Source organism: Acinetobacter sp. NBRC 110496 (genome assembly GCF_000876115.1).
Lineage (GTDB): Bacteria > Pseudomonadota > Gammaproteobacteria > Pseudomonadales > Moraxellaceae > Acinetobacter.
The window spans coordinates 171,567-228,346 of sequence record NZ_BBTF01000001.1; the positions used below are offsets into that span (position 1 = coordinate 171,567).

64 protein-coding genes (2 of these 64 cut by a window edge) are annotated in these 56,780 nt (G+C 39.4%); 39 read left to right on the forward strand and 25 right to left on the reverse strand.

Features of this window, described 5'->3' with window-relative positions:
* On the reverse strand, positions 1-229 hold the start of the coding sequence (locus Aba26S_RS00915; RefSeq protein ID WP_043969774.1) for a hypothetical protein. 275 nt of this gene lie to the left of the window's left edge; the window shows 229 of its 504 coding nt (coding positions 1-229); its start codon is at positions 227-229; its stop codon lies beyond the left edge, outside the window.
* A gap of 341 nt (positions 230-570) precedes the next feature.
* Between Aba26S_RS00915 and Aba26S_RS00920 the strand changes: the two genes are divergently transcribed.
* The 16 genes from Aba26S_RS00920 to Aba26S_RS00995 all read left to right on the forward strand — a co-directional run bounded on the left by Aba26S_RS00920 (position 571) and on the right by Aba26S_RS00995 (position 12,209).
* Positions 571-915 (forward strand): PilZ domain-containing protein, encoded by a 345-nt coding sequence (locus Aba26S_RS00920; RefSeq protein WP_005241886.1) that lies wholly within the window; start codon positions 571-573, stop codon positions 913-915.
* A gap of 24 nt (positions 916-939) precedes the next feature.
* Positions 940-1,713 (forward strand): TatD family hydrolase, encoded by a 774-nt coding sequence (locus Aba26S_RS00925; protein WP_005241885.1) that lies wholly within the window; start codon positions 940-942, stop codon positions 1,711-1,713.
* A gap of 40 nt (positions 1,714-1,753) precedes the next feature.
* Positions 1,754-2,362: a TetR/AcrR family transcriptional regulator gene (locus Aba26S_RS00930; RefSeq protein WP_004757931.1), complete on the forward strand. Its 609-nt coding sequence runs from the start codon at positions 1,754-1,756 to the stop codon at positions 2,360-2,362.
* A gap of 11 nt (positions 2,363-2,373) precedes the next feature.
* Entirely contained in the window at positions 2,374-2,922 is a 549-nt protein-coding gene (locus tag Aba26S_RS00935) for a Tfp pilus assembly protein FimT/FimU (protein WP_043969775.1), read from the forward strand.
* Between the two features lie 181 nt (positions 2,923-3,103).
* Positions 3,104-3,496, forward strand: a complete 393-nt coding sequence (gene gspI / locus Aba26S_RS21290) for a type II secretion system minor pseudopilin GspI (RefSeq protein ID WP_227541479.1) — start codon at positions 3,104-3,106, stop codon at positions 3,494-3,496.
* Positions 3,493-4,284: a type II secretion system minor pseudopilin GspJ gene (gene gspJ, locus Aba26S_RS00945; RefSeq protein ID WP_043969777.1), complete on the forward strand. Its 792-nt coding sequence runs from the start codon at positions 3,493-3,495 to the stop codon at positions 4,282-4,284. Before gspI ends, gspJ begins: the two co-directional genes overlap by 4 nt.
* A complete protein-coding gene (gene gspK / locus Aba26S_RS00950; RefSeq protein ID WP_043969778.1) occupies positions 4,281-5,276 on the forward strand; it encodes a type II secretion system minor pseudopilin GspK in 996 nt (331 codons plus the stop codon). Before gspJ ends, gspK begins: the two co-directional genes overlap by 4 nt.
* A gap of 107 nt (positions 5,277-5,383) precedes the next feature.
* Entirely contained in the window at positions 5,384-5,980 is a 597-nt protein-coding gene (locus Aba26S_RS00955; RefSeq protein ID WP_005241876.1) for a 6-carboxytetrahydropterin synthase, read from the forward strand.
* A 45-nt stretch (positions 5,981-6,025) separates the two neighbouring features.
* Positions 6,026-6,739, forward strand: a complete 714-nt coding sequence (gene ung, locus Aba26S_RS00960; RefSeq protein ID WP_005241875.1) for a uracil-DNA glycosylase — start codon at positions 6,026-6,028, stop codon at positions 6,737-6,739.
* Positions 6,736-7,860 (forward strand): enoyl-CoA hydratase/isomerase family protein, encoded by a 1,125-nt coding sequence (locus Aba26S_RS00965; RefSeq protein ID WP_171067835.1) that lies wholly within the window; start codon positions 6,736-6,738, stop codon positions 7,858-7,860. The genes ung and Aba26S_RS00965 overlap by 4 nt, the downstream gene beginning before the upstream one ends.
* 5 nt (positions 7,861-7,865) lie before the next feature.
* On the forward strand, positions 7,866-8,375 hold the full coding sequence (gene tadA, locus Aba26S_RS00970; protein ID WP_043969779.1) for a tRNA adenosine(34) deaminase TadA: 510 nt from the start codon (positions 7,866-7,868) through the stop codon (positions 8,373-8,375).
* Positions 8,376-8,441: 66 nt separating this feature from the next.
* Entirely contained in the window at positions 8,442-8,882 is a 441-nt protein-coding gene (locus Aba26S_RS00975) for an SRPBCC family protein (protein ID WP_043969780.1), read from the forward strand.
* A 9-nt stretch (positions 8,883-8,891) separates the two neighbouring features.
* The gene (gene cmk, locus Aba26S_RS00980) at positions 8,892-9,572 is read left to right on the forward strand and encodes a (d)CMP kinase (RefSeq protein ID WP_043969781.1); all 681 of its coding nucleotides are present in this window, start codon (positions 8,892-8,894) and stop codon (positions 9,570-9,572) included.
* Between the two features lie 114 nt (positions 9,573-9,686).
* Positions 9,687-11,369 (forward strand): 30S ribosomal protein S1, encoded by a 1,683-nt coding sequence (gene rpsA / locus Aba26S_RS00985; RefSeq protein WP_005241870.1) that lies wholly within the window; start codon positions 9,687-9,689, stop codon positions 11,367-11,369.
* A 157-nt stretch (positions 11,370-11,526) separates the two neighbouring features.
* Positions 11,527-11,829, forward strand: a complete 303-nt coding sequence (locus Aba26S_RS00990; protein WP_004653854.1) for an integration host factor subunit beta — start codon at positions 11,527-11,529, stop codon at positions 11,827-11,829.
* A 14-nt stretch (positions 11,830-11,843) separates the two neighbouring features.
* Positions 11,844-12,209 (forward strand): lipopolysaccharide assembly protein LapA domain-containing protein, encoded by a 366-nt coding sequence (locus tag Aba26S_RS00995; RefSeq protein ID WP_004653853.1) that lies wholly within the window; start codon positions 11,844-11,846, stop codon positions 12,207-12,209.
* A gap of 90 nt (positions 12,210-12,299) precedes the next feature.
* Here the strand turns inward: Aba26S_RS00995 and Aba26S_RS01000 are convergent, their stop codons facing one another.
* Positions 12,300-12,626, reverse strand: a complete 327-nt coding sequence (locus Aba26S_RS01000) for an AzlD domain-containing protein (RefSeq protein WP_005241869.1) — start codon at positions 12,624-12,626, stop codon at positions 12,300-12,302.
* Complete coding sequence (locus Aba26S_RS01005) at positions 12,623-13,279, reverse strand: AzlC family ABC transporter permease (protein ID WP_043969782.1); 657 nt, start codon at positions 13,277-13,279, stop codon at positions 12,623-12,625. Before Aba26S_RS01005 ends, Aba26S_RS01000 begins: the two co-directional genes overlap by 4 nt.
* A gap of 89 nt (positions 13,280-13,368) precedes the next feature.
* Between Aba26S_RS01005 and Aba26S_RS01010 the strand changes: the two genes are divergently transcribed.
* Complete coding sequence (locus Aba26S_RS01010; RefSeq protein WP_043969783.1) at positions 13,369-13,917, forward strand: helix-turn-helix domain-containing protein; 549 nt, start codon at positions 13,369-13,371, stop codon at positions 13,915-13,917.
* Positions 13,918-14,029: 112 nt separating this feature from the next.
* Positions 14,030-14,710 (forward strand): orotidine-5'-phosphate decarboxylase, encoded by a 681-nt coding sequence (gene pyrF, locus Aba26S_RS01015; protein ID WP_043969784.1) that lies wholly within the window; start codon positions 14,030-14,032, stop codon positions 14,708-14,710.
* 16 nt (positions 14,711-14,726) lie between these two features.
* Here pyrF and Aba26S_RS01020 read toward each other — a convergent pair whose 3' ends face one another.
* Complete coding sequence (locus tag Aba26S_RS01020) at positions 14,727-15,644, reverse strand: lysine exporter LysO family protein (protein WP_005241859.1); 918 nt, start codon at positions 15,642-15,644, stop codon at positions 14,727-14,729.
* Between the two features lie 216 nt (positions 15,645-15,860).
* On the opposite strand from Aba26S_RS01020, the gene Aba26S_RS01025 reads away from it, so the two are divergent.
* On the forward strand, positions 15,861-16,430 hold the full coding sequence (locus Aba26S_RS01025) for a TetR/AcrR family transcriptional regulator (RefSeq protein WP_005241858.1): 570 nt from the start codon (positions 15,861-15,863) through the stop codon (positions 16,428-16,430).
* Positions 16,431-16,464: 34 nt separating this feature from the next.
* Here Aba26S_RS01025 and Aba26S_RS01030 read toward each other — a convergent pair whose 3' ends face one another.
* Both Aba26S_RS01030 and Aba26S_RS01035 read right to left on the reverse strand, forming a co-directional pair.
* On the reverse strand, positions 16,465-17,691 hold the full coding sequence (locus tag Aba26S_RS01030; protein ID WP_043969785.1) for a multidrug effflux MFS transporter: 1,227 nt from the start codon (positions 17,689-17,691) through the stop codon (positions 16,465-16,467).
* Between the two features lie 231 nt (positions 17,692-17,922).
* Positions 17,923-19,437, reverse strand: a complete 1,515-nt coding sequence (locus Aba26S_RS01035) for an NAD(P)/FAD-dependent oxidoreductase (protein WP_043969786.1) — start codon at positions 19,435-19,437, stop codon at positions 17,923-17,925.
* A gap of 155 nt (positions 19,438-19,592) precedes the next feature.
* On the opposite strand from Aba26S_RS01035, the gene Aba26S_RS01040 reads away from it, so the two are divergent.
* From Aba26S_RS01040 to Aba26S_RS01060, 5 genes are all read left to right on the forward strand, one after another.
* On the forward strand, positions 19,593-20,612 hold the full coding sequence (locus Aba26S_RS01040) for an AraC family transcriptional regulator (protein WP_043969787.1): 1,020 nt from the start codon (positions 19,593-19,595) through the stop codon (positions 20,610-20,612).
* A 118-nt stretch (positions 20,613-20,730) separates the two neighbouring features.
* Complete coding sequence (zapE, locus tag Aba26S_RS01045) at positions 20,731-21,876, forward strand: cell division protein ZapE (protein WP_043969788.1); 1,146 nt, start codon at positions 20,731-20,733, stop codon at positions 21,874-21,876.
* 289 nt (positions 21,877-22,165) lie between these two features.
* Positions 22,166-24,328: a malate synthase G gene (locus tag Aba26S_RS01050; RefSeq protein WP_043969789.1), complete on the forward strand. Its 2,163-nt coding sequence runs from the start codon at positions 22,166-22,168 to the stop codon at positions 24,326-24,328.
* Positions 24,329-24,486: 158 nt separating this feature from the next.
* The gene (locus tag Aba26S_RS01055; RefSeq protein ID WP_005241851.1) at positions 24,487-25,107 is read left to right on the forward strand and encodes a 2OG-Fe(II) oxygenase; all 621 of its coding nucleotides are present in this window, start codon (positions 24,487-24,489) and stop codon (positions 25,105-25,107) included.
* A gap of 78 nt (positions 25,108-25,185) precedes the next feature.
* A complete protein-coding gene (locus Aba26S_RS01060; protein ID WP_043969790.1) occupies positions 25,186-25,851 on the forward strand; it encodes an SOS response-associated peptidase family protein in 666 nt (221 codons plus the stop codon).
* Positions 25,852-25,905: 54 nt separating this feature from the next.
* On the opposite strand, the gene Aba26S_RS01065 is transcribed toward Aba26S_RS01060, so the two are convergent.
* Positions 25,906-26,370 carry a MarR family winged helix-turn-helix transcriptional regulator gene (locus Aba26S_RS01065; protein WP_005241849.1) on the reverse strand — a complete coding sequence of 155 codons (465 nt, stop codon included), beginning with the start codon at positions 26,368-26,370 and terminating at the stop codon, positions 25,906-25,908.
* 695 nt (positions 26,371-27,065) lie between these two features.
* Positions 27,066-27,923 carry an alpha/beta fold hydrolase gene (locus Aba26S_RS01070; RefSeq protein WP_005241848.1) on the reverse strand — a complete coding sequence of 286 codons (858 nt, stop codon included), beginning with the start codon at positions 27,921-27,923 and terminating at the stop codon, positions 27,066-27,068.
* A gap of 135 nt (positions 27,924-28,058) precedes the next feature.
* Between Aba26S_RS01070 and Aba26S_RS01075 the strand changes: the two genes are divergently transcribed.
* Positions 28,059-28,514: a hypothetical protein gene (locus Aba26S_RS01075; protein ID WP_043969791.1), complete on the forward strand. Its 456-nt coding sequence runs from the start codon at positions 28,059-28,061 to the stop codon at positions 28,512-28,514.
* 11 nt (positions 28,515-28,525) lie between these two features.
* Here Aba26S_RS01075 and Aba26S_RS01080 read toward each other — a convergent pair whose 3' ends face one another.
* Positions 28,526-28,786, reverse strand: coding sequence for a hypothetical protein (locus Aba26S_RS01080; RefSeq protein ID WP_005241846.1), 261 nt, complete (start codon positions 28,784-28,786; stop codon positions 28,526-28,528).
* Between the two features lie 401 nt (positions 28,787-29,187).
* The gene (brnQ, locus tag Aba26S_RS01085; RefSeq protein WP_005241844.1) at positions 29,188-30,489 is read right to left on the reverse strand and encodes a branched-chain amino acid transport system II carrier protein; all 1,302 of its coding nucleotides are present in this window, start codon (positions 30,487-30,489) and stop codon (positions 29,188-29,190) included.
* Between the two features lie 358 nt (positions 30,490-30,847).
* On the opposite strand from brnQ, the gene map reads away from it, so the two are divergent.
* Complete coding sequence (map, locus tag Aba26S_RS01090; RefSeq protein WP_005241842.1) at positions 30,848-31,642, forward strand: type I methionyl aminopeptidase; 795 nt, start codon at positions 30,848-30,850, stop codon at positions 31,640-31,642.
* Between the two features lie 29 nt (positions 31,643-31,671).
* Here map and Aba26S_RS01095 read toward each other — a convergent pair whose 3' ends face one another.
* Both Aba26S_RS01095 and Aba26S_RS01100 read right to left on the reverse strand, forming a co-directional pair.
* Positions 31,672-32,592, reverse strand: coding sequence for a LysR family transcriptional regulator (locus Aba26S_RS01095; RefSeq protein WP_005241840.1), 921 nt, complete (start codon positions 32,590-32,592; stop codon positions 31,672-31,674).
* Positions 32,593-32,647: 55 nt separating this feature from the next.
* Positions 32,648-33,076 carry an HD domain-containing protein gene (locus tag Aba26S_RS01100; RefSeq protein ID WP_043969792.1) on the reverse strand — a complete coding sequence of 143 codons (429 nt, stop codon included), beginning with the start codon at positions 33,074-33,076 and terminating at the stop codon, positions 32,648-32,650.
* A 79-nt stretch (positions 33,077-33,155) separates the two neighbouring features.
* Between Aba26S_RS01100 and Aba26S_RS01105 the strand changes: the two genes are divergently transcribed.
* Entirely contained in the window at positions 33,156-33,479 is a 324-nt protein-coding gene (locus Aba26S_RS01105) for a hypothetical protein (protein WP_043969793.1), read from the forward strand.
* A 51-nt stretch (positions 33,480-33,530) separates the two neighbouring features.
* Here Aba26S_RS01105 and grxD read toward each other — a convergent pair whose 3' ends face one another.
* A complete protein-coding gene (gene grxD, locus Aba26S_RS01110; RefSeq protein WP_004639270.1) occupies positions 33,531-33,872 on the reverse strand; it encodes a Grx4 family monothiol glutaredoxin in 342 nt (113 codons plus the stop codon).
* A 163-nt stretch (positions 33,873-34,035) separates the two neighbouring features.
* Here grxD and Aba26S_RS01115 point away from each other — a divergent pair, with 163 nt between their 5' ends.
* On the forward strand, positions 34,036-35,250 hold the full coding sequence (locus Aba26S_RS01115; RefSeq protein WP_043969794.1) for an aspartate aminotransferase family protein: 1,215 nt from the start codon (positions 34,036-34,038) through the stop codon (positions 35,248-35,250).
* A 62-nt stretch (positions 35,251-35,312) separates the two neighbouring features.
* Here the strand turns inward: Aba26S_RS01115 and Aba26S_RS01120 are convergent, their stop codons facing one another.
* The 3 genes from Aba26S_RS01120 to Aba26S_RS01130 all read right to left on the reverse strand — a co-directional run bounded on the left by Aba26S_RS01120 (position 35,313) and on the right by Aba26S_RS01130 (position 36,914).
* Complete coding sequence (locus tag Aba26S_RS01120) at positions 35,313-35,744, reverse strand: CBS domain-containing protein (protein WP_004772457.1); 432 nt, start codon at positions 35,742-35,744, stop codon at positions 35,313-35,315.
* A 138-nt stretch (positions 35,745-35,882) separates the two neighbouring features.
* Positions 35,883-36,260, reverse strand: coding sequence for a DUF2750 domain-containing protein (locus tag Aba26S_RS01125; protein WP_005241831.1), 378 nt, complete (start codon positions 36,258-36,260; stop codon positions 35,883-35,885).
* Positions 36,261-36,680: 420 nt separating this feature from the next.
* Positions 36,681-36,914, reverse strand: a complete 234-nt coding sequence (locus Aba26S_RS01130; protein ID WP_004653777.1) for a hypothetical protein — start codon at positions 36,912-36,914, stop codon at positions 36,681-36,683.
* A 226-nt stretch (positions 36,915-37,140) separates the two neighbouring features.
* On the opposite strand from Aba26S_RS01130, the gene Aba26S_RS01135 reads away from it, so the two are divergent.
* The 8 genes from Aba26S_RS01135 (at position 37,141) to Aba26S_RS01170 (ending at position 44,352) form a co-directional block, all read left to right on the forward strand.
* Entirely contained in the window at positions 37,141-37,500 is a 360-nt protein-coding gene (locus Aba26S_RS01135) for a hypothetical protein (protein WP_005241830.1), read from the forward strand.
* 110 nt (positions 37,501-37,610) lie between these two features.
* Positions 37,611-37,940: a hypothetical protein gene (locus Aba26S_RS01140; protein WP_005241828.1), complete on the forward strand. Its 330-nt coding sequence runs from the start codon at positions 37,611-37,613 to the stop codon at positions 37,938-37,940.
* Between the two features lie 118 nt (positions 37,941-38,058).
* Positions 38,059-39,165, forward strand: a complete 1,107-nt coding sequence (gene ftsY, locus Aba26S_RS01145) for a signal recognition particle-docking protein FtsY (protein WP_043969795.1) — start codon at positions 38,059-38,061, stop codon at positions 39,163-39,165.
* Positions 39,166-39,346: 181 nt separating this feature from the next.
* The gene (locus Aba26S_RS01150; RefSeq protein WP_005241824.1) at positions 39,347-39,943 is read left to right on the forward strand and encodes a nitroreductase family protein; all 597 of its coding nucleotides are present in this window, start codon (positions 39,347-39,349) and stop codon (positions 39,941-39,943) included.
* Positions 39,944-40,235: 292 nt separating this feature from the next.
* Entirely contained in the window at positions 40,236-40,694 is a 459-nt protein-coding gene (locus Aba26S_RS01155) for a hypothetical protein (protein ID WP_005241822.1), read from the forward strand.
* Between the two features lie 229 nt (positions 40,695-40,923).
* Positions 40,924-41,508, forward strand: coding sequence for a lysozyme (locus tag Aba26S_RS01160; protein ID WP_005241820.1), 585 nt, complete (start codon positions 40,924-40,926; stop codon positions 41,506-41,508).
* 304 nt (positions 41,509-41,812) lie between these two features.
* The gene (locus tag Aba26S_RS01165) at positions 41,813-42,478 is read left to right on the forward strand and encodes a DUF2057 family protein (RefSeq protein WP_005241818.1); all 666 of its coding nucleotides are present in this window, start codon (positions 41,813-41,815) and stop codon (positions 42,476-42,478) included.
* A 1,037-nt stretch (positions 42,479-43,515) separates the two neighbouring features.
* Positions 43,516-44,352, forward strand: a complete 837-nt coding sequence (locus tag Aba26S_RS01170) for a LemA family protein (protein ID WP_005241814.1) — start codon at positions 43,516-43,518, stop codon at positions 44,350-44,352.
* 102 nt (positions 44,353-44,454) lie between these two features.
* On the opposite strand, the gene Aba26S_RS01175 is transcribed toward Aba26S_RS01170, so the two are convergent.
* The 8 genes from Aba26S_RS01175 to Aba26S_RS01210 all read right to left on the reverse strand — a co-directional run bounded on the left by Aba26S_RS01175 (position 44,455) and on the right by Aba26S_RS01210 (position 50,305).
* Positions 44,455-44,751: a cyd operon YbgE family protein gene (locus Aba26S_RS01175; protein WP_005241811.1), complete on the reverse strand. Its 297-nt coding sequence runs from the start codon at positions 44,749-44,751 to the stop codon at positions 44,455-44,457.
* 4 nt (positions 44,752-44,755) lie between these two features.
* Complete coding sequence (gene cydX / locus Aba26S_RS01180) at positions 44,756-44,857, reverse strand: cytochrome bd-I oxidase subunit CydX (RefSeq protein WP_000270276.1); 102 nt, start codon at positions 44,855-44,857, stop codon at positions 44,756-44,758.
* Between the two features lie 14 nt (positions 44,858-44,871).
* Complete coding sequence (gene cydB, locus Aba26S_RS01185) at positions 44,872-46,017, reverse strand: cytochrome d ubiquinol oxidase subunit II (RefSeq protein WP_005241809.1); 1,146 nt, start codon at positions 46,015-46,017, stop codon at positions 44,872-44,874.
* Positions 46,014-47,591, reverse strand: coding sequence for a cytochrome ubiquinol oxidase subunit I (locus tag Aba26S_RS01190; protein ID WP_005241807.1), 1,578 nt, complete (start codon positions 47,589-47,591; stop codon positions 46,014-46,016). The genes cydB and Aba26S_RS01190 overlap by 4 nt, the downstream gene beginning before the upstream one ends.
* Positions 47,591-47,782, reverse strand: coding sequence for a cytochrome oxidase putative small subunit CydP (gene cydP / locus Aba26S_RS01195; RefSeq protein ID WP_004806751.1), 192 nt, complete (start codon positions 47,780-47,782; stop codon positions 47,591-47,593). Before cydP ends, Aba26S_RS01190 begins: the two co-directional genes overlap by 1 nt.
* Before the next feature lie 553 nt (positions 47,783-48,335).
* The gene (locus tag Aba26S_RS01200; RefSeq protein ID WP_010590023.1) at positions 48,336-48,947 is read right to left on the reverse strand and encodes an OB-fold-containig protein; all 612 of its coding nucleotides are present in this window, start codon (positions 48,945-48,947) and stop codon (positions 48,336-48,338) included.
* Positions 48,948-48,969: 22 nt separating this feature from the next.
* Positions 48,970-49,275 (reverse strand): Rieske (2Fe-2S) protein, encoded by a 306-nt coding sequence (locus tag Aba26S_RS01205; RefSeq protein ID WP_010590022.1) that lies wholly within the window; start codon positions 49,273-49,275, stop codon positions 48,970-48,972.
* Between the two features lie 16 nt (positions 49,276-49,291).
* Entirely contained in the window at positions 49,292-50,305 is a 1,014-nt protein-coding gene (locus tag Aba26S_RS01210) for an adenosine kinase (protein ID WP_005241792.1), read from the reverse strand.
* 529 nt (positions 50,306-50,834) lie between these two features.
* Between Aba26S_RS01210 and Aba26S_RS01215 the strand changes: the two genes are divergently transcribed.
* From Aba26S_RS01215 to Aba26S_RS01225, 3 genes are read left to right on the forward strand one after another with little or no spacing between them, the layout of a single operon-like run.
* Positions 50,835-53,774 carry an insulinase family protein gene (locus tag Aba26S_RS01215; RefSeq protein WP_043969796.1) on the forward strand — a complete coding sequence of 980 codons (2,940 nt, stop codon included), beginning with the start codon at positions 50,835-50,837 and terminating at the stop codon, positions 53,772-53,774.
* A gap of 23 nt (positions 53,775-53,797) precedes the next feature.
* Positions 53,798-54,967, forward strand: coding sequence for a phospholipase A (locus tag Aba26S_RS01220; protein WP_005241783.1), 1,170 nt, complete (start codon positions 53,798-53,800; stop codon positions 54,965-54,967).
* Positions 54,968-55,495 (forward strand): cysteine peptidase family C39 domain-containing protein, encoded by a 528-nt coding sequence (locus tag Aba26S_RS01225; protein ID WP_043969797.1) that lies wholly within the window; start codon positions 54,968-54,970, stop codon positions 55,493-55,495.
* Here Aba26S_RS01225 and Aba26S_RS01230 read toward each other — a convergent pair.
* Positions 55,483-56,780, reverse strand: partial view of a TrkH family potassium uptake protein gene (locus Aba26S_RS01230; protein ID WP_005241775.1) — the 3' portion only. 40 nt of this gene lie beyond the right edge of the window; 1,298 of the gene's 1,338 nt are visible here — the last part of the coding sequence; its start codon lies beyond the right edge, outside the window — the gene reads right to left on this strand; it ends in the stop codon at positions 55,483-55,485. The genes Aba26S_RS01225 and Aba26S_RS01230 overlap by 13 nt on opposite strands.

Consider the following 56,780-nt stretch of genomic DNA (forward strand, 5'->3'; position numbering starts at 1 on the left):
CTACTACATATTCTCCAGCATAATCTGGTCTTTCTGTTAGGCCTTGTGATAATCGTGTTCTAAATAAACGGGCATAGTCATCAGTCATATCCAGTTGAGCCGTGGGTCCTTTGTACATCCGAACAGGGTAGTCGGTAAATTTAGGTTGTTTTTTCAAGTTTTCAGCATAGAGCATGGAGGTACTCAGCAAGAAAAAGCTACAAAATACCGATAGGCCTATTCTTTTCATGTTCAAACTCCTTTTCTTTAATTTTTTCAGTTTAAATTGAACTAAAAGATTTAAACCGAACTGAAGAATTGTCATATGAATTTAAATATTTCTTTTTAGACTACATGACTTGTTTAAATAAAGTTCGGATTGTCTACTTTACTCTGCTTTTACCTAAACATTATTTGTTGTTTGTTCGATTGTTTTCTATAATCAAGTTATAAATCGAGTATAGGTTTTTTACGGGCCTGTCACTAGAGTGTGTGCTATAAATCCACACAACTTTTGTAATATATTTAGATTTATCAATGGTATAAAATTATTAATGTTTTAATTAATTGAGTGTTTGACAGGGGAATGTTATGCAACCACAAATGATGGGCGGAATTATACAGGTTAATATTACTGACAAATCTACATTGCAATCTAGCTATATGCCTTTTGTATCGGGAGGGGGGTTATTTGTACCGACCAAACAGGCAGTTAAAATGGGACAAGAAGTGTTTGTATTGGCAACGTTGCCTGAGCAATCACAAAAGATTCCTCTCACAGGAAAAGTGATCTGGATTTCACATAAACAAACCCATTTTAAGCCACAAGGCTTTGCAATTCAGTTGGTTGGTGAAAAAGGTGTGTATTATAAAAATGAAGCTGAAAAGCTTCTTGCTGGTATGAAAGGCTTGGATCGTCCAAGCTATACGATGTAGTTGTTAAGAGAATAGGAAAAAAGAGTGTTTGTTGATACGCATTGCCATTTAACCATGTTGGATCTGACACCTTATAACGGTGATTTAGATCAGGCACTGGAGCAAGCTCGGCTTGCAGGTGTTTCCAAGTTCATGGGGATTTCAGTCGATTTGGATGATCATGTTAAATTGGCAGACATTGCGGCAAGACATGATGATGTTGGTTACTCAGTCGGTGTGCATCCTTGTGAAGATGAGCAGATTATGGCGCGTGCAACAACCGACTATCTTGTGAAGCTTGCACAATCAGATAAAGTCTGGGCATTGGGGGAAACGGGGTTGGACTATTACCATAGTACTGATTTCGTGGCTGAGCAAAAACGTTGCTTCGCACGCCATATTGAAGCGTCGAAAATTGTCAAAAAGCCTGTAGTGGTGCATACCCGAGCAGCGAAACACGATACAGTCGATATTATTCGGGCGGAACACTCTACACATGGTATTCTGCACTGCTTTACTGAAGATTGGGAAACTGCCAAAGCTGTTCTGGATTGTGGTTATTATATTTCCTTTTCAGGAATTGTCTCATTCAAAAATGCACAAGACTTGCGGGATGTTGCGAAACAGGTGCCACTTGATCGGTTACTGATTGAAACGGATAGTCCTTATTTGGCACCCGTTCCATACCGTGGTAAAACCAATGAACCGAAATACGTTCCTTTTGTAGCAAAAGCATTAAGTGATGTATATGATAAATCGGTTGAAGAGATTGGCAGGATTACAACACAAAATTTTGAGAATCTCTTAAATTTGAAATAAACGGTTTTGTTGTATTAGGAAAGAGAGTTATTACGTGAAAATGGATCGGCAAGCTCAGTTCAGAGCACGAGAAGTATTAATTTTTCAAATCGCGGAGCAACTCCTATTAGAAAATGGTGAAGCGGGCATGACACTAGATGCCTTAGCAGCGGAACTAGATCTTGCAAAAGGGACCTTATACAAACATTTTCAAAGTAAAGACGAATTATATATGCTGCTGATTATTCGCAATGAGCGCATGTTACTTGAAATGATTCAAGATACTGAAAAAGCTTTTCCAGAACATTTGGCTTTTTTTATGCTGCATCATTTGCATCATCCTGAGCGTACCGCTTTATTTCACCAAATCGAAGAACGTCTTTCAACAACGGGTCAGGGCATTCAGTTGCTGTTTAGTGAACTATATAAAGTGCGTCGACAACGTTTACGTATCATCATTCGAATGACTGAGAGTTACTTGTTGGACATCAATAGCACCATGACCACACGTGATTATCTCGCCTCCATTTGGTCGTTGACCTATGGCGCGGCTGTAATTTTGAATTCGAGTTTTTATCAACGTTACATTGGATCGCGAGACACATTGCGTGTTGCTTATATTGAACAGGCACTCGCATTACCCAAGTTACTTGAATCTGCTTTACCTTAGTTGAAAAGACGATGAGATCATCACTGCGATTACAAAAAGCCTTTACTCTGATTGAGGTCATGGTGGTGATTGTCATTATGACGATTATGGCATCTTTGGTGGTGTTAAATATCGGTGGAGTGGATCAACGTCGAGCAATGCAAGCTAGGGAAATGTTTATTCTTGATCTCAAAAAAATTAATAAAGAAGCGACAGATCAGGCCAAAGTTTTTGCCTTAAACACTCAAAATGCTACAGATGTTGCCCCATTTAGTTATAACCTGTTTGAATATCACGATCAGAGTCGGGAGCAGATTCAACAGGCAGATCGTACTTGGCGGCTCTATAAAGAATTTAAAACCCGACAGTTACCAGATCGTGTTTCTTTCAGTATTCAAAGCTTAGACACGGCAAACTATAGCAAAGCGAAAAATGAAGATTTATTGGGTGGTAAAACACCACAACTAATTTGGTTCGGCAATGGTGAAGTGAAGCCAGTTCGGATTCAGTTCTATTATGAGCAACAACCAATTGGCCATGAGTTAGAGCTAGATCATTTGGGTAAAATAGATGAAAATTAAAGATTCAGATGATAGCTCTCCGTCTTCTTGCGAAGCTGCGCTTCTCAGGGTGAAACGTTGTTTCACTAACCTCTATACTCGAAGCATAGCTTCTCGCCTTGCAGCAGGGCCGAGCGGTGCTCGATTTAATCGTGCTCACTTCGAGCATAGCTCTTCGTCTTGCGCTCGAGTGAAACGTTGTTTGACTAACCCTCGCTCAGGATTTACCTTACTCGAAGTAATGGTGGCTTTGGCGATTTTTGCCGTGGCTGCCATCGCGTTAACGAAAGTCGCGATGCAATATACGCAATCGACAGCAAATGCAATCTTAAGGACAAAGGCACAATTTGTCGCAATGAATGAAGTGGCAAGGATGGAAATCAATCAGGAATGGCTGGACGGGACACAATCCAAGCAAGTGACTTCGCAAGGCGAAACGTGGCAAATTGACAAAAAAGCACAATCTACCATTAGCCCGAAGATACAACGCATCGAGTTACAAGTCAGTTTATTTAATAATGAACAAGGGAAGGTTGAAGCGGGTGTTACTAATCTTGTGTTCTTTAACTATCCAGCAAAGGCTAGAACACAATGACATATAATTTCGAGCATCGCTTTTCAACTTGGATTCGGGCTAAGCGTGGCTTTCTTGCAAAGCGATCTAGGCCTGCTTTCAATCGTTCTTCACCTCAGTCAGGATTTACCTTAGTGGAATTGCTGGTTGCAATCGCAATCTTTGCTGTACTTTCCATGTTGGGGTGGAAGGTATTTGATTATCTATTAAAAGTAAAAGATAGAAATGCAGAGCATGAAATGCATTTATTTGCCTTGCAAGATGCTTATCAGCAGGTTTTAAGAGACAGCTTGCAGATTATTCCATTGACTGCAAATGATGGTCGACAGTTACAGGCTGCTATTGTGTTGAATAATCAATATTTTGCTTTTAGCAAAGCAGGTGTTTCTGACCCATTGAAACAGGGACTATCACCTTATGAACGTATTGAATATCGATATGACTCTACACAAAAGAAAGTATATCGACTGAAATATTCAAATCTTAATATTCCAAATCGTGTACAGCCAGTCTCAAGTACCTTATTGGAGAATGTTGATCAATTTAAAGTGATGGTTCTGAATCCTCAAGAGCTAACTCAATGGCCAGAAAATAGTGATCCAAACAATATAGCCGAGCTCAAGAAATTACCCTTGGGTTTGAAAATACAGCTGACCGTTGCTGGTACTGATTATGAATGGATCTTTAGCCTGTTAAATACGCAAGTTTATTCACAATACCTAGGGAACTCAAATACAAATGGGGGAATAAACCCACCGAATAAAGATGGATCAAATTCATCTAATCATACCGAGCTTCCATCACAATGATTAAGATAAAAGAACGCGTCAGTAAAAAGTCTCATGGATTTGGGGCATCTCAGCATGGTGTCGCCTTATTGACCATTCTGGTGATGGTAGCTTTAGCGACAATTTTAGCAGCGACTATCGCGAAACGACAAACCAATACCTCGGAAAATACGGGGTATTTGATGCGTCAAAATCAATCTTTATTATATGCAAAAAGTGCAGAAGCTTTCTTCTCTGAGTTGCTCATTCAAGACAGTGATAATGGTGGTGCGATTGATCATTTACAGGAAAATTGGGCTAAGCCCATGCCCCCATTTCCAGTAGAAGATGGCTTTGTGTCAGGACGTTTAACTGATGAGTCGGGGAAATTTAATCTCAATAATTTGGTTAAAGCAGACGGTAATCAGGTGGATGACTCGGCTCGACGTTGGTTTGAAAAGTTGCTGCAACGAGTTGGTTTACCTGCGGAACTCAGTCAGGCTGTAATCGATTGGCAAGATACCAATGATGAGGTAGCAGGTGCAATGGGGGCTGAGAGTAGTTATTATCAGGGGTTAGATCCTGCTTATTTAGTACCAAATACAAAATTTCATAGTGTTGAGGAATTAAAGTTGGTGAGAGGCTTTGAAGGTAAAAATTATGATTTGATTAAGCCTTATGTGACTGCTTTGCCAGAGAGAACCAAGGTCAATATGAATACTGCTTCTGCGTTGTTGCTGGCCAGTATTGACTCAAAAGTAGATGTAAAAGCGGTGGAGCAAGAGTTGAAACGTAAGCAGGCTGACTTAAGCTACTTCAATAACGTCGATGATCTATGGAAGCTAAGTGCATTTTCTGGCATAGACGAACAAAGCAAAACAGATGCAGCTACGTTGCTAGATAGCAAGTCAAACTATTTTACCGCACAAATCGAAGTTGTTTTAAGCGAACGAAAACGCCAATTTACCAGTTCATTAATGAGAAAAGACAAACAAGTATTTGTTTACTCTAGAAGTTTGTCACCATTTGAGTAATTTAAAGATTGGTTTATCAAATGGTGACAAGGTTTAAAATCAATCCCAATGCCGCTTTTTTTGTTTTATAATAAAATCCGTTTGCAGATAAAAGATTAGCTTGGTGCATGTTAATTCGTAAATTATTTAAGTTTGAAAATGCTCATATTGTACGGAACTGTACATCGGATCGTTGTAAGCGCTCGATTCATGGGCATAGCTATAAAGTTGAATTATTATTAAAAGCGTCAAAGTTGGATCATGGGCAAATGGTCTATGACTTCGGTTTGTTAAAAGGCGTGATCAAAGAGTTATTTGATAGTTTTGATCATGCGATCTGTTTTTGGCAGAAAGATGATCCTGCATATATTGATGCATGTAAAACATTCAGCGCACGTTGGATTGCGTTGCCTGTTTCACCCTCAGCCGAACAATTTTCCCGTATCTTCTTCTATCTTGCTCAGCAGGTCTTGAATTCAACCACAACTCAGAATGGTGAGGGTGATGTGCAGGTTTATTCTGTTATTGTGCATGAAACGGATACGGGTTATGCACAGAGCTTTCAGGAAGATATTGACAATGCGCAAATGGGTGCATTAAGTCTGGACCAAATTGTATTTTCAGAACAGGTACAAGCCGAGTGGAGTGACATTCAAATGTACGAAAATCTGAAAAATGGAATCAAATTCCAAAATCCAAACGTAGAATTACAAGTTAATATTTGAGTGCTTTCTTCACTTTATTGAGTGAATATTTTTCAAGGAATATGGATGGAAATTACTGAACAGCAGCAGGACAAATTAAGTAAAGTTCAGTTGGACGAGTCTTGGAAAATCTCATTATCAGAGTTTTTACTTAGCCAGAAGATGGATGACTTGCGTGAGTTTTTACAACAAGAAAAGCTTGCCCAAAAAACAATTTATCCACCAAGTAAACAGATTTTTAATGCACTGAATACAACGCCGCTTTGTGGAGTAAAGGTCGTGATTTTAGGGCAAGACCCGTATCACGGTCCAAATCAGGCCAATGGTTTAAGTTTCTCTGTACAAAGAGGGGTTGCATTACCGCCATCTTTGCGTAATATTTTTCACGAATTAAATACGGATTTGGCTGTACCGATTTCACGTCATGGTGACTTGAGTAAATGGGCGGCACAAGGTGTGTTATTACTTAATAGTGTACTCACGGTAGAAGCGGGTCAACCAACTTCTCATCAGAAACGCGGGTGGGAAGATTTCACCGATGCAGTCATTGATGTATTGAATGAACAGCGTGAACATGTGGTGTTTATTTTATGGGGTGCTTATGCGCAGCGTAAAGGCCAACGTATTGATCGTAATAAACATCTGGTTCTTAGCGCAGCACATCCATCACCCCTAGCTGCGAATCGTGGTGGTTTTTTTGGCTGTAAAGTGTTTTCTAAAACTAATCATTATTTGAAACAACATGGCATTGAGCCTATAGACTGGCAATTGGACGCATAATGACTTCTCCTGATTTAAATAGCTATCATCCAGATTTAGTTATTGAACACGCAAAAAATGGTTGGCGAATCATTCGTCTGAACCGCCCTAAATCTTTGCATGCACTGGATGAACCAATCGTCACTGCATTGCTTCAGGTTTTCCAAGATTTTCATGTCGATGAAACAGTTAAAGCCATTTGGTTTGATTCCACTACGCCTAAAGCATTTTGTGCTGGTGGAGATGTTCGTAAATTACGTCAATTAGTTATTAATCAGGAAGTTGACGCAGCCAATCAATTCTTCCAGCAAGAATATGCGCTTGATTTGCTGTTACATAATTATGCTAAACCGATCGTGGTTTGGGGTGAGGGTTATGTCATGGGTGGTGGGCTAGGTCTGTTTATGGCCGCACCCTTCCGCTTGGTCACGCCTTATTCACGTTTGGCTATGCCAGAAATTAATATTGGTTTATACCCGGATGTCGGTGCGAGTCGCTTCTTGGCGGATCGAGGACAAATTGGCTTGTTTACAGGATTGACGGGTTCAATCATGACGGCTGCGGGTGCATTTAGCATTGGTTGGGCAACGCATATTTGTGAAGCGCAACGTGATAATGTCTTGCAAAAGGTATTAAATGTGGACTGGAACCATTATCCAGCAGGCGCATTTAGAGCAATTGACGACACCTTAAATAGTTTGCATCGTCCTGTAGCATCGGGTCCATTACAAAATTCGATTGATGTGATTCATAGCGTATGTCGTGGACAAAGCTTTGAATATGACTACCAGTCGATTATTGGTTTGAGTGATGCAAGTAGTGACTGGTTGCGTCAAGCCAGTGAAAACTTGCAGAAAGGCTCACCGAGTACAGCAGCGATTACTTGGTTGTTATGGCAGTGGGGCAAACAAGGTCATGCCTGGGATGAAGTTTTTGCACTGGAAGCGCAAATCTCTGATTGGAAAATCCGTCATCCTGACTTTGTTGAAGGGGTGCGTGCCCGTTTAGTGGATAAGGACTTATCTCCAGAGTGGCAAGCAACAGAGCAACTCAGCTTAAAAGGTATCTTGGGGGATTGTGCTCCTGTGACCAATATTGAAAGCTGGAATGCGCTATTAAAGCACTATGGTGTGATTGCCTGAGTCTTATGAGTTCTGAAAATTGTAATGATGAATACTGGATGCAGCTTGCCTATGAGCAGGCTGCATTGGCCGCAGCTCAAGGTGAAATTCCTGTGGGGGCCGTTTTAGTGAGCCATGGACGGATGATTGGAGCGGGATACAATGCTCCGATTACACTTTCTGATCCAACCGCACATGCTGAAATTCAAGCACTGCGTTCAGCCTGTCAGGCATTAAATAACTATCGTTTGCCAGACGATACTACGCTTTATGTCACCCTTGAACCTTGTACCATGTGTGTTGGGGCGTTAGTGCATGCACGTGTGCAGCGAGTGGTATTTGCTACAACAGAACCGAAAGCAGGTTCATTAGTCAGTGCAAGAGCATTACTCGATAGTGGCTATTACAATCACAAATTTGCCTTTGAGCAGGGTTGTCTACAAGCACAATGCTCGCAACAGTTGAGTGATTTTTTTAAGCAAAGGCGGGATGAAAAGAAGAGAATCCGGTTGTCAAAAACGTCCCTAAATGATTAAAAATGTCACTTATAGTATGGCAAACTAAGCCTCCCAAGATGTTGGGTCATATAAAAAGGCGATGTTATGCGTAATGCAATTACTGTAAAAAAAGAATTTAATGCACCGATCTCTGAAGTTTTCGACCTGCTGTCAAAACATGCCACGTATAACAAGGCATTTGCACCTTTGCAGGTTGTCCGTGTGAAGGACTCAACTGACCCGAAACGTCCTGATGGTGTTGGCTCGATTCGCCGCATGGGATTTGGTCCAATCAAGCCATTACAGGAAGAAATTACCTTACTGGAAGAAAATAAACGGATTGAATATAAGCTAATTAACAACCCGTTGGTGAAGCATCATCTGGGTCAAATTGAGTTTAAAGAAATTACACCTTTTATCACTTTGGTCACATATAAGATTGAATTTACGGCAAAAGCACCGTTGGTGAGTAAATTAGTTCTTGCACAACTGAAAGCAGCCATTACACTAGGCTTTTCAAAATTAGCCAAATCAGTTGCTTTATAAGAGATGGGAATGACAGTTCATATTATTACGATTGATGGTCCAAGCGGTTCAGGTAAAGGTACGCTGGCCGCTAAAATTGCAGCACATTACCAATTTAATTTATTGGATTCAGGTGCGTTATATCGTTTACTTGGGCTGTCATTGTTTCAACGTGGTTTGCTTGACCAAATTGACGTGAATTTAGACCAATGTGTCGAATATGCAACAAATTTGGATATCGAATTTAAAACGACCGAGGCGGCGACACAGGTCTTGCTTGATGGTGTGGATGTGAGCAATACCATTCGTACTGAACAGGTTGGAGAGTATGCCTCTAAAGTTGCAACTGTCCCTGCTTTAAGAAAAGCATTATTCGCACGTCAACGTGCATTTATTCAAGCACCAGGGCTGGTTGCTGATGGCAGAGACATGGCTACATCGATCTTTCCAGAGGCTCAAGCGAAAATTTACTTAACGGCATCAGCTGAGTCTCGTGCAGAGAGGCGCGTAAAACAGTTGCAGGGTATGGGGCTTGATGCTAAAATAAGCGACATTTTATCTAACATACAGGCTAGAGATAAAAGAGATATGGAGCGTACAGTTGCTCCGCTCAAGCCCGCTGAGGATGCGTATATCATTGATAGTTCTACAATAGGCATCAATGAAGTGTTTCAGCTGATGGTTGACTATATCAATAGCCGTATAAAATAGATACACAATTTTTTATCAGTTGAAGCATTGCTTGATCAGATTTTTTGGACAATGTAACAACTTAACTAAACCGGCCTTGTCTGATCCAAGACCGCGGACTTTATCAGGTATATCATGACCGAATCTTTTGCAGCCCTCTTTGAAGAAAGTGAATTAAACCTCAACGTTGAAAAGGGTGCAGTCATCCAAGGTACTGTTGTCAGTATCGATTCTGACTGGGTTACTGTTGACACTGGCCTTAAATCTGAAGGCGTTGTTGACCGTGCTGAATTTTTAAATGAACAACGTGAACTTGAAGTTCAAGTTGGCGATACTGTTGACGTAGTTGTTGAAGCGCTTGACAACGGTATGGGTCAAACAGTTTTATCACGTGAAAAAGCGAAGCGTGCTGAAACTTGGACTAAACTTGAGAAAATCTTTGAAGACGGCGAAATCGTTACTGGTGTTATCTCTGGTAAGGTTAAAGGTGGTTTCACTGTTGACATCGGTCCTGTACGTGCATTCTTACCAGGTTCTTTAGTTGACACTCGTCCTATTCGTGACACAACTCACCTTGAAGGTAAAGAGTTAGAGTTCAAAGTAATCAAACTTGATGCTAAACGTAACAACGTTGTTGTATCTCGTCGTGCAGTTATGGAAGCTGAATCTTCAGCTGACCGTGAAGCATTACTTGCTCAACTTGAAGAAGGTCAAACAGTTACTGGTACAATCAAGAACCTTACTGATTACGGCGCGTTCGTTGATCTTGGCGGTATTGATGGTCTTCTACATATCACAGATATGGCTTGGAAGCGTATCAAGCACCCTTCAGAAGTTGTTGAAGTTGGTCAAGAAGTTACAGTTAAAGTACTTAAATTTGACCGCGAGCGTAACCGTGTGTCTTTAGGCCTTAAGCAATTAGGCGAAGATCCATGGTTAGCGATCATGAGCCGTTACCCTAAAGGTTCTATCGTTAAAGCACGTGTAACTAACTTAACTGACTACGGTTGCTTCGCTGAAATCGCTGAAGGCGTTGAAGGTTTAGTACACGTTTCAGAAATGGACCACACTAACAAAAACATCCACCCATCTAAAGTTGTTCAGATCGGTGATGAAGTTGATGTTATGGTTCTTGAAGTTGACGAAGAACGTCGTCGTATTTCATTGGGTATCAAACAAACTCGTGCTAACCCATGGGAAGAGTTTGCTAAAGCAAATGAAAAAGGCGAAAAAGTTTCTGGTACGATCAAGTCAATCACTGACTTCGGTATCTTCATCGGTTTATCTGGTGGTATCGACGGTTTAGTACATTTGTCTGATATTTCTTGGAACGAACAAGGCGAAGAAGCGATTCGTCGTTACAAGAAAGGCGACACAGTTGAAGCAGTTATCTTATCTGTTGACGCTGAAGGCAACCGTATCAGCCTTGGTATCAAGCAATTAAACAGCGACCCATTCAATGACTTCTTGGCTGCGAATGAACGCGGTGCTATGGTTAAAGGTACTGTAACTGCTGTTGACGCTAAAGGTGCTACAGTTAAATTAGCTGATGACATCGAAGCAACACTTAAAGCTTCTGAAATCAACCGTGACCGCGTTGAAGATGCGACTAAATTCTTAGAAGTTGGTCAAGAAGTTGAAGCGAAGATCATCAACGTTGATCGCAAATCTCGCTCTATCAACTTGTCTATCAAAGCGAAAGACGAAGCTGAAGAGAAAGAAGCTGTGAACAATGCTCGCCAAGCTGCTGCGACTCAAGCTGCAGAAAGCAATGGTCCTAAGACTATTGGTGACTTAATTAAAGCTCAAATGAAGTAATTTGTTAAAAAGTACGTTTCTTGTAACTGAGACGTAGTTTTTTATACAAAAATACTGTAAACGGTAGCGTAGTAATCATGTACTGCGCTACCGTTTTGTATTTAAACAGGTTATTATTAAAAACATTGGAAAGTAGCAATAATTAAAGAGGTCATCAATGACTACTGAAGCACTTAATAAATCTGATTTAATTGAACGGATTGCACTAAAAAACCCACACTTGGCTGAGCCTTTGGTTGAAGACGCAGTTAAGATCATGATCGATCAGATGATTGAAGCACTTTCGAGTGGCGATCGTATTGAAATTCGTGGTTTTGGTAGTTTTGCATTACATCACCGTGAGCCACGTTTAGGTCGTAACCCTAAAACAGGTAAATCAGTTGATGTTGCCGCAAAAGCAGTTCCACATTTTAAACCTGGTAAGGCACTTCGTGATGCAGTAAACGAATCTGCTGAATAAGTATTGAGGTATTTATGCGTTATGTTTTAATTGCATTACTCGTTGCCATTTTTGGTTATTCACTTGCTTTGGTACTTCAAAACCCGGCTGAGCTACAAGTAGACTTGTTATTTACTCAAGTTCCAGCGATGCGTTTGGGGTTATTACTTTTATTGACGTTAGTCTTAGGTGTTGTTGTTGGTTTGCTTCTAGGCGTACAGGTTTTCCGCGTTTTCCAAACCAGTTGGGAAATTAAGAGATTGCGCAAAGATATTGATCATCTTCGTAAAGAGCAAATTCAACTTGCACAGCAAGCTGCCGCAGAAGCTGCTGCAAGTGTACGACATGAAAAAACAGTGTTGGATATCAATCCTGAGAGTCAAACACGTACTCCACTGTAATTGAGAATATTTTTAGTAATCAATCCTTGAAGATTTGATTACTGGATAGGAAATAGCCCTTTATTTTGATTAAAGGGCTATTTTTTTGCTTTATGGAAGACCGAGATATCTCAAGACTGCGGTAATTAGCATTGCGACAAGGATGACCACGATCAGTGAGTATTTCTTCCAGGCAAAAATAACGGCAACAGCAACCCCGATGATTTTACTGATACCGCTAAAATGCGTTTCAGTAAAAATGGTATTGAAAACAGCTAAGGTAAATAGGAGTACACAAGCAGAATCAGCAAGAAGTTGCTTATGCTGCTCTTTAAACGACATTCGATTGGCTAAATAAACGCCTGAATAGCGAATGAAATAGGTACCCAATGCAAGTATGACAATACCAGCAAAGATATAAGTTTCACTATATTTCATTTGGATTTACCCTTTAGTAATAAACCGAACATGGAAACTAAAACAGGTAAACCTGTAGGGAGCAAAGGAATAGAAGTTAAAGACAATGTCGTACCGAGAAACACGCGATTCCGTGTAGTTCTGTTCCTTAGCATAGGTAAAATCAAGGCAAAAAGAATGGCAGGAAAAGCAGCGTCAATGCCAAATATATAAATATCTGGAATACTTTTACTCAAGATGTAACCAATAAACACACCGATTGGCCAAAGAATACAAATACCCAATCCACACATCCAATACGCTTTTTTCTTGTTCTCATCTTCTTGCTGGCTTAATCCAAACATTACACTTTCATCATTCATGATATGGCAAGCAATAAAGCGAGATGCATTTTTTTCAATAAAGGTAGCAACAGATAAGCCAAATGGAAGATGGCGTAAATTGATGAATATTCCAGTCAATGCTGCGAAAAGAGGGTTCGCACCAGTCGCAATCATACCTACAAAAGTAAATTCAGCAGCACCTGCCAATACAGTTAAAGAGAGCATCATTGGAATCCAAATCGGTATATTGAAGCTCGCAGCAACGGAACCGAGTGAAAGACCGACAATACCTGTGGCGATTGAAATGAGACTGATAGCTTTGACGAGATTATAGCGCTCTTTATTTTGCATCTTTATTTTCTATATCAAACGAACGTACGATATAATAGATTAAATTCATATCGTTCGTCAAAGCGAACAACCGTTTTTTATGGTGGTTTATGGCATTGCCAATTGAAATTGTTGCAAAGGGTTTGCAGAGAGAGAGACAGAAAGCAGGGCTGTCATTGGCAGAAGTCGCGCGTCGGGCGGGCATAGCCAAATCAACCTTGTCGCAACTGGAAGCTGCGCAAGGAAATCCAAGCCTGGAAACATTATGGGCTTTGTGTGTGGCTTTGGATATTCCATTTGCAAAGTTAATGGAAAGCCATATTGTACAAACTCAGGTCATTCGTTTTGGTGAAGGGCCATCGGTTTCTTCTGAAATTGCTCATTATCAAGCTATTCTATTGGCTAATTGCCCAACAGGTGCGAGACGTGATGTGTATATGTTAACAACCCAACCGGGTGAGCCGCGTTGTAGTCAGCCACATCCGATTGGTAGTATTGAGCATATTATTATTATGAAGGGGCAAGCAAAGGTTGGATTAATTTCAGAGCCTGTATTGCTGAATGAAGGGGATTATATTTGTTACCCTGCGGATCAGCCACATATCTTTGAGGCACTGCAAGCAGATACGCGAGCAATTTTAATTTCAGAACAAAGATAGGTATATTTCAGCTTAGTGGAAAAGCTTTTTTTCAATATGAGAACTTTCTTGCTTTGTTCATGCTCTGAATCAATTTATAATTAGCCGATTTTTATGTGATGGAACTAGATTCGTGAGTATTATTGTTGCGCTAGACGCAAAAAGCCAATATGACGCCTTAACAATCGTAGATCAGCTTGATCCGTCACTTTGTCGTGTCAAAGTAGGCAAAGAGCTCTTTACTCATGTAGGCCCATCGATTGTTAAAAGCTTACAAGACAAAGGCTTTGACGTTTTTCTTGATTTAAAATTTCATGATATTCCAAATACCACGGCTCAGGCCGTATGTGCTGCAGCAGATCTTGGGGTATGGATGGTGAACGTGCATGCATCTGGCGGCCGTAAAATGATGGAAACCTGTGTCGAGCGTCTTAAAGCAGGCAATTATCAAACACAGTTGATTGCAGTTACTGTTTTAACTTCTATGGGACGTGAAGATTTACGGGATATCGGATTAGATATTGAACCTGTTGAGCAGGTAAAGCGATTGGCGAAACTTACTCAAGAGAGTGGTTTGGATGGTGTGGTATGTTCAGCACAAGAAGCTAAAATTTTACGTGATCTGTTAGGACAGGAGTTTGCCTTAGTTACTCCGGGGATTCGCCCTGAAGGCTCAAATGCAGATGATCAAAAACGTATTGTGACACCAAAACAAGCTATGCTGGATGGTTCAACCCATTTGGTGATTGGTCGTCCAATTACCAAAGCGGACAACCCAACTGAGATGCTTAAGTCAATTCTGGCTTCAATCTAATTGGGTTGGGCTTAGTCTAGAATTTTAGATTTAAAAACAAGCTGATTAAGAGTGGTGCGAGAAGAGATAGAATCAAGCCACTCATCATGGCATGTGGTACGTAATGTGTGCCACATGATTGTTTCACCATGGCAAGGGTGACATCCATCGAGGTTGCACCGGCACTTGAAATTGCAGAGCGTGGAAAGCGCCAACCCAGACAATACATCAATAAAATTGCAAAAATTTCTCTAAACAAGTCGGTTAAAAGTGCAATGCCACCAAGTTTGGCGGAATGCAATTCAGTAAATAAAATCCCTGACATTGAATACCAACCATAGCCTTGAGCTAAGGCCATGACTTCATTAAAGTTATAATTATTAGATAAAAGAATATAGTTCAGAATTGAGGCTAAACCAGAGCCGATGAATGCAGCTACGGGAACCATTAGGATTTTCCAGCTTAACCAGCTACGATCAAATTGAGTAAAGGCCAGTTCGATCCCGATCAAGAAAATAAAGATCAGCAATAAGTACCAGCTGTTAAATGCTATTTGAATGCCCGAAATCTTGATCAATACGCCCAGTAAAATACCGACTCCTAAAGCTAAAAAGGCTTTGGCAATATTTTTGAGTGCATTTAGAAAAAGATGTGATGAAATTTTGCCTTGAATGCTTTGCCGATCTATTAGTTTGTAGGTGAGAAGACAAATGAAAAAAGAACCAATTGAAGTGGTAAATGCAATCAAAAGCGCTGGCGGTAAAATGGTTGCAGGGTTTTGGATATGATTTAAGGCCTGAGTCAGTTCGAATGCGACACTAACCAATAAAATATAAGAAAAATAAGGCAGGATTTTGAATACAAATTGTTTAAGTGTCTGAGATAGGTGCGGTGCAACAAAATAGCCTAAGCTAAGGCAGATAAAAATTTGGAAGATTAAAACAAGAGAGGTCATACAATCAGCGTGTTTAGAGTGCTGATTTATTATGCAGGGAAATCTGATACTTGGGTAGATTTATATATCACTTGATATAGAATGTTTTGCAATAAAGGTGCATTTATATCCGTCAGAAGTCCCTAACACAGTTGATCAACTTCAGGATGCTCATTGTCGCTATGAATATTATATGGAGTGAAATATACTTTTTTAAGAAATAGAGGTAAATGATTTGTGACAGCAGCGAAGATTCAAAAATTTGCCTTTGAGCGTTTTGCAAAACAAGGCTTTGCAGCAACATCCTTAAATGAAATTGCGACTGATGTTGGAATTAAAAAGCCTTCAATTTATGCACATTTTAAAAATAAAGATGAACTGTATCTAAGCTTGATTCCGATCATGATTGATGAAGAACTGGGACATGCCAAAACAGTTTTGCAAGGTGGTATGGGAATTCAGCAGCAATTACACGCTTACTTCATGAGTATTGAACAACGCTTTGATCTCTCTTATGGAGTTCAGTTCTGGATGAATGCTTTAATTAGTCCACCTGTACACTTATATGATCAGGTGATTGAGCCAATGCATGTTTTCATGGCTGAATTGGAACAGGTGTTTTTACAGGCACTACAACAGTCGGTGTTGAAAGAAAATAAGTATCAATTAGACAGTACAATCTTGGCTCGGGTCTGTATGAGTTTTGTGGATGCACTACAAAGTGAATTGATCTACGGAGGACGAGATAAGTTCAGACTTCGACTAGATGCCATTCTAAAAACATTAGATGTTTTGATCAGCCCTTGATTGTAGTCAATTGCTGATCTGAGTACGATACTTATTATTCTGCTTTCGTCGTCGAAAAAGTGTCACTTTGTCTAAGTGCAGCATAAATACATAAGCTGAGTGCAATCATTCCGCAAACGAATAGACTGGCTGGGAGCAGGCTAATATTAATTTCAAACAAGCTCACGATCAAGCCAATCAACGAAGCCAAGGCATATTGCAATAAACCCATCAATGATGAAGCCGCACCTGTTAAATGTTGTGGGCTTTGTTGCATGGTCAATGCCGTTACATTGCCAAAAATAAAACCTGTAGACCAGATACTTAGTCCTAACAGTGCAACATACTGCCATAAGCTTAAGGTAGATAAAGAAACGCTGAGAAGTAAGATCAAACTGGCACCGCTAAATATACACATGCCCAGTATCAGTAATTGTTGTGCAGACCAACGCTTTAATAACATGATCGAAACTTGCCCAAGAATAATTAATCCGATGGCATTGGCTGCAAATAAAGTACTAAAACCTTCATTATGAATATGATAATGCTGAATAAAAATAAATGGGGATTGGCTTAAATAAACAAAAAAGCCGCCCAAGATAGAACCGCCCGCCAGCGTGTAGGCCATAAATTTTTGATTGAGAGCGAGTGTTTGATAGCTAATTCTGATTGTGCTGAGTTGGAGCGGCTGACGATACTCAGGTTTTAAGGTTTCTGGTATAGCGTAATTGCCCCATAACCATAAGATTGTACCGAGTATTGCCAATATATAGAAAATGAGAGTCCATGATCCGAATCGGAGAATGAAGCTACCAAACAATGGTGCAATGATTGGAATGATCATCATCACCTGCATCAGAATAGAAAAATTTTTGGCGCTGGTTTTGGCATCACAGACATCAGAAATAATTGCTCTTGGAACAACCAAACCGGCAGAGGCACCGATTGCTTGTAAAAACCGGGCTGCTAACAACCATTCAATGCTGGGTGCAATGGCAGCCAATAATGAGCCCAAGATAAATATTGCGATTCCAATCAATAAGGGATTGCGTCGGCCAAAGCGATCTAATAAAGGACCATAAATACCTTGACCAATTGCAAGGCCAATCAAAAATACCGAGAGTGTCAACTGAATCTGTCCAGCTGTGGTTGCAAAACTTTCGGCAAGCAGTGGAAACGCAGGCAAATAAATATCAATCGCCAACGCATCTAAGGCTGTGAATAAGGAGAGTAGTAGTAACAAAGACCAACTGATTTTAGAAATTGGAGCAGCAGATTGCATATGGTTTTAGACTCCAGTGCAGAAAGCAAACAGATATAGTTTTACTACCTAACGGTAGGTAGTTAAAATCATAGCATGGTTTTTTCCGTATTTGCTTATTAACAATACTGTTTTCAGTTGGAAAAGATAAAAGAATGAAAAGATGATAAGTGCAAGAGATAAGTTATTGTATCGCTTGGAAATAAAAAAGCCCCCATAGAATCGAGGGCTTTTTTAAATAGGCTTTACTCTTTATGCAGCATTAGATTTGGCAGCAGTTGAAGTACTCATAAAATTATAATCAGCGACATTGACTTTACGAGTCTCTAACCAATATCGCCATGTGTAGGTTGGCCATAACGAAAAGTTTTTACCATCAGCAGCTTGATACCAACTGCTACATCCACCCGCTTGCCATACCGTTCCTTTAAGCTGATCTTGTACACGCTGATTGAACTGATCTTGAACGTCATGCTTGATTTCAACTGCTTGAGTCCCTGTTTTATCTACCGTTTGAATTAACTGGAGAATATAGTTGACCTGAGATTCAATCATGAAAATCACTGAGTTATGCCCAAGAATGGTATTTGGCCCCAGTAACTGGAATAGATTCGGAAAGTTTTTGGTACTGATCCCATAGTAACTTTCTGCACCATCTTTCCATGCTTGCTTGAGTTCAATGCCGTTACGGCCAACGCAATCGAAATGTTTTAGGTATATACGAGGGTCGGTAATAAAACCTGTACCATAAATCAGACAGTCAATTTGACGTTCTTTGCCATCTTTGGTGATGATACTATTTGCGGTGATTTCTTGAATAGCATCTGTCACTAATTCAACGTTTTTACGGTTGAAGGTTGGGAAATATTTATTTGAAATTAAAATACGCTTACAGCCCATGACAAAATCAGGTGTTAGTTTTTTCGCCAGTTCTTTGTCTTTAACTTGGAAGCGGATAAAGGCTTCAGCCAGTTTCTGGCCATACTTCATGATCTGTGGTTGTACAATTGGCACAACACGAGATTCATTGGTCCAATACAGGCGGGTACGGTGAATCTGACGGTAGATATTTGATGCTTTAAATAAAGATTTGCTCAGTTGGGAGTATTTACGTTCATCACGAGGAATCACCCATGCTGCGGTACGTTGCAATACATAGAGTTGTTTGACCTCTGGCGCAATTTCAGGAATATATTGAATCGCACTGCCGCCAGTTCCAATTGATGCAACAGATTTGTCAGTTAGGTCATAATGATGATCCCACTGTGATGAATGGAAAACTTTACCTTTAAAGTTTTCAATGCCTTTCACATGAGGAATTTGTGGCACGTGCAGTGGACCTGAGGCAAAAATAACAAATTGTGCTTCAACTGTCGGTCGATCTTTCAGGGCTAAGGTCCAGATATTTCGGCTTTCATCAAACTCAGCACGAGTGACTTCATGTTCAAATTTGCAATAGTCCTTTAATTTGTGTTGTTCCGTGATGTCTTGGATATAGGTAAAGATTTCATCTGCTTCAGCATAACGCTTAGACCAGTCTGTTTTGGGAGCAAATGAAAGTGAGTACATATGCGATTGAACATCACAGGCTGCGCCAGGATATTGGTTCTCTCGCCATGTACCCCCCACATCATTGGTTTTTTCTAAGATCACAAAATCATTAATTTGACTTTGTAACAGGCGAATAGCCATTGCCAAGCCACCAAAACCTGCACCAATAATGGCAACTTTTGTTTTTTGAATCGCATTTTGGTTTACATCACGCATAGTTTGTGTCCTACACCGCTAAGTTTTGAGCAAGTTTAACGGTTTTCGTGAGATTAAATATGATTGTATCGACGTAAAACTTGATCATTTCGGCAATTCATTTGCTGAGGCTTTTATAGTAAAACATTAAAGTTTTGAGAATTGCATTCGAACTTATGAAGAGATCTATCCTCGGGTTGATGTATTTGATTCAAGGCATGCGTCATGTCGGTATTGATGTGGATGCACGTTTAGCAAATATGGGGATACACGCCGATGCCTTAGATCCAAGTTCAATTATTCCAGATGAAATCGAGTGGGATATTTTGCAGCATATTAGTCAGGACATTTCACCAGAACAAGGCCTATTCATTGGGCAGCATTATGCATTGGCTGGCTATGGACCGTTCCTGATGCTACTGGTGACCAGTGATACCCTACATCGTGCCTTACTCAATGGTGTTCAATATCAGCAGTTAACCCATCTATTTGGGAGCTTGCAGTTAAAGATTGAAAATGAGTTGATCTATTTGTTTTATCAACCTATTGATCTCAGTATGCATTTAGGCCAATTAAGGGCACAGTGTGAAATTTCAGGTACCTATAAGTTTTTACAAGACATCTTTAAAATGATGGGGTTGGATATACCCAAAATTCAGATTGAACTGCCATTTCAGCGCCCTAAAGATCTAGGGTTGCTTGCTGCTTATCAAGATTATTATGGTCAAGATGTCAAATTTGGATGTGCACAGGCCGCTTTTATTTTGGAAAATACACAAATTCTAAATACAAAAATTCCATCTGCTGATATTTTGACGTATCGCATTTATGAAGAAAAATGCCTTCAGGATATTCAACATTTAGAGAAAAGTGCGGCGCTCAAATTAACGATTGTTGAATATGTGCAGGATTATCTGGAAATGCAAAATGGGGTCATACCCACGATGGCAGAAACCGCTTGTGCCCTGAGTATTCCAGAACGTACCTTAAGACATCAATTGCAGCAAATGCAGACCAGCTATAAGGAAATTCGTGAACAGTTGATTAAACAGAAGGCGATTAAGTTCATTGAAAATAGTTCCTATTCAATTGAACAAGTCGCCGAAATGTTGGGTTATTCTGAGCCAGCGGCCTTCAATCATGCTTTTAAAAGATGGTTTGGATTGAGTCCGAGACAATATAATCGAAATCATTAAATGATTAAAAATGGTACATTTTGATGTTTAAACTCTATGATAATTAAGCCTAAAATCTAATGCCATTGAACAGAATGTTCGATATAATTTTCATCAATTAAAATTGCAATAACACCTTATGTCAAATTCTAAACCAGACTCACATAGCACTGCATATATCCCAACGTCACCTGCTGAGCGCTATGCTCAAGCAATTGACTCAGGACAATTCATGCCAGATGAGGCTCAAGCACAAGCCGTGCAAGAGTTGGATCGAGTATGGAAAGAGTTACTCACTCGCTATAAAGCATCGAAGAAAGCGTTTCGACGTTTCCGCCGTCAAACCTATCCAAAAGGCGTATATATGTGGGGTGGTGTAGGTCGAGGCAAAACATGGTTGATGGATCAGTTTTATGAATCTGTACCATTCCGCCGTAAGATGCGGATGCACTTCCATCACTTTATGCAACATGTTCATAAAGAGTTGAATAAACTTTCGGGTCAACGTAATCCGCTAGATTTGGTTGCAGATCAGATTTATAAAGATGCTGTTGTAATTTGCTTTGACGAATTTTTCGTATCAAATGTAACTGATGCCATGATTTTGAGTGATCTGTTCCAAAAGCTCTTTGAGCGTGGCATCACTTTGATTGCAACATCAAATATTGCACCAGATGGTTTATATAAAAACGGAATTCATCGTGATCGTTTCCTGCCGACGATTGAGTTGGTCAAGAAGAACTGTACGGTTTTAAATGTTGATGCAGGTGTAGATTATCGTTTACGGGTATTGAAACAGGCGCAATTATTTAAATATCCATTAACGGATGATGCGCAAGTGTGGTTATCTGGTCGTTTTAAAGCACTGACCCAAACCCAAGCACAATCTAGCTCACCGATTATGATCAATAATCGCGTGGTAGAAACCTTAGGTCACACTGAAGATGTATTGTGGTGTGAGTTTTCAGAGCTATGCTTTAAGCCACGTAGTCCCGCAGACTTTATTGAAATCGCCAACATCTATAATACCGTTTTGGTGAGCAATGTTCCGCATTTGACCGATTTCCTGTCCGAAGGAACTCGCCGCTTTATTTATTTGGTCGATGAATTCTATGACCGTGGTGTAAAACTGATTCTTACTTCAGAAGACTCTATTATTGATCTTTATGAAGGTGAGAAATTGGCATTTGAAATTGAACGTACACGTTCACGTTTATTGGAAATGCAGTCTGATGATTATTTGCATTCGGAGCACCGACAAATTCAGATCGCACAAACTTCATAAATGAAAAGGCACTCTTCGGAGTGCTTTTTTTATAAACTTATAGGGATAAGGCTTTATTCTTGGTCGAATTTTGTTATAACTAGATGAGTTTGAAAAAGGGAGTATATTGCATAACTAGAAAACAAGCACACATCATTTGATGTTTTGGTAAGTATAAAAAAATATGTTTGTCAATACTTCTAATGGGGAAAATGCTTACTATTTAGGAATGTGATATTACTATTCAGGCTAGTATAAATCAGTATACTAGAATTCTTGTTATAAAAAGTTAGCACCATCAGGAAAGACAATGACTGTACGTATTCAAAAAGGCAAGCTAGCGATTGCTAAAGAACTTTACGATTTCATCGAAAATGAAGCTTTACCAGGTACTGGTTTAGAGAGTGAAACTTACTGGAAAAACTTCGAGCAAGTCGTTGTCGACCTTAGCCCAAAAAACAAAGCATTATTGGCTAAGCGTGATGAACTTCAAGCAAAGATTGACGAATGGCATCGCAACAATAAATTTGAATTAAATGCTTACAAGGCATTCTTAACTGAAATTGGTTACTTAGAGCCAGAAGTTGCTGACTTTCAGGTAACGACTGAAAACGTTGACGAAGAAATTGCATTATTGGCTGGCCCACAACTTGTTGTACCTGTGCGTAATGCACGTTACAGCTTGAACGCTGCAAATGCACGTTGGGGTTCTTTGTATGACGCACTGTATGGTACAGATGTTATTTCTGAAGAGGGCGGCGCAGAGAAAGGCAAAGGTTATAACCCAGTGCGTGGGGATAAAGTCATTGCTTTTGCAAAGGACTTCTTAAACCAAACTTTCCCATTGGCACAAGGTTCGCATGCAGATGCAACTCAATATGCAGTGGTGAATAATGGTTTAGCTGTGACGCTCAAAGATGGTTCAACCACGACTTTAGCACACGAATCACAGTTTGTCGGTTTCAATGGTGAAGCTGCTAACCCTACTGAAATCGTTTTATTAAATAACGGCTTGCATGTGATTATCGAAATTGATGCAAATAGCCCAATTGGTAAAACAGATGCTGCTGGCGTTAAAGATTTAACCCTTGAAGCTGCGGTAACTACGATTCAGGATTTGGAAGATTCGGTTGCAGCGGTTGATGCTGAAGAAAAAGTGGAAGGCTACCGTAACTGGTTAGGTCTCATGAAAGGTGACTTACAAGAGTCAATCGAGAAAAATGGTAAAACCATTACGCGTACCTTAAACAAAGACCGTACTGTACAGAATCTGATTGGTGGTACAACAACATTGCATGGCCGTTCATTAATGTTGCTTCGTAACGTAGGCCACTTAATGACAAACCCTGCGATCTTGGTTGAGGGCGAAGAAGTGTTCGAAGGCATCATGGATGCTTTAGTTACACCTTTGCTTACAGTTGCTGATATTCGCGGTCAAAACGAGAACAAAAACTCGCGTAAAGGTTCAATGTATATCGTTAAGCCAAAAATGCATGGTCCAGAAGAAGTGGCATTTGCGGTTGAATTGTTTGAGCGTGCTGAACAAGCCATCGGTTTGCCTGCTAAATCACTCAAAATCGGGATCATGGATGAAGAACGTCGTACTTCTGTGAACTTGAAAAACTGTATCTTTGCTGCAAAAGACCGTACCATTTTCATTAATACGGGCTTTATGGACCGTACAGGCGATGAAATCCATACGTCTATGGAAGCTGCGCCAGTTGTGCGTAAAGAGGCGGTTAAAACCCAAAAATGGATTGCTGCTTACGAAAACCGTAACGTTGCAATCGGTTTAGCATGTGGTTTACAAGGTAAAGCGCAAATTGGTAAAGGCATGTGGCCAAAACCAGATAGCATGAAAGATATGTTGGCGACCAAGACCGCACATCCAAATGCAGGTGCAACTTGTGCATGGGTTCCATCACCAACAGGTGCAGTACTGCATGCATTGCACTACCATCAAATCAATGTAAAAGCACGTCAAGATGTATTGGCTGCTGAAGACATGTTGACTTTAGATGACTTGTTAACGCCGCCATTTGCACCAGAAACCAACTGGACAGCAGAAGAGTTAAACAATGAACTTGAAAATAACTGTCAAGGAATCTTGGGTTATGTCGTTCGTTGGGTTGACTTGGGTGTTGGTTGTTCTAAAGTGCCAGACATTAATAACGTTGGCTTAATGGAAGACCGTGCAACTTTACGTATTTCTTCGCAACACGTTGCAAACTGGTTACGTCACGGTATCGTAACACGTGCGCAAGTTGAAGAAGTACTTAAGCGTATGGCGGTGATCGTTGATCAACAAAATGCCAATGATCCGCTGTATACACCAATGGCACCAAACTTTGATGGTATTGCATTCCAAGCAGCATCTGACTTGATCTTCAAGGGTGCAGAACAACCATCGGGTTATACTGAGCCATTGTTACATGCTGCACGTTTAAAGTTAAAAGGTTATAAAGGTGATTAAGCTCATCTAATAAAAAAAGCCTCTTCGGAGGCTTTTTTTATTTCCGTGGTTTAAAGGAAGCTTTGATTGATAAATAGATCTAAAACAGGATTAAGCATTATCTTGATCAAATTTTTGCTATAATTGCTACAGTTTGATCATTTAGTCGAATCATAGCGATGTCACAAATTTTAAAATTAGATGCTTTAAAACAAGCGCAAGTTTCTACCTCACCATATCCTTACTTTGTTGTTGAAAACTCAATTGTGGACAGTGAAGTAAAAGCTGTTATTCAAGATTTTCCAAAAATCCAGCAAGGTGGTAGCTATAATATCGAAGATGTTGAGATTAAACCTAATTTTGATCGCTTCTTAAAATCGTTAGATACTAAAGAATTTCGTCAAATCTTGACTGAAAAATTTGATGTTGATGTGATGGAACATCCGATGATGATCACATTACGTGGTTATTCACGTCAAAAGGATGGTCGTATCCATTCCGACTCGAAAACCAAGTTGTTGACCATTTTGATTTATTTAAATGAATCTTGGGATGCGCCGACAGGTCGTTTACGTATCTTGAATGATGAAAAGAATATGGATGACTATGTTGCAGAGATTGATGCTGGACCAGGAACCCTTGTTGCATTTAAGGTGACAGATAATGGTTGGCATGGATATGTACCTTTTGAAGGGCAACGTCAATCGATCCAGATTAACTTCTTAACCAGTGATAAAGCCAATGCGAAACATCGTTTTATCCACGGCTTAAGTGCGAAGATGAAAAAATTATTTGGTTAATTTGATCTAAGAATAAAAAGGAGGGGTGATGCCTCCTTTTTTTAACTTTATTTTTTAGAGATACGTACTGATCTGCTTATGTGTGCTAACTATAAACCTTTGACGGTTGAACAAGCCAAACAGCTAAAATTGCCTTTGATTCCGTTTGAATATGTGGATGAGGTTTACCCAAGCTATAAAACACCTTTGCTGTTTAAATCGGAGCAGGGGCTAGAGTGGCGCGAAGTATTATTTGGTTTAGTACCGAAGTGGTCAGAAGATACCAATATTTCTAAACATACTTATAATGCAAGACATGAAACTATCTTTCAGAAACCCAGTTTTCTTGAAGCAGCATCTAAATGCAAGTTTGGCGTGATTCCTGTTTCAGAGTTCTATGAAAGTAAGTATATCGATAATAAACCACAACGCTGGGGTGTACGCCGTAAAGATGGGCAGGCGTTTTATATTGCAGCACTTTATGAGATTCGTAAATTGAATGAACACACTATTCGTTCAGCGACCATGCTGACTATGGATGCGATAGACCACCCGATGATGAAAGATTTCCATGAACCGGGTAATGTGAAGCGATCCGTGGTGGTTATTCCACATCAACGCTTGGGTGAGTGGTTAAGCCTGAAGCAACCCCATCAACTCTATGGGTTTATGAATGGTTTTCCCGTAGAGGAATTTGAATGTTCGCATGTACCGAAAGCAAGGCTCGAAAAAATAACCCCACAACTCAATATGTTTGACTTGTAATTTTGACAATAAAGACAAAGGCTTCAATGTTGAAGCCTTTTTTATCTCTGCTTATTAACGCGCAAGATTCTTAAACATATGACGCAGAATTTCCATCGTCTTTTCAATTTGCAAAGGCGTAAGACCATCAAAAGATTGCTCTAAGATGATGGCGGTAAGATCATTGATTTTTGTGATCATCTCTTGGCCTTTTTCTGTGAGAAAAACACGTGTTATACGGCCATCTTCTTTACATGAATAGGTATCGATATAGCCTTCATCTTTAAGGCGATAAACGATTTTGGTGGTAGTAGACATTTTTGAAATAACCATGTCTGAAAGCTCTGACACACTTGCATGTGGTTTGACATGTAAGGCGATTAAAATACGACGACGAGAATTGTCTAGACCATATTTTTTAAGTACGTTGTCAATGTTTTGGACGTATTGAGCATTTACTTGAGAAATCCAGTAAAAAGGGAAGTCTTCTAGGTTAAATGAATCGGCTGTAGGTAAAAAACGCGCATATTTTTTTGGCATCACTTATTTCCTGCTTGCACAAGGAGCAATATTTTGCTGCTCCTAGATTCCATGAAATGTCTCTAACTTTCCTGTTAAAAAAATCAATTTCCAGATTTTTTTAGCATTCCATTTTTTAACACTTTTATCTAAAGATAATGCTGGAATTATCTTAATTCTAAATGAATAAGTCATCATAAAATTCACATAAATCAGCTATTAATGATGTACTATCCAGTCGTCATTCCTTTGCAGATTATGCTCAAGTTTTTAAATCTTGCTCATCTGTAGAATAATCATATTGTAGAAAAAAAATACGATTTTTGACGTGACATTTTTATAATAATTTCTGTCTAAAATGTCATAAATATAGAAAATCAATATATTTAAAAAATAAATAATGCTTAAAAAATAGAGAATACAAATGCTTGTATTAATCAATTGGTTAAAATATAACATATCAAAAAATTAAAAAAGTTGAATAAATACATTCTTTATCACATTTTTCTGATGAAATTTTATCATTGATTGCTTGAAATCCACTGGAATCAGCTCGTTTGAGCTAACAGTGATGGAACGTGATGATTGTAGTTAATGAATACGAGTGAAAAACAAAATGCTAAGCTGATGGGATATTTAAGATAAAAAAGGCGCATCTGAACAGGATTACAGGTTGAGATGCGTAAAGTATCAACAATCAGAGAGAATACGTATGTTTAAATACGCAATTCACTTTCTATGAGTGGCCATAATTTTTGATGGGATTTTTTAAACATTAGCATGTGCCCAATATGCTTATAACCATGCTGTTGTGGATTCAATTCAATCAATTTGGTTGGGGCATTTGGATATAAACGTAAAAGATCTTGCACATTTTCCTGTGTAGCAATTTCGTCATCGCTTGCCCAGAAAGAGGTGATTGGGCATTGAATTTGTTGGTGATAGTCTTCAAAAATGGTCTTACCAATCGCATTCATCACATAACCAGGTTTGCTGCAAAACTCGGCCCACTGTCTGGCAACATTCTTGGGCAGATTTTCTCCCATCCCAATAAATTGAGTTGCGCCATAGCCTTTGAAAAAGCTGGAAATTGGAAAAATAATATTAAACATCACGGGTGCAAGAATTTTAGTCTTTCCTTTTAAACCTTTGACATGCCCTGTTGAACCTGCAATTGCCAAGACTTTAGCAACTTTATTGTAGTTGGGGGTAATACCGAGCAACTGTCCACCTGCACTGTGGCCAATCATGATGACTTTTTCAGCTTGGCTACGATTTAATAAGGTTTCGATGGCAGCTGGAATATCATAGATCCCCCAATCGCTAATGCTGGCATTGGAATTCTTAAGGGCACCGTGCAACGATTCGCCAATCCCCCTAAAATCAAAGCTTAAAACATCATAGCCTTGCTGGCTAAGCCAGTCGGCAAAAGCGTGATAGAAATTTTTGGTAATCCCTGTTGCTGGACAAATCAAGATAGGGTATGGCTTGCTATTGCCTTGTGCAGGATAAAACTGGGCAGCAAGTTGATAGTTATCTTGACAATTGATCCAAAAAGACTCAGAGCGATTCATTAAAACATACTCGTGTATTCGCATCGTTCTACTTTACACAAGTTCCAAAAAGAAACTCGTTTAAAAAATGACTTAAAAGTCAAATTTTATGTAATATAAACGCACAAAAGGAATAGATTGTTTTCGGGGAAATATATGTTGGTTTTAAATAGTGCGACACAACTTGCAATTATATTTAGTGGGATTTTTTTGTTGATGGGGATGTCAACTGGGGTTTGGAAGTATTATCAAATCAGACATACGGAACTTGCTCGGGCACATTATTATGTTGATATTGCACATCGGAGTAGTTTGCTTTATGCCTCTGCCAGTTTGATTCTCGCTGCATTAAGCTTCTTTACGGTGCTATCAGATTCACTGGTTTTGTTTTGCGTTGTTGCGAATTTATTCTTTTTTACAATGTCGATTTTAATTTACATTTTGCACGGCTTATTAAAGGATACAACCAATCAATTTAAACAGCCGCATCAGGTTGGGCGTTGGACTTTACCTGCATGGTGTATGACGTTGATGATGCTCAGTTTAATTGTTGTCGAGCTGGGCGCTACGACAATTTTGTTATTGGGTACAATTGGCCGATTCTGGAATTAAAAAATGGATGATTACTCATCCATTTTTCCTAAAGTATTTTTCTGTCGAGCTACACTTAGCTGTCGAAACTTTCGATCAACAATCGCCCACATACAAAAGGCCAGCGATACAACCAATGCATATGCAAAATATTCAGGTTTTAAATTACCTTTAATTGTGCCTTGAAATAACAACGTAACCATTAAGGCAAGTGTTGTTGTTGCATATACGATTGAATCATTAGCCTTCAGAGTGTTAATGAAGACTTGCTTGTTGAAATGTATTGATAACATCTCCATCCCTCCTTGTTGTGACGACAAAACCATGTGTTTTTGTCTGAATTCTTTTTTAAGTTGTACTGCTATTTTCTGAGCATTTCAATAGGGACAAGGGGTATTTTGAAAATAAATTTTTGAATGTATTGATTTATATAGATTTAAAGTATTTTTTATAGTGATTTATACTATTTTTTAGTTAAATAATGGCTATTATTTTTACATTTTGAAAAACGATTGAATAAGTTTATTGAATAGGAATGGTTGGTTTCCAATGCCTGATTTGACTGGGACGGAGTGATTTTGTTGTTTGAAAAGAAAGATTTGTCGTAAACAAAAAATGAACATTGGATAAAAGAACATTTTTCGTATAGCTAAAATCATGTTTGGGTAAAACATCATTTTAACGACAAATCATTTTATTTCTTAGACGACGATACCCGATCAATCAAAATTGCAATCACAAGAACAATAATTGATGGAAGTAACCATGCAAGATTTTGTTCATTCAAAGGTAAATGCTGAATAAAAGTCGGTAATTGTTGAGTAAAGCCGGCTGCTTTAATCGCTTCAATAATACCGAATAGAAAGGCAATAGCCGTCACTGAACCAACAACAATGGATGGATTATTCCAGCGTTTCCAGAAAAAGCTCAGCATAATGACAACAATTGCAGGCGGATAAATGGCACTTAAAACCGGAACCGAAAACGCAATCAACTTGGTTAAACCTAAATTGGAAATCAATAATGAAAAACCAGTCAGGATGAAAACCAGCAATTTATAAGATAAACCTGTTAACTCATTGAAATATTCAGCACATGCACAGGTTAAGCCAATTGCAGTGACCATACATGCAAGGAAGATTAGGCAAGTTAGGAAATATGAACCGTAATCACCAAAAGCATGCTGAACATAGGCATGTAGAATGATTGCACCATTGGCTGCGTTTGGAGCGACTTCATGACTGCCTAGGCCAAGTTTGAACAAACTAATATAGACTAGAGTTAGTCCTACACCAGCGATCAAACTCGCGATAATTGCATATTTGGTAATGAGTTTAGTATCTGTGACTCCACGAGATTGAATCGCTTGAATAATCACAATACCGAATACCAAAGCACCTAAAGTGTCCATGGTTAAATAACCACTCACAAAACCTTCAGATACTGGGCTGCTCACATAATTATTTACAGCAGGTGAAATCATGCCTGTTGGAATGGCAAATGCAGCGATACCTAAAATTGCAAGTGCAATAATTTTTAGTGGTGCCAGTACATGACCAACAGTATCGAGTAGTTTGTTTGGATACAGTGAAACTGCGGTCACAAAAGCAAAATAAACAATACTATAGATAAAGAGACTACTGCCAGATGTACCAAAATAAGGTGCGAAACCTATTTCATAAGAAACGGTTGCGGTACGTGGGGTTGCAAATAGTGGCCCTACAGATAAATAGCAAACAATAGTCAGGAGTAAGCTAAAAAAGCGTCCTAAAGGAGAGCTAATGATTTCGATCGAACCTTTCATGCGAGATAAGGCCATAATCGTAATCACAGGCAAACCAACTGCAGTGATTAAGAAACCGAAAGCAGCAAGCCAAACATGTTCGCCAGCCTGCTGAGCAACGATTGGAGGAAAGATAATATTGCCTGCGCCAATGAATAACGCAAAGGTCATAAAACCTAAAGCAATGATATCTCCTGTACGAAGTTGATTCATAACAAGGGAGGCATAAAATAAAAGTGCGAATTTTAAAACAAAAATACATTCTTTTGAAACTAATTTTATGTGAAAACTGTTTGTTTTTTGACTAAAAAGAAATTATGAAAATCATATAATTAGCATTGGTAAAGCTAATGTATTGAAAAGTTTTTAAAACTTGGTAAATGTGCAGCATCTGTATTTTTTTCTTTGGTTCAGATCGAAATTCAAGATGAAATAAAAATGATCATTTAGTCTTAAAATGATTGAAGATTTGAAGGCGAAGGCGTACAAATATTGAAATACTTGATGCAGACCACATATATATTTTTCTGCGTGTGATTTTAATCTAATCCGTAAATAAGGGATATCTCGAATGAGAGCTTCTACTGTGACCATTAAGACTGAACATGATCTGGAAAAGTTAAGAATTTCGGGTCGTTTAGCGGCACAAGTGTTGGAAATGATTGGCGCTTATATCAAGCCGGGCATTTCAACTGAATATTTAGATGATATCTGCAATGATTTTATTGTGAATACCTTGCAGGTTATTCCTGCCAATGTGGGATACCACGGTTTTACCAAAACCACATGTATTTCGGTCAATGAAGAAGTTTGCCATGCGATTCCTTCTGCGAAAAAGATCTTGCAAGAAGGGGATATTCTAAATATCGATGTTGCGGTTATTAAAGATGGTTATTTTGGTGATACCAGCCGCATGTATTTTGTGGGTGAACCGAGCCCAGAGGCGAAGAAACTGGTTGAAACGACGTATGATGCAATGTTAGCTGGAATACATGCAGTAAAACCAGGCGCGACATTGGGGGATATAGGCTATGCAATTCAATCAGTTGCACAAGCCCAAGGTTATAGCATTGTTCGTGAATACTGTGGGCATGGAATTGGCCGTATTTATCATGAGCAACCTAATATTTTACACTATGGGCAAAAAGGCCAAGGTATGGTCTTGAAAAAAGGCATGGTGTTTACGATTGAACCAATGGTAAATGCAGGAAAAAGATATGTAAAAGAGTTGAAGGATGGCTGGACTGTGGTGACACTAGATAAGTCATGGTCAGCCCAATGGGAGCATATGGTTGCAGTCACCGATGATGGTTTTGAATTATTGACCCCGTGGCCAAATGGTACAGGATCTTATGCCGCAGTTTAAGCTTGTTTCATGATTTAAAACGCGATTTTTTAATCGCGCTTTTTTTTAGTTGAACATTGTGTGAGTTCTTCAACAAGATAGTCAATAAAAACACGTACCGCTGGTAACAAACCACGTCGTGATGGATAAACAGCATGGAAAATACCGTGAGGCGCAGTCCATTCTGGTAAAACGGTTACAAGTTGTCCTGACTTGACAAAATCTTGGGCAATACTGTCGGGTAATAAGGCAACACCACAATTCTGGGTCGCTAGTTCTGCCAGCATTAATAGATTTGAACCCATAATGACTGGATTTACTTTGATCTTTTTCTGTTGATGCTCTGGTCCTGTAAGCAGGAATTGTTGATCGAGATGATCTTCAGCCATACTGATAATGCGGTGTTCCGCTAATTGTTCTGGTGTACTAATATTACCAAATTCATTTAGATAGGCCTGACTTGCAAACAATCGCTGTTCAATCGCTTCGAATTGGCGTAGCACCAGATTTGGATCATCATCCAGCTTGGAGCGGACACGTAGAGCCAAATCAATCCCTTCATTGATCACATCGACCCGGCGATTGCTGATCATCATTTGTATACGAACTTCAGGATACTTTTTCATGAAGGCGGGTAGGATTTTAGCCATTTGATTCTGTGCAATATCTACAGGCACACTCACTTTGATTACGCCACGTGGCTGGCTACTGAGATGGTTCACCACATCATGTGCTGCTTGCGCTGCATTCATCATGACTTGTGCATGGCGATAGACATCCATACCAATGTCAGTCACAGCAAAATGACGTGAACTGCGTTGAATTAGACGCACACCGAGTTGTTCTTCAAGATTATAAACTCTGCGGCTGAGTTTAGATTTAGGGATGTCCGTCGCACGTTCTGCGGCACTGAAGCCACCGTGTTCTACAACAAGCGCAAAGCAATAAAAGTCATCTAAATCCGTTAGCATTACGCTATAAGCTCCAGCTTTTTGTGATCAAGTTAAATGAGTATCAATGAGATTATTAAACATTTTGGGCCAATAGGATATCTCGAACTTGTTTATATTCGTTTAAACGCTCAAAGTCTTTGCGCGTCGGCTCTGGAATTCGAGACAAGTCCATATTGTCTGTGATATCAGCTAATTTCACAACACGTGCAATCGGGTTTTGTACTGTTCTTTGTACAGCCTGTAGTCGAGATTCACCTTGCTTCTTAGTCAAGGCAACAATAGCTTCAACAATATGCGTTTGAAATCCTAAAGCATATAAATCTCCAGTGCTTGTATCGGTATCTTCCAAGACATCATGCAAAACAGCGACAATTTTGTGCTCAAGGTCGGGAACATTCAGCATCACCCTTAAGGGATGTAGAATATAAGGCGCATTGGCTTTATCGACTTGCCCCGCATGTTGTTGTGCTGCGAATGCAATGGCTTGTTCTAGGGTTGCCATCAGCTAAATCCTCCGATAGAAGATAGATTAGTGCATGATATTCTTTTAAACTGATTGAAATTTTTTACGTTTTATCATTATGTCATATCAACTCATCACTATTGCCGATGCGACCCAAAACATTGTATGTCCTTATTGCCAACATGCCGTTTTAGACTGGAATCAGGAGCAATATATTCAACCGTGTGAGCATACTTTGTTTATGGCGATGGACTTGGGCTTTGAGTTTATTGCAGATCGCTTCGAAGAAGTTTTACCACAATCTGTCGATGAAATTCATGAAGATCCAAACATGAATATTTTTGCCAGTGTGACACAGGTGAATTATCCAGATTTACAGATTTATAAAGCAGATTTGGGCGTAGAAGGGATGTTTCGCTATGTCGGTTTTAGTCAGCACTAAAATGAATCCAATAAAAAAGCCAATCATTTGATTGGCTTTTTACTTTACAGCTTATGCTTCAGGAGCAGGACTGTACTGTTCAACTAATGGCTTTAACTCGCCATTTTGGAACATTTCAAGCATGATGTCGCTACCACCAATTAACTCGCCATTAATCCATAATTGTGGGAAAGTAGGCCAGTTGGCAATTTGTGGTAAAGTCGCACGAATATCTTGATTTTCCAAAATATTTACATAGGCAAATGGACGACCAATTTGGCTAAGTGCTTCTACTGCACGAGCAGAAAAACCACATTGCGGGAATTGTGGAGTGCCTTTCATGTAAAGTAAAACAGGGTGTTTCGCAATTTGATCACGAATTAACGCTACTGTATCACGCGCTTGTTCCGTCATAGATAGATCCTCTACTAATCTCCCAGCATTATACCTAAAAAAAAGCGTGGCGGAGGATTGCAAAAGATTTTTCTTATATAAATGTGACTTTACACTTTCAATCTATGCAAGTTTTTGCTTATATAACTTTTTTCCACACGACTACTGATAGATTGAGTTTGTTATGACTAATATCACTCTGGCTCCTGTACAACCTGATCAACCATCACACCTTATGGCAACTTATGGTCGCCAAGCGATCAGCTTTGTACGAGGGCGAGGGGCATATTTATATACGGCCGATGGAACGGAATATTTAGATGCACTTACTGGAATTGCGGTATGCGGCTTAGGACATGCACATCCGGTAATCGCGGATGCGATTGCTGAGCAGGCTGCGACATTGGTGCATACCAGCAATCTCTTTGAGATTCCTTGGCAAACGGCAGCAGCGCAAAAATTGGCTGAAGTTTCAGGTATGGAAGAAATTTTCTTCTCAAATAGTGGTGCAGAATCAAATGAAGGTGCAATTAAAATTGCACGTAAGTTTGGGGCACAACAAGGCATTGCCAATCCTAAAATTTTAGTTGCTGAGCAGTCATTTCATGGCCGTACTTTGGCAACTTTGTCTGCAACAGGCAATAAAAAAGTTCAGGAAGGTTTTGCCCCTTTGGTTGAAGGCTTTATTCGTGTGCCATTTGGTGATGTCGAAGCAATTCAAGAAGCTGCCATCAATCATCCTGAGATTGTTGCGATCCTGATTGAACCCATTCAAGGTGAAGGGGGCGTCAATACAGCGCCACAAGGTTTTAGTTATCTGGAAGAAGTGCGTGCTCTATGTAACCAGCATAACTGGTTGATGATGCTGGATGAGATCCAGACTGGTAATGGGCGTACCGGTAAATACTTTGCATATCAACATACCAGTATTATTCCTGATGTAATGACGACAGCCAAAGGCTTAGGCAATGGTTTTCCAATTGGTGCGGTGATGACTCAAGGTAAAGCTGTTGGTTTGCTTGGTGCGGGTAGTCATGGTTCGACCTATGGCGGAACTGTTTTAGGTTCACGTGTGGTATATACCGTACTGGATACGCTTGAGAAAGAGAATGTAGTTGAAAATGCAGCAACCGTTGGGGCTTATATTGTTGATCAATTAAGAGCTCAATTGGCTGATTACAATGTGCAAGTACGTGGTTTTGGGATGATGATCGGGATTCAATTGCCAAAAGACTGTGCGGACCTGGTTGCGATTGCACGTGATGAGTATCAATTGATCGTCAATGTCACCGCAGGTTCAGTGGTTCGTTTATTACCACCATTGAATATGACTCAAGTACAAGCAGATGAATTGCTAAAACGCCTTGTGCCTGCCATTCAAAATTTTCTCAAAGCTTAACTAAATAACTGCTAATAAAAAAGGGCAATCTATTTGCCCTTTTTTTATATTCAGATAAATGTTTAACCAGAGATATATTGCTGAAGTTGTTCAATCAGAATACGTTGGTCATCCATCGCAGCTTTAACCAAATCACCAATGGAGATAAAACCGACAAGTTTCTCTTGATCGAGTACAGGTAAATGACGCAAATGGCGATCAGTCATGAGATTAAGGCATTCTTCTACCGTGTGGTTTAAACTCACCGAGATTACTTTTGACGTCATAATGTCAGCCACAGGCGTGTTGTTTGAAGAGCGCTCCATCAAGGCAATTTTACGTGTATAGTCACGTTCAGAGAAAATGCCGACGACTTTTTCGTCTTCAGCAACGACTAAAGCACCAACTCCTTTGTCTGCCATAATCTTAATTGCTTCAAGTACAGTCGCATTCGGTGAAATGGTGAAAATTGATTGTACTGCTTTATTCTTGATGACTTGAGCAACGATTGTCATTGTTTATCCACCTGTGTTGTATTGTCATTTTCATTTAACTTAACGGTATTTTTTTTAATTGCAAAGCCCTAATTTCTTTCCAATGATAACTTTTTCTCATGGATGTCTAAAAAGTCATCATTGAGATGACATAAATAACTAAACCGTCACCGCAGTTTGCTGTGGCATAAAGAAGAAATGCTGCATTTGCTGGGTTGAAAGTTTAAATTTTCGATGTGAAGAGTTAAATAAGGCTGGCTCGACCTGTAAACGTGTTAAGGTCGGAAGTAATGATTCATGAAAATCTTTAGGCGTGATTTTGCGTGGTGTGTAATGCTTCCAATGTGCTTTGGCATAGCGATGAGCTTGTACGCCGTTGAGCCAAAATGGAAATACGTGACCGTCTTGATCAGATTTAATCGCCCATCCTTGATGGTATAAACCCCAAAGCACGCCGCAATACATCATTGTTTTTAGAATTGAAATTTTAATCATCAACTCACGTGAGACAGGTTGGAAATGGTTAAAACGGTACATTTTATTGAACTAATATTCTTAAACTTATGGTTTATTATAAGAAATATAGATGGCAGTTATGTTTAAACAATTGATCTAAATCGTAAGCAAATATTGTGAGTCCATGCTCAGGGCGATTGAATAAAAATTTGATGCAGCCCAAGACGAACTAAGCACGCAGTATTTATTGGGATAATACTTGTATGAATTTTTAAGTATTCAAAACGTCAGCTGAGCAAGGCAAAGCGACTGAGCTTTGATGCAGTGCAAGTCAAGCAATAGGGAGAATAGTGTTAATAGGAGGGATGTAGGTATTAAAAAACGCCACCTGAGCAAGACAAAGCGACCAAGCTTTGACGAAGCGCAAGTTAGACAATAGGGAAGAATGAGGTTAATAGGGTTTATACAGGTATTAAAAAACGCCACCTAAGTGACGTTTGATTATGCTTGCAAGGTTGCCATCTTCTGCCAATACTGTGCCTTCAAGGAATCTCTTTCAACTCGGAAGCCTTGGTAATACAATTCTGCTAAAAATAACGCCGCTTTACCGTGGCCTGCTTTAGCAACTTCCTCTAGCTCTTTTACTGCATCTTGGAAGTTTTTTTGCGATTGAATGGTGTTAACCGCGTTGGCATAAACATGTTCTAGTTCATGATGTGTAAATTGTTGAATCATATAATAACTCCTTATTTTAATTATGATTACCGCACATTCTATTCAAAGATACTCTACTTTGAATTTAAGCTACTTTAACTTTGAATTATTAAAGTAATATGACAAATTGCTGGAAATGTCAAATATATTAAGCATCTTTGCGTAAATAAAAGCTTACACGATTAAACATTAACCACAAATAATTTTAAGTAAAATCAAAGTGAGAATAATAGAAAAGGAGAATAACATGTCAAATGTCATTGATGGCGTAACTGTGGATGTTCCACCATTGGAGAGCCAAATTATTGCTTTAGCGCATCATCACCGTAAATTACTTGATGAAGCGATTTTTCATCAAGAAATTCACTTGGGTGATTATTGCTTGGCTCAGCGTAAACGTGTCTATGATTTTGCCAGCCATTTAAGTCCAGAACAAAAAGATAGGTTCTATATGATTTATGATGGAGAACTGAAAAATATTGCGGATGATGATGATTTGCATCCTGCCGATGCTGAAAGTGGTGTGGGTATGTTTGCTATTTTTATTACTCTGGTCATCATTGCTTTTATTCTGTATTTTTCCTTTGTACGCTCATTAATTAGTTAATTGCAGTAAAGTTATGTGCGTTCAATAAGTTGTGGAATTGTGACTTATTGAACGTTGTACTTGTTCTAAGTGAATCAGAGACATACACTACCTCTAATTCGAGGTAAGTTATGTTGTCTATACTTTCTAAGCATAAACTGATGCAATCCAGATTAGGATTCAAATTAGACCAATTCTATAATGTTTTGGTTAGTCTTATTATTTTGTCTATTTTTATACTCGCGTATAACGCCTTACTGCGCCCAATCAATACATTGCAATATCAAAAAATTCTTCAGTATGCACATCAAGCAAGTCATCCAAGAACGCAGCATTTGGCTCAAGAGGTACTTAGCCATGCTTCCATCCGCCGCCTTGACTACTTAAAGCTTTTAAATGCATATCAATTTGAATCGAAACGGATTAAGCAATACCCAGCAATGGCAAAAGAAGATGAATGAGTTTTAAACGACTCATTTCTATCAATAAATGAATGGGTTGTCCTGATCGGGAAAACCAAATCAATTTATGCTAGACTGACCATCTTTTTAAAAGCCGCTTTAATCTCAAGGAATCGACATGCAACAGCAATCGAATATGCAAAATAAATTCTTGATCAATGAGGACATCGGTGATGATGATGTCACATTGCCGAGTTTACCTGCAGTCGATGTTCCCATTATTGAGCCTGAAGTACAAAAGGTTGTAGAAACACCAATACCAGCTACTTTGACCGCTGCTGTTGAGGAAGAAGTCAAATCAACAGGCTTTTTTGGTCGTATGAAAGATGGTCTGACTAAAACCCGTCGTAGTTTTACGGATGGCATGGTCAACATTTTGATCGGTGGTAAAGAGATTGACGATGAACTGTTAGAAGAAGTTGAAGAGCAGTTACTGGTCGCAGATATTGGGGTTGATGCAACCAAAACAATTATTGCGAATTTGACTGAACGAACAGCGCGTGGTGATTTGATTTATTCACATGCCTTGTATAAAGCACTGCAAGAAGAGTTGGTGGCCTTGCTTGCGCCACGCGTTAAGCCATTGCATATTGATCCGAATAAATCGCCTTATGTAATTTTAATGGTTGGTGTAAATGGTGTAGGTAAAACCACAACCATTGGTAAACTGGCGAAGCGTTTACAAGGTGAAGGTAAGAAAGTGATGTTGGCTGCGGGTGATACATTCCGTGCAGCAGCTACTGAGCAGTTACAAATTTGGGGTGAGCGTAATGATATCCCAGTTGTTGCTCAAGGCCATGGCGCCGATAGTGCTTCAGTTATTTTTGATGCATTTGAAAGTGCACGTGCTAAAGGGATTGATGTCTTGATTGCCGATACAGCAGGGCGTTTACAGAATAAAGCGAATTTGATGGAAGAGCTGAAAAAAGTAAAACGTGTAATGCAAAAGATTGATGCGACTGCACCACACGAAATTATGTTGATTGTTGATGCGGGTACAGGGCAGAACGCAATTAACCAAGTACAACTTTTTGATGAAGCCGTAGGTTTAACGGGTATTACCATTACCAAGCTTGATGGTACAGCAAAAGGTGGTGTGCTATTTAATATTGCAAGCCGTACACATGTACCAATTCGTTATATTGGTGTGGGTGAGAAGATTGATGATTTGCGTCCTTTCTCGGCAAAATCATTTGTTGCAGCATTATTTGAAACTGATAAGTAATTAAATTATGATAAAAAAACTCCACCAGATGTGGAGTTTTTTTTATTTTGAATAAAGAATAAGACTGTTTCAAAAATAAAACGATCTGTCATATTTTTTAGGCTGTTCCTAAAAAATACATCGTTATACACTACATTCAATCCAAGATAACGCCCTAAGGGCACAAGGTAGAAATAACAACATGAGCAATTTTTTAAATAGCATCAAATCACGCCGTACTATTTATGCCATTGGTAAAAACCTTACGGTTGACCAAGAAAAGGTTGAAGAAACGATTCGTGAGGCTGTTAAACATAGCCCATCATCATTTAATTCACAAACTTCACGTGTTGTAACTTTGTATGGGAACTCACACGTTAAATTTTGGGAAATCGTACGTGAAACTTTACGTAAAATGATACCAGCAGAAGCGTTTGCGAATACAAGTGCAAAAATTGATAGTTTTGCAGCAGGTTTTGGTACCGCATTATTTTATGAAGATCAAGATGTTGTAAAAGGTCTGCAAGAGCAATTTGCATTGTATGCAGATAACTTCCCGGTTTGGTCTGAACACTCAAGTGCGATTGCTCAGTTCGCGACTTGGACGGCTTTATCTGAAATTGGTGTGGGTGCATCTTTACAGCACTACAACCCAATTATCGATGAAGAAGTTGCTGAAACTTTTGAGATTCCTGCAAACTGGAAATTACGTGCTCAGCTTGTATTTGGTTCTATCGAAGCAGCAGCAGGCGAAAAAACCTATATGGATGATACGGCTCGCTTTAAAACTTTTAACTAAGTTTAAACGAGTATCAAGAAAGGGCACTTTTAGTGCTCTTTTTTTATTGCAATAAAATGATTCCCCGAAGCTTTATAAGCTCCAGAATAAATAGTCTGCTTTCATGCTATAGAAGAATAAACAGAATAAAATGAGGTGCTAGAATAGAGTCGGTCTTCATCGCTGGAAAGTATAGGTTATGATTAAGTGAAATTATCATAAGATTTTGTTTTGTAACATTAAATTTGAATTTTTTGTGCATAAATTATAAAATATACACTTGTCTTTGTTTGTTTTGTATTGAGTGTATATTGTGAAAAAAATATTAATTCTCCTGATAAGTAGCTTAGTTTGTGGTTCTGCATATAGTGCCGATGATTTGTTTAAGAAGCCTCAATCTTTTTTAATTCTGAAAAAAGAAGAGCCTCAATATGAGAAGAGTGGCGATCGTTTTGATTTCTTTGAGTCATTCAAACAACAAGAACAAGACCGTATCAATCAACGCCATTACAACTTAGAAAAACAACATGAAATTCAAGCCAATACTTCGAATATGAGTCCTCATGACAAATCCCAATACCTTTTGGAACATCGACATTTTGATGCTTTGAATGCGTATGGTCAGGAGCAGCAGTTTAACTTAATGCAAAAAGCACGAAATAAAGGTGTAATTTCAGAACAGGACTATCAACAAAAAATTCTGCAGCAACCTTCGTTTCCTTCAGAGCAGAGAAGCAATCAACTTAGACTATCAATCCCGATTGGGGAGTGAGCAGATTGGATATTGTTTTGCAGATGAATATTTGAAAAATATACCCACCCATTCGGTGGGTTTTTTATGATGACACAATTTAGATTAACTGTTTGGTTGGCGTGTTATTAAATAGATATTCGTCCAATCAGACTATGCTTGATTCATCGACAAGAAGTTAAGACAGCCTTGAGTATCATCCAACACATTAAAGGGCAAAAGTGATATAAGGGAGAAGCGGGAGTGATAGATGAAAGCAATATTAGATTTCTTGAAAACGTTAACGGGCAATCAATCAACGCGGAAGAAGGCCAGTACAACGAATCCATCTTTTGATGTGGCAACTGCTTATGATGTTGTTGAGAGTATTGGTGTAGCTACTGATTCGGAAAAATTGACCAGTAGTGTCGGTATAAATCTGATTACAAGCTTTGAAGATTTAAAACTAAATGCTTATGACGATGGTGTAGGCGTCTGGACAATTGGTTTTGGTACGACAATTTACCCAAATGGTCTTAGAGTGAAACGGGGAGATCGTTGCACAGTGGAGCAGGCCAAGTCCTTTTTTCAACAAGACTTGAGGCGCTTCGAGGCAATAGTCAATCAAGCTGTTAACGTCGTAATTAATCAAAATCAATTCGATGCCTTGATATCACTGACATATAATATTGGTCAAAGCGCATTTAAGCGCTCTACACTGCTTAAAAAGCTCAATGCAGAGGACTATGACGGAGCAGCCGATCAGTTCCTTGTCTGGAACCGTGGCGGAGGTAAAATGTTAAGAGGTTTGGTTCGGCGCCGTGAAACAGAGCGGGCACTATTTTTAAAAAAGTAGCTTGAGTGTAGAAACCTGCATTTTCTTTTTTATGATATTAGCATAAGAAAAGTCGTTTAAGGTTTAGATTCGAGCGGTTGTGGCCTGTGGTGTTTCATAGTAAATTACCAAAAGAAATTGACGATAAAAGGATTTATAACATAAAGGTTTTATCATTGTAGAGAATTGCCAAAACACCAGTTCTACATCAATCAATTGTAAAATATTGTTTTTGTTATAATTAAAAATATTGTCATAAAATGGTCACAATCGCGTTGCATAGTGCATACGATTTCATAAAAATGTTTATATCGAGAAGAGTCTAATGTCTTTAAGAGTTGGTGTTGCTGCTGTCGGTTTATTATTAAGTAGTTCAGTTTTTTCAGCAGTTACAATCACTGCACCTGAAGAAATCGTGATTCTTGCTGTAAATGGTCAAGAAGTAAATAATGGTTTGATTCCTTCAAAGAAGAGTACCTATCAGGTTGATCCAGGTGATTTAACCGTTAATGTGCGCTATCGTGAATACTTTGAGCACTTGAGTGGTGAACATGACATCCTTAAATCTGGTGTGGTAACCCTGCAAGCTTCCAACTTAAAAGATAACCAGTCGTATAGTTTAGGGCTTGTAAATGCGCCAAAAAGCTTTGAAGCTGCAAAAAAATATGCAGATCAACCGACGGTTGCTTTATATGATCAAAATAAAAAGCTTGTTGTTCAACAAACAGGTGCAAACAATGAAGCACAACCGTGGTTCTCTGGGAATAATTTGTTAAGTCGTACCTTAGACCTGACACAAAAGAACAAAAACAATACTATAAATCAACCAGCACCTGTTTATGCAGCACAAGCTGCCGTACCTGTAGCAGTAACTAGCACTGCTACAGAAGCAGGAAAAACCACTGATCAACAGCTAGCTGAATTATGGCAAAAAGCGTCTAAAGCTGAACGTCAAAAGTTTATGGCTTGGCTCGCAGGTCAAACGAACTAATTTATAATATGATAAAAAAGCCGATGTCATCATCGGCTTTTTTATTGTTTGGTGGTGAGTACAAGCCTAGTATGTTCGATCTTTGTACTGTTAGTAAAACGTATAAACACCAAAGCGGTGAAGTAGATTCGAACAAAAATGTTAGTTGGAAACCAAAGCTCTTGGCTTGGGAATAAATAAGCAAGTGCTGAGGTCAGGGGAATCAGAAATAAAATCGTGGTAATTGCCGATAAAAGTTGTGGTAGGGCTTTTGCTCACCAATGATAAAATGTATGAAATATAGGTAAAAAATACAGAGTAGTAGCTATAGATAACTACATTATGATGACTTTGTAATTGCAATGGTATGACATGATAGCATCAATCAATCGAGATAATGATTAATGCTGTTATCTTAACTATTAAACGATGAAAGCAAGTATCTTGCCCACGGACTTAACTTCTTTTGCTGAGATTGCTTTTGCCATAGCACTATCTCTCATGTCTTATTTTATTTTCTTATGTCAAAATTATCGTAATTTTAGCTATAAGATGTCTGATACAGTATTGAGATACTGCTATGAGGCGGGTTTTAAAGTAAAATTTTATAAGAAAGACTCGAATCTTGGTCAGGCTCATTTTTAGTCAAGCTTGGACCATATTGCTATTGCAGTTGGTACTATGTTTTTAATTATAGATTTAAAATGAAAACGCTTATCAGATTTGATAAACCTGTTATATAAAATATTATCAAATATAAATATTAAGTTGGATTTTATTTTACATTATAGGACTTTTTTTCATGAATTTTGATTTTAAATAGTCTTGGTTTTAATTTTTTTTGATGCCAGATTCGGTTAGTAAAGTATATTAATTCAATAGTTTAAGTTTGTTGTTTGAGTTTTTTTGAAATGGAACTGGCTCTATGCTGTACGAATGTATCAGATGGTTTTATGATCTGGCTTCATTTAACATACTTATAAATATTTAAAATATTGATTCAATTGACGGAAGCTATTCCAAGCTTCTAAATAATGAGAAAATGATTTGAGGGTGATATGTTTTGGATTATATTTTTCATTTTTTTGATTGTGATGTATCTGCTGCTCAAAGCGTATAATACTTTGCAAGCAAAAGCAGAGTTTATTAAATCCAGTCTGTCTAATATTTCTGTATCGTTGCAAAAAAAAGTGAATCTGATTAATCAATTAATTGATGTAGTTAAAAATTATCAAGATGGCGAGCAACTTTTACATCTGACTATTTCTAAAGATGTAACTAAAGCAAATGAAATTGTTTCTGGGCAGCGTGAGTCACAAGTAGCTTTGATGGGAATTCAAGGTTTGGTTCAGCGTTATCCTGATCTTAAAGCAAATGAACAATACCAGAGTCTAATGCAGAGTATAAAGGCTGTTGAGGATGAAATTGGACATCAACGTGAAACATTCAATCATTATGTTCGAGAATATAATACCAAACGTGGTTCCATCCCCACCGTTTTTATTGCGAATGCACTTAAATTTTCTGAAGCACCCTATTTGGATTTTTCAGTTGAAAATACGGAACAACACATTCTAAAAGATTTTCATACCGATAGTGCTGAGCATTTAACAGCACTTTTGGGTTCTGCGAAAACTAGTTTGCTTGATGGTTCCAAAACACTTGCTAATAAAGCGTTAGATACCAGTAAGCGCATCCTCGAGAGTGAGCAAGTCCAGAATTTAAAAGAGAGTGCCGTATCTAAGTATCAGCAAATGATTGATAAGCCGAATCAGTTAGAACAAAATACTGAAGAAGAAGTTAGCGATACAATAGTTACCGAGCAAACTGTACAAGCTCAAATTGACCAGCGTGAAAGTGGTGATGAGATTCAACCATCGAGTAAAGTAGATTAAATTATTTCAAGATCGATCAAATTTAGTTTGGCTTTATTCTAAACTACACTAAATAAAAAAGCTGCCAGATCAACCAGCAGCTTTTTTATGGTGAGGAGGGATTTAGTTGCCGACCCAAATAAAATACCCTAACAGCATTAAAGGCCAGGCGATGTAGGGACTAAATAACCATTTCCATAACCAGAATCTGGGTATAAACCCAACGCCATGCACGAAGCCACCAGAAATTCCAATCATTACCAACATGAGCAAGCTATGATTGTAATGTCCGTTTGCATCCAACATCAGGGATGGGTGTATCAGTAAAATAGCAGCAAGGGGCAATGCCAACAAAAACGAAACGGTCATTGCAAATACTTGCGCTTTACTATTCTTCGGTGTTGTCATTGCTTCAGCCATTTTATTATTCCTCATCTAAATTTTGATGGTGTTCGATATACAGTGCACTGAGTACACCTGCAAAGCACGCCATCAAAATGCCTAGAATCCATGCAAAATACCACATGTTATATCTCCTGATTAATACAAACTATGTGAATTTTCTTCAATATGTTTGTTGGTGATGACACCCCACATTTTGTAATACGACCAAGAGGTGTAGATCAAAATGAGTGGAACGAAGATACATGCAGCAACGGTCATTACACCAAGGGTTTTATGACTAGAAACAGCATCCCACATGGTCAAGCTTGAGGTTGGGTCAATGCTTGATGGTAATAAGAATGGGAATAATGCAAAACCTGCAGTCAGGATTGCACCGACAATCATTAAGCTTGTACCTGTAAAGCTTGCAGCCGCTTTATGTTTGCCTGCACTAATGATGACCAGTAGCGCACCTAAAATTGCAACAATAGGTGCCGCCATCGTAATCGGATAAGTTGCATAGTTATTTAACCAACCATGATTGGCATTGGTCACCACATCTTTCGCCAGTGGGTTAAGCGCAGCATTGGTATTGACCGCAGTGGCATAGCTATAACCGGAGATATTGCCAAAGGCTAACCATGCACCCGCAGCCAAGAAGCACACAAGGAACACGATTGCCATGATCTGTGTAGCTTTGGCAGAACGGTTATGCAAATTGCCATCGGTACGCAGCATCAGCCAAGCACCACCATGTGCACATAACATTGATAGGCTAACAAGACCGCAAATCAGTGCAAACGGATTTAAGAGTGCAAAGAAGCTACCTGTATATTGCGAACGTAACGTGTCGTCTAAGCTAAAGGGTACACCGAGGAACAAGTTACCAAAGGCTACGCCAAACACCAGTGCAGGAACAGCGCCACCGATACATAGTCCCCAGTCCCAAGAAGTACGCCATTGGGTATTCTCTAACTTGGAGCGATAGTCAAATCCGACGGGTCGCAGGAACAGGGCAAATAAAACCAGTAGCAAGGCCCAGTACATTCCGGAGAAAGCAACCGCATAGACCATTGGCCAAGCTGCAAATAAAGCACCACCAGCGGTAATGAACCAAACTTGGTTGCCGTCCCAGTGCGGTGCAATCGTATTGATTGCAGCACGGCGTTCAGAATCAGTTTTACCCACGAATGGCATCAGTGCCATTGAGCCCATATCGAAACCATCGGTGAGGGCAAAGCCAATCAGTAGAACACCGACCAATACCCACCAGATAATTTTTAGGAGTTCATATTCGATCATGACTGAGCCTCCCCAGCTTTTGCTTCGAGTTTTTCGAAGTGATATTTACCAGTATGTAACGAGCTTGGACCTAAACGCGCAAATTTGATCATTAAGTACATTTCGATAATCAGTAGCACGGTATAGAACGCAGCTAATGCAATGATTGAACCCCATACATCGCCTGTACTCACACTTGAAGCAGACAAATGTGTTGGTAAGATTTCACCAATTGACCACGGTTGACGACCACCTTCAGCCACATACCAACCTGTTTGAGCTGCAATCCATGGGAGTGGGAGAGCAAACAAAGCAAATTTGAGTAACCAAGGTTTATCTTCGGCATTACGTTTTGCCACTGACCATGTTGCAAGAAGGAATAGCAATAACATCAGGAAGCCAGAAGCCACCATTGCACGGAATGAGAAGAATAGAGCCGCTACATTTGGAATGGTGTCTTTAGTTGCCGCCTGAATATGTTCTTCAGTTGCATCAACCACATTTGGAGAATATTTTTTCAAGAGTAGGCCATAACCTAAGTCTTTTTGATTTTTCTCAAATGAAGCCAATAAGTCTGGAGAACGGTCGCCCGCACGAAGTTTTTCTAACTCGCTATAAGCCACCATACCGTTACGGATACGCACTTCATGTTCTTTCATCAAGTCGCGTAAACCGGTCACTTCTTTGTCTGTAGAACGCGTTGCAATAATCCCCATCACATAAGGAATCTTAATTGCATAATCGGTGCGCATTTCCTGCTGATTTGGGAGACCAAATAAGGTAAATGCAGCAGGCGCAGGTTCGGTATGCCATTCAGCTTCGATTGCAGCAAGTTTGGTTTTTTGAACATCACCGAGTTCATAACCAGATTCATCACCAAGCAAAATCACAGAAAGTGTTGAAGCTAAACCGAAGATGGCAGCAATTGCGAATGAACGACGCGCAAACGGTAAGTCACGTTTCTTTAGTAGATAGTAGCTTGAGATCGCAAGAACGAAGATCGCACCTGTGACATAACCCGCAGACACCGTATGCACAAACTTCACCTGAGCAACAGGGTTGAAGATCAATGCACCGAAATCAACCAGTTCCATACGCATGGTTTCGTAGTTAAATGCAGCACCAACTGGGTTTTGCATCCAACCGTTTGCGATCAGAATCCACAAGGCAGACATATTCGAACCAATTGCGACTAACCACGTCACGCCTAAATGTTGGACTTTAGATAGGCGATCCCACCCAAAGAAGAACAAACCGATAAAGGTTGATTCAAGGAAGAAGGCCATCAAACCTTCAATGGCAAGTGGCGCCCCGAAAATATCGCCTACATAGTGGGAATAATAGGCCCAGTTGGTACCAAACTGGAATTCCATGGTTAAACCAGTGGTTACACCTAGGGCAAAGTTAATCCCGAAGAGTTTTCCCCAGAACTTGGTCATGTCTTTATAAATTTCTTTACCCGAAATCACATAGGTGGTTTCCATAATGGCAAGAATAAAAGCCAGACCTAAAGTTAGAGGGACGAAAAGAAAGTGATACATTGCGGTCATTGCAAATTGGAACCGCGAAAGATCGACCACGCTTTCAGAAATCATCAACGTGTCTCCTGAGTTTTGGACATGTCACCAGCAATACGCTCGGCAACTTCATTGTTAAAATCTTTTGGAATCGTTGGCGCATCAAACCAGATGTGTTTAATCACCAAGAGAAGGACAACTTTAATAATAAGAATAATCGTGATTTCTCTGATGAGCCGCCGATTTGGATCTTGAGAACTCGTGTTCATTGAACCCAGCCTCATATTTAAAGAAGATGTAAAACATTATTAAATAAAATTCATTAAAAATAAACCTTTAGGGTTTTAAAATAATAATTATTGATTTAGTTGTTATTTATCAATTATTTATGTTTTTTATTTTAAATATTTTAAAATAAATATTTTATCCAACTAAAATAATAGGAATTAATTTTAAAATCTGATTAAAACAGTTGTATTTGCATTTTTATATCCGATTAAAAAGATATGGTTTATAGTGAATTAAAAAAATATTAAACCAACTAAAATAGTATGAATATAAAATTTATAATATATACAGTGGGTTATAAATTTACTTCCACAATTAAATAATTTTTAGAATGAAGTCATGGTAAAACCTAGTGTATAGCTAAAGATTATTTTAAAAAATGTGATGGTTTTCACTGTCGTGCTTTTGGTGCCAGTGAGATCATAAAAACCAGAAGAAGGGAAGAGCCTAATTCAAAACTTTTACCCTATACATTTGTAACAAAATGTAATTTTCTGGGTTTTTAATGCAGAAAAGAGCTTTTTGAGTGAAAATTTAGTCTGGTGTAAACAGATTATTTGAAAGCGAGATTTTCTTTGCGAGATAATGTGAGTTCGATTTTTGACTAATCAACAACACTTGTGATTGTAATTCGAGCTCGCCGTATTCTGGCTCGACTTGTACATAATACAGCTGTCCAAACTCATCACGGACACGTGCTTGTGCTGAAAATCCTGGACGTGCATTGCCAGTCGAAATAGTGGCTAAACGGCCAACCAAATTAGTATGGGTATGAATGACTTTAGGCTTAATTACCTGATCTAGGCAATGAATCATAAATACGGTAAAGAAAATATCGATGATTAAAGCAGGAACAAATAAATAATAAGGTGAAATGAAATAGTGTTGTAAAGCAAAGAATGAGAGCTCTAAAAAATAACCCGCGAAACTAAAGTTGATTAATAGGAATACAAAGATGAGATATTTAGAAAATTTGACGTCAAGCAACGGAGAATTGAGTAACCATTCAGGCGTCAGCTTTTTCACCAAATGGCTGGGCCGTAAACCAATCACAATTCCGATGGTTTCTGCAATGCTGAGCACAATTAAAGCCACAACACTCATATGAAATGGCATAAGGTAATAATTGAGGAAAAATTCAGTCATTGCAGAATTCATGATCTAGGTGTTAATCAATATAGATACCACCATCTGAGTGGACTTCCAAATTTACTTTTTCAAGAAATTCACCCAAACATGGTCCAGAAATACATTCGCCTGTTTCGACTGAAAACAGCGCGCCGTGAGTAGAGCACTGAATGTATTCTCGGTCTTGGTCTAAGAATTGATTTTCTAAATATTCAAGTTCAGTTTGCAAATGTGGGCAAACATTCTGATAGGCATAGAAGTTGCCATCTTTTTGAGTAATGAAAATCGTGGTTCCTTTCATGGTGTCGTATGCACGAGACTCACGTTCAGGGACTTCCTCGGTCATGCAAATCTTTTCCATATTACGCACATTCCTGCTGAGCTTTTTGGAATTGTTCGAAAAGTTTAGCGTAGTTCTCTACACTTAAACGTGGTCCATACTGAGCAACGACCTCGCTTGAGATCAAAATAGCAAGTTGTGCCGCAGCTTCCAAGCTTAAACCTGCATTCATTGCATATAAGAATGCACCTGAAAATGCATCACCTGCGCCATTGGTGTCGACTGCTTCAACAGCACGGCCATTAACGTGGAAGTGGTGTGCACCATCTACAATCACAGCACCTTTAGCGCCTTGCGTAATGACCACTTGTTTGTTTTTTAAGCTTAGACGTGCAATCGAAGCTTCAAGGTTATCTGTTTCAGTAAACATCAACGCTTCTTGTTCATTACAGAATAACAAGTCAACACCGTCATCTAGAAGTTCTTCCAGACCTTGCCGTGCATATTGCACCATGGCTGGGTCAGACAGCGATAAGGCAATTTTTACACCCTGTGCTTTTGCAAGTTCACGTGCTTGTTTAACCGCAACACGTGCGGTATCGCTAGTTGATAAATAACCTTCGATATACAGCCATTTTGCAGTTTTAAGCGGCTCAAGATCAATCTGTTCAGTCGATAATTCGGCAGTAATACCGAGGTAAGTTTGCATGGTGCGTTCTGAATCTGGACTGATCAGAACCATACAGGTGCCTGTTACACCTTCACTAATCGATTGAGTTGTGGTGCTGATGCCTGCTTCGTTTAAGCCGTCTAGGTAAATTCTACCAAGTTCATCATTACCCACGCGACAGCCATAAAATGCAGTACCACCCAATGCACTAAAAGCAACGGTAGTATTGGCTGCTGAACCGCCGCTGGCCTGGCCTTTATAAGTTTGGGTTGCTTGTAATTTTTGATATAGATTTGCCTGTGTTTCACCATCGGCCAACTGCATCGTGCCTTTTTGCAACGCCTGTTGCGTTAAAAACTCATTTGAAACCTTAAATTCTTGGTCAATGAGTGCATTACCAATTGCAAAAAGATCAACAGTTGCCATGTTTGTCATCACAGTAAAAATCAAAAAGTAAAGTTTACACGAATGCTACGGATTACAGTAGGTTGTTGAAGAAAATTCAGCAAACCGTTGCACAATCTTGAAATGAGGTAATGTCGCGGAGCAATATCTATTTAAAATTAAAAGAAGTCTGGAATTCTTACGCAAATTGATATTCTGATTCGATATTCAGAATTTAAGATATGCCGCTTCAAGTTCCATCTAGTGTAGCGCTGTAAAAGCGCTGGCATGTGTTTATTCGATTGGAACGAACAATAGCACAGATTTATTTTTGGTATGATGAACTGATTCACGGATACGATATAGACGGCTCATTTTTATCACAGTCGGGGAATCGGCCTTTGTGCTAGTGCGCAGTAATTTCTATAAAATTTGCTAAAACACTGTTTGGGCTTGGGCGCTGCTTTTTTCTACAAAAATAGAGTAATTTACATGGATATCGATACGTATTCTTCGGTAGACTCTCTATAATCAATTGTAATGAATTTAATAGAGACAAATTGGAGATCACATGACTGTAGATGTTACTGAAAGCATTACCCAAACAACTCATCCCGCGTTTCAGCTATTACGTCAACACCATGTAGAAGCACTCGATATTCAAGTTTTAGAATATAAGCACAAAGTGACTGGTGCAGTTCACTACCACTTAGCCACAAGCCATGACGAAAATGTGTTCTTGGTGGCTTTTAGAACCCAACCGATGGATTCAAAAGGAATTGCACATATTTTAGAGCACACGGCGCTATGTGGTTCTGAAAAGTTCCCAGTACGTGATCCCTTCTTTTTAATGATTCGTCGTTCTTTAAATACGTTTATGAATGCTTTTACGGCAGCAGACTGGACGGCGTATCCATTTGCAACGCAGAATAAAAAAGACTTTCAGAACCTATTGTCGGTGTATTTAGATGCCGCTTTTGCTGCAAATCTGAATCCCTTAGATTTTGCGCAAGAAGGTATTCGTATTGAACTGGAAAACGATCAAGCCGTTTACAAAGGGGTGGTGTTCAATGAAATGAAGGGCGCGATGAGCTCCCCAACAGATCAGTTGTATCACCAGTTAGCGCATCATTTATTCCCTGAGACGACCTATCACTATAATTCTGGTGGTGATCCAAAAGACATTCCTGATTTAAGTTATGAACAACTCGTCGACTTTTATAAAACCCATTATCATCCAAGTAATGCGGTGTTTATGACTTTCGGTAATCAGAGTGCTTATGATCTGCAAGAGCAATTTGAAAGATTAGCTCTACATAAATTCTCACAAGGTACAACCTTGTACTCAACGCCAGAAAAGCGTTTGACAGCACCCGTGGAAGTGACGGAAAGCTATGCAGTGGATAGCGAAGACCTAAAAGATAAAACCTATCATGTGATGTCTTGGTTATTGCCAGAAACCAGTGATATTAAACTACGCTTAGGTATGCGTCTGGTTGAAGGTATTTTATTGGAAAACTCTGCTTCACCTTTACGCCAGTATTTAGAAACCTGTGGTTATGCACAATCAACAGGCCCACTGATGGGGGTTGATGACAGCAACTTTGAAATGACGTTCTATTGTGGCGTACAAGGTTCAAATGCAGAACATGCCGATACCTTTAAACAAGGTGTTTTAAGCATTTTAACAGACGTTGCAGCTAAACCAGTTGATACCGATCTGGTGGATGCCATTCTTCATCAGATCGAATTGCATCAACGTGAAATTAATGGTGATGGTACACCGTATGGTCTGAGCCTGATCTTGAACGGTTTAGGCAGTGCCATCCATCATAATGATCCAATTCATGTTTGGGATGTGGACTCTGCAATTGAGCAAGTTAAAGAAGAGCTCAAAGACCCAATGTGGTTGTCAAATTTAATTCAAACACATTTATTGGATAACCCGCATCGTGTGCAAATGACCTTGGTGCCAGATGCAACCAAATCAGTCAAAGAACAGCAAGCTGAGCAGGCGCGTTTGGCTGAGATTACGGCCAATTTGACTGAGCTTCAGAAAGTTGAAATTCAGGAAAAAACAGAAGCTTTGAAAAAGCGTCAAGATACGCCAGACGATCTTGAGTTGTTACCAAAAGTCGGTTTGGAAGATATCCCAGCAGAATTGCAGATTGTACAAGGGCAATTGCGCGAAATTATCTGCAATGGTTTAGATACGCCGTTGAATCTTTATCATGCGGGTACCAATGGGATTTACTATCAACAGGTGCTGATTCAGATTCCTGATGAAATCGTACAATCGCCTTACTTTAATTTGCTTTCAATTCTGATGGGCGAAGTAGGTGCTGGTGAATACGACTATCTTCAATTGCAACAAATCCAAACGGCTGTCAGCGGTGGTCTGGGTATGGGAGCATCTTTACGCAGTAAGGTGGATGATAAAGACCGTATCAGTGCATGGTTAACCTTAACAACGAAATCTTTGACACAAAAGTTGGATGCAATTCAACTGCTTAAACTTGCTTTTGAGCAGCTTCGTTTTGATGAAAAAGATCGTATTATCGAGTTGTTACAACAACGTAAGACCCGTTGGCAGTCACGTTTATCCGGTTCTGGTCATAGCTATGCCATGCAGGCTGCATCTCGTCAAATGAGTGCATTGGCTCGCCGTGATTATCATAATACAGGTTTAGGCGCGCTAAATTGGCTTACAGACTTGGTGAACAAGATTGATCAAGATGATACAGCTTATCAAGCATTGATTACTGAATTACAGGCGATTCACCGCAAGTTAATGCAAGCGCCAAAACAGTTCTTGTTGGTGTGTGAAGAGCATCAATCGGATCGTTTGGTTGAAGAAGTCCAAAATGTCTGGGATAAGTTAGCGGTTGATCAAGCTCCTGTGACTTTGACACAAGTGGATCAAGTCAATACCAATGACGATGAAGCATGGTTGATTCAGGCCAATGTTCAATTCTGTTCTTCTGCTTATCAAGCGGTTGATGTTGCACATCCAGATGCAACTCCCTTGATGGTATTGGCGGCTTACTTGCGTAATGGTTTTTTACATAGTGCCATTCGTGAAAAAGGTGGTGCTTATGGTGGTGGCGCAAGTTATGATGGAAATGCGTGTTCATTCCGTTTCTACAGCTACCGTGATCCACGTTTAGCGGAAACATTTAATGATTTTGAAGCCAGTGTACAGTGGTTATTAAATACTGAACAACAACCACATCAATTAGAAGAAGCAATTCTTGGTTTGGTTGCAAGTATGGATAAGCCAGGTTCACCGGCAGGGGAAGCAATTACCGCATGTTATGCATTGTTGCATTCACGCACGCCGAAATTCCGTAAAATTTTGCGTGAACGTTTATTGAACGTCAACCTAGAGGATATACAGCGTGTGGCGAAGCAATATTTATTGGCTCAAAAACCTGTAAAAGCAGTGGTTGCGCCATTTGCGAAACGTGAAGAATTGCAGAAACTTGGATTTAATATCCAGCAAGTTAATTAATAAAATAAAAATCGGAGAAATGTATGGCGTTCAAGTCTTTTGAACGTAGTCATTTGGAGCTGAGTATCCTCGCGATACTCGGCTCTTTAACGACAGCGTTAGCACATGCGCAATCAACAGCACCAACAAGTCCAGCCACCGTAGATGCGTGTGTAGCTCTGGCAGCAAATGCTGAACGTTTGGCTTGTTATGATAGTCTTTTTAAAGCACCGACCATTATCCCAACACAAGTGCAGACGGATGCTGCACCTATGCTTGCAGCAGCGATGCCTGCGGCTGAAGCAAATGAAAAAGCCAAGCCTGAGTCTTTTAAAGATAAAGTGGTGCAAAAGGTCAGTGATTTAAATATTTTAGGGGCAGCACCTAAATTTGATCCGAATGTGTCTTTGTTAGATCGTCGTTGGGAGCTTTCAGAGGAGAGTAAACTGGGTGTCTGGAATATCCGTGCGTATCAACCAGTTTACTTGCTGCCAGTATTTTGGACTAGCGATAAAAATGAGTTTCCAAGTAGTCCAAATCCTGAAAACACGGTAAAACAAAAGCAGGATCTCACCTCAAGTGAGGCTAAATTTCAGCTTTCGTTCAAGACCAAAGCTTGGGAAAATATCTTTGGTGACAATGGTGATCTTTGGTTGGGTTATACTCAGTCTTCACGTTGGCAGGTGTATAATTCGAAAGAATCTCGCCCGTTCCGTGAGACTAATTATGAGCCTGAAGCAAGTTTGATGTTTCGAACCAATTATGAAATTTTAGGTCTGAATGCACGTTTGCTTGGTGTGACATTGAACCATCAATCTAATGGACGTTCAGATCCACTCTCTCGTAGCTGGAACCGAGTGATTTTTAATCTAGGTTTCGAGAAAGATAATTTTGCCTTGATGGTTCGCCCTTGGTACCGCATAGAGGAAGAAGCCAAAGATGATAATAATCCAGATATTAAGGATTATATTGGTCGTGGTGATTTAACTGCATTCTATCGTAAAGGTGATAACGACTTTTCCTTGATGCTGCGCCATTCATTAAAAGGTGGCGATCGTTCGCATGGTGCAGTGCAGTTTGACTGGGCTTTTCCTATTAAAGATAAATTGCGTGGTCATTTACAAATATTTGATGGCTATGGCGAAAGTCTGATTGATTATAACCACCGAGCAACCTATGTCGGCTTGGGTGTCTCATTAATGAATTGGTACTAAATGAGTTTAAATATTCCAGAACCTTTATTACAGCTTGAAGCAAATTGTGGGGTATTTGCAACGTGGTTAATCTTAAAGCAATATCATAGCCATATTGATATTGCTGACCTGATCCAACTATGTCGCCATGATCGAAAAGAGGGAACCTTTACCATTGCTTTGGCTGTGGCGTTGAAAAGACTGGGCTTTAATGTGTCTTTTTATACAGATCCCGATCCCTATATTGATGAAAATGAAAAGCAGAGTTATCTCGATGCACAAGCTTTGCAGATTCCGGTGAATGCGGCTTTAGCTTATGCCGGAATTCAGCAGGCTTTTGAAGAGGGTAACTTTGTTATTATGTTTTATGACACTTTACAGGGCATTGGAAACCAATCTCTGATTTATTCAATTGATAAACAGGAGATTAGTTTCTGTGATCATTTTGATGTGATGTCTAAAGCCCAGTTTGAGCAGCAACGCCAAGCCGAAGGTATTTGTCGACAAGCGATAGTGATTGAGCAACCGCTAGATCATCATCCGATTTGAATATTGGCATTGGCATGTTTTAAGCGACTCTTTTTGGGGGTCGCAATTAAATAGGCCAGTGTCAGTGGTCCTAATCGACCTGTAAACATTAGTAGGCTTAGGACAAATAGGCTACCGTCATGCAGTTGGCCTGTTACGCCACGTGACAGGCCAACTGTACAGGCAGCAGACACCACTTCAAACATCAGATCGAGTACATCGAGCTTGGGTTCAAGCAGAAAAAGAATAAAGCAACCTACAAAGACCAACATACCGGTAATCGCTGCAACAGCAAGTGCTTTATATGTCGTTTCTTGAGAGACGGAGTGATTAAAAATACGAATTTCTTCATTGCGCCTTAAAAAAGAAATTACACACAGCAATAGAATGACGAAAGTACCAACCTTAATCCCGCCAGCAGTACTGAGTGAACCACCACCAATGAACATTAAAAGCATAGTCAGTAAGGCGGTGCTGTGTTCCATCGAGCCGGTGTCGATGGTATTAAATCCAGAGGAGCGCGGTACGGTGGCCTGAAACCAGGCATTCATGGCCTGTTCACCTAAACTCATTGAGCCGAGTGTAAGAGGGTTATTTGACTCCAAAAGCCAGATGAGTACAAAAGCGACCAGATTTAAAATTGCGATAGTACTCAGGATTAATTTGCTGTTTGGTGTCAGTTTGCTCCAACGCTTATTTTGTTTTACATCGATCAAGACTAAAAAGCCAATCCCGCCCAATGTATATAGAATGCTGATGGTTAAACAAATCAGATAATGACTTTGAAAGCTGATGAGGCTGTTTTCAAATAATGAAAACCCAGCGTTATTGAAGGCCGAGACACTATAAAAGACGGCATAGTACAATCCTCGAGCAAAACCATAGATGGGGGCAAAGGAGGCGGTCAGAATAATGACCCCAATCAGTTCAAAGAACAGGGTATAGAGTACTACGCCTTTGGCAACAAAAGTAACTTTAGACAGGCTGGTTTGTCCTAGGCTATCTTGGGCCATCATTTGCTGTTTCAGACCCAATTTGGGGGCTAAACTTAGTGCAGCTAAAATGGCAAAGGTCATAAAGCCCAAGCCACCCGACTGAATCAGTAATAAAATAATGAACTGTCCAAAATGATTGAAAGAATCATTCAGGTTTACTACGGATAAACCAGTAATAGTTACAGCTGAAGTAGCTGTAAACAGAGCATCCATCCAGCTGACATTGCCTTTATTTGCGATGGGAAGTTTAAGTAAAATTGTACCAATAATAATAAAACTCAAAAAACCAATCGCGAGCAAAGAAGGTGGGC

Bases quoted from the DNA above. Each gene is read 5' to 3' on its own strand.
- Aba26S_RS00920 (WP_005241886.1), top strand. From the start codon at position 571: ATGCAACCACAAATGATGGGCGGAATTATACAGGTTAATATTACTGAC.
- Aba26S_RS00930 (WP_004757931.1), top strand. From the start codon at position 1,754: ATGGATCGGCAAGCTCAGTTCAGAGCACGAGAAGTATTAATTTTTCAA.
- Aba26S_RS00935 (WP_043969775.1), top strand. From the start codon at position 2,374: ATGAGATCATCACTGCGATTACAAAAAGCCTTTACTCTGATTGAGGTC.
- gspJ (WP_043969777.1), top strand. From the start codon at position 3,493: ATGACATATAATTTCGAGCATCGCTTTTCAACTTGGATTCGGGCTAAG.
- gspK (WP_043969778.1), top strand. From the start codon at position 4,281: ATGATTAAGATAAAAGAACGCGTCAGTAAAAAGTCTCATGGATTTGGG.
- Aba26S_RS00955 (WP_005241876.1), top strand. From the start codon at position 5,384: ATGTTAATTCGTAAATTATTTAAGTTTGAAAATGCTCATATTGTACGG.
- ung (WP_005241875.1), top strand. From the start codon at position 6,026: ATGGAAATTACTGAACAGCAGCAGGACAAATTAAGTAAAGTTCAGTTG.
- tadA (WP_043969779.1), top strand. From the start codon at position 7,866: ATGAGTTCTGAAAATTGTAATGATGAATACTGGATGCAGCTTGCCTAT.
- Aba26S_RS00975 (WP_043969780.1), top strand. From the start codon at position 8,442: ATGCGTAATGCAATTACTGTAAAAAAAGAATTTAATGCACCGATCTCT.
- cmk (WP_043969781.1), top strand. From the start codon at position 8,892: ATGACAGTTCATATTATTACGATTGATGGTCCAAGCGGTTCAGGTAAA.
- rpsA (WP_005241870.1), top strand. From the start codon at position 9,687: ATGACCGAATCTTTTGCAGCCCTCTTTGAAGAAAGTGAATTAAACCTC.
- Aba26S_RS00990 (WP_004653854.1), top strand. From the start codon at position 11,527: ATGACTACTGAAGCACTTAATAAATCTGATTTAATTGAACGGATTGCA.
- Aba26S_RS00995 (WP_004653853.1), top strand. From the start codon at position 11,844: ATGCGTTATGTTTTAATTGCATTACTCGTTGCCATTTTTGGTTATTCA.
- Aba26S_RS01000 (WP_005241869.1), bottom strand. From the start codon at position 12,626: ATGAAATATAGTGAAACTTATATCTTTGCTGGTATTGTCATACTTGCA.
- Aba26S_RS01005 (WP_043969782.1), bottom strand. From the start codon at position 13,279: ATGCAAAATAAAGAGCGCTATAATCTCGTCAAAGCTATCAGTCTCATT.
- Aba26S_RS01010 (WP_043969783.1), top strand. From the start codon at position 13,369: ATGGCATTGCCAATTGAAATTGTTGCAAAGGGTTTGCAGAGAGAGAGA.
- Aba26S_RS01020 (WP_005241859.1), bottom strand. From the start codon at position 15,644: ATGACCTCTCTTGTTTTAATCTTCCAAATTTTTATCTGCCTTAGCTTA.
- Aba26S_RS01030 (WP_043969785.1), bottom strand. From the start codon at position 17,691: ATGCAATCTGCTGCTCCAATTTCTAAAATCAGTTGGTCTTTGTTACTA.
- Aba26S_RS01035 (WP_043969786.1), bottom strand. From the start codon at position 19,437: ATGCGTGATGTAAACCAAAATGCGATTCAAAAAACAAAAGTTGCCATT.
- Aba26S_RS01040 (WP_043969787.1), top strand. From the start codon at position 19,593: ATGAAGAGATCTATCCTCGGGTTGATGTATTTGATTCAAGGCATGCGT.
- zapE (WP_043969788.1), top strand. From the start codon at position 20,731: ATGTCAAATTCTAAACCAGACTCACATAGCACTGCATATATCCCAACG.
- Aba26S_RS01050 (WP_043969789.1), top strand. From the start codon at position 22,166: ATGACTGTACGTATTCAAAAAGGCAAGCTAGCGATTGCTAAAGAACTT.
- Aba26S_RS01055 (WP_005241851.1), top strand. From the start codon at position 24,487: ATGTCACAAATTTTAAAATTAGATGCTTTAAAACAAGCGCAAGTTTCT.
- Aba26S_RS01060 (WP_043969790.1), top strand. From the start codon at position 25,186: ATGTGTGCTAACTATAAACCTTTGACGGTTGAACAAGCCAAACAGCTA.
- Aba26S_RS01065 (WP_005241849.1), bottom strand. From the start codon at position 26,370: ATGCCAAAAAAATATGCGCGTTTTTTACCTACAGCCGATTCATTTAAC.
- Aba26S_RS01070 (WP_005241848.1), bottom strand. From the start codon at position 27,923: ATGAATCGCTCTGAGTCTTTTTGGATCAATTGTCAAGATAACTATCAA.
- Aba26S_RS01075 (WP_043969791.1), top strand. From the start codon at position 28,059: ATGTTGGTTTTAAATAGTGCGACACAACTTGCAATTATATTTAGTGGG.
- Aba26S_RS01080 (WP_005241846.1), bottom strand. From the start codon at position 28,786: ATGTTATCAATACATTTCAACAAGCAAGTCTTCATTAACACTCTGAAG.
- brnQ (WP_005241844.1), bottom strand. From the start codon at position 30,489: ATGAATCAACTTCGTACAGGAGATATCATTGCTTTAGGTTTTATGACC.
- map (WP_005241842.1), top strand. From the start codon at position 30,848: ATGAGAGCTTCTACTGTGACCATTAAGACTGAACATGATCTGGAAAAG.
- Aba26S_RS01095 (WP_005241840.1), bottom strand. From the start codon at position 32,592: ATGCTAACGGATTTAGATGACTTTTATTGCTTTGCGCTTGTTGTAGAA.
- Aba26S_RS01100 (WP_043969792.1), bottom strand. From the start codon at position 33,076: ATGGCAACCCTAGAACAAGCCATTGCATTCGCAGCACAACAACATGCG.
- Aba26S_RS01105 (WP_043969793.1), top strand. From the start codon at position 33,156: ATGTCATATCAACTCATCACTATTGCCGATGCGACCCAAAACATTGTA.
- grxD (WP_004639270.1), bottom strand. From the start codon at position 33,872: ATGACGGAACAAGCGCGTGATACAGTAGCGTTAATTCGTGATCAAATT.
- Aba26S_RS01115 (WP_043969794.1), top strand. From the start codon at position 34,036: ATGACTAATATCACTCTGGCTCCTGTACAACCTGATCAACCATCACAC.
- Aba26S_RS01120 (WP_004772457.1), bottom strand. From the start codon at position 35,744: ATGACAATCGTTGCTCAAGTCATCAAGAATAAAGCAGTACAATCAATT.
- Aba26S_RS01125 (WP_005241831.1), bottom strand. From the start codon at position 36,260: ATGTACCGTTTTAACCATTTCCAACCTGTCTCACGTGAGTTGATGATT.
- Aba26S_RS01130 (WP_004653777.1), bottom strand. From the start codon at position 36,914: ATGATTCAACAATTTACACATCATGAACTAGAACATGTTTATGCCAAC.
- Aba26S_RS01135 (WP_005241830.1), top strand. From the start codon at position 37,141: ATGTCAAATGTCATTGATGGCGTAACTGTGGATGTTCCACCATTGGAG.
- Aba26S_RS01140 (WP_005241828.1), top strand. From the start codon at position 37,611: ATGTTGTCTATACTTTCTAAGCATAAACTGATGCAATCCAGATTAGGA.
- ftsY (WP_043969795.1), top strand. From the start codon at position 38,059: ATGCAACAGCAATCGAATATGCAAAATAAATTCTTGATCAATGAGGAC.
- Aba26S_RS01150 (WP_005241824.1), top strand. From the start codon at position 39,347: ATGAGCAATTTTTTAAATAGCATCAAATCACGCCGTACTATTTATGCC.
- Aba26S_RS01160 (WP_005241820.1), top strand. From the start codon at position 40,924: ATGAAAGCAATATTAGATTTCTTGAAAACGTTAACGGGCAATCAATCA.
- Aba26S_RS01165 (WP_005241818.1), top strand. From the start codon at position 41,813: ATGTCTTTAAGAGTTGGTGTTGCTGCTGTCGGTTTATTATTAAGTAGT.
- Aba26S_RS01170 (WP_005241814.1), top strand. From the start codon at position 43,516: ATGTTTTGGATTATATTTTTCATTTTTTTGATTGTGATGTATCTGCTG.
- Aba26S_RS01175 (WP_005241811.1), bottom strand. From the start codon at position 44,751: ATGGCTGAAGCAATGACAACACCGAAGAATAGTAAAGCGCAAGTATTT.
- cydX (WP_000270276.1), bottom strand. From the start codon at position 44,857: ATGTGGTATTTTGCATGGATTCTAGGCATTTTGATGGCGTGCTTTGCA.
- cydB (WP_005241809.1), bottom strand. From the start codon at position 46,017: ATGATCGAATATGAACTCCTAAAAATTATCTGGTGGGTATTGGTCGGT.
- Aba26S_RS01190 (WP_005241807.1), bottom strand. From the start codon at position 47,591: ATGATTTCTGAAAGCGTGGTCGATCTTTCGCGGTTCCAATTTGCAATG.
- cydP (WP_004806751.1), bottom strand. From the start codon at position 47,782: ATGAACACGAGTTCTCAAGATCCAAATCGGCGGCTCATCAGAGAAATC.
- Aba26S_RS01200 (WP_010590023.1), bottom strand. From the start codon at position 48,947: ATGACTGAATTTTTCCTCAATTATTACCTTATGCCATTTCATATGAGT.
- Aba26S_RS01205 (WP_010590022.1), bottom strand. From the start codon at position 49,275: ATGACCGAGGAAGTCCCTGAACGTGAGTCTCGTGCATACGACACCATG.
- Aba26S_RS01210 (WP_005241792.1), bottom strand. From the start codon at position 50,305: ATGGCAACTGTTGATCTTTTTGCAATTGGTAATGCACTCATTGACCAA.
- Aba26S_RS01215 (WP_043969796.1), top strand. From the start codon at position 50,835: ATGACTGTAGATGTTACTGAAAGCATTACCCAAACAACTCATCCCGCG.
- Aba26S_RS01220 (WP_005241783.1), top strand. From the start codon at position 53,798: ATGGCGTTCAAGTCTTTTGAACGTAGTCATTTGGAGCTGAGTATCCTC.
- Aba26S_RS01225 (WP_043969797.1), top strand. From the start codon at position 54,968: ATGAGTTTAAATATTCCAGAACCTTTATTACAGCTTGAAGCAAATTGT.